This is a genomic window from Virgibacillus sp. MSJ-26 (genome assembly GCF_018918075.1).
GTDB lineage: Bacteria > Bacillota > Bacilli > Bacillales > Amphibacillaceae > MSJ-26.
The window spans coordinates 1-57671 of record NZ_JAHLPW010000021.1; the positions used below are offsets into that span (position 1 = coordinate 1).

Annotated in this window: 45 protein-coding genes (1 of these 45 running past the window's edge); 27 read left to right on the forward strand and 18 right to left on the reverse strand. The window is 38.2% G+C overall.

The window, feature by feature from the left end:
* Window positions 1-133: 133 nt before the first annotated feature.
* The 3 genes from betA to cudC form a co-directional block, all read right to left on the reverse strand.
* Entirely contained in the window at window positions 134-1813 is a 1680-nt protein-coding gene (gene betA / locus KQI49_RS15845; RefSeq protein WP_216490526.1) for a choline dehydrogenase, read from the reverse strand.
* 88 nt (window positions 1814-1901) lie between these two features.
* A complete protein-coding gene (locus tag KQI49_RS15850) occupies window positions 1902-2783 on the reverse strand; it encodes a glycine betaine ABC transporter substrate-binding protein (RefSeq protein ID WP_371817584.1) in 882 nt (293 codons plus the stop codon).
* A 36-nt stretch (window positions 2784-2819) separates the two neighbouring features.
* Complete coding sequence (gene cudC / locus KQI49_RS15855; protein WP_216490528.1) at window positions 2820-3377, reverse strand: choline uptake/conversion transcriptional regulator CudC; 558 nt, start codon at window positions 3375-3377, stop codon at window positions 2820-2822.
* A gap of 207 nt (window positions 3378-3584) precedes the next feature.
* On the opposite strand from cudC, the gene betB reads away from it, so the two are divergent.
* Both betB and KQI49_RS15865 read left to right on the forward strand, forming a co-directional pair.
* On the forward strand, window positions 3585-5063 hold the full coding sequence (gene betB, locus KQI49_RS15860) for a betaine-aldehyde dehydrogenase (protein ID WP_216490530.1): 1479 nt from the start codon (window positions 3585-3587) through the stop codon (window positions 5061-5063).
* A 185-nt stretch (window positions 5064-5248) separates the two neighbouring features.
* A complete protein-coding gene (locus KQI49_RS15865; RefSeq protein ID WP_216490532.1) occupies window positions 5249-5809 on the forward strand; it encodes a sugar O-acetyltransferase in 561 nt (186 codons plus the stop codon).
* 183 nt (window positions 5810-5992) lie between these two features.
* On the opposite strand, the gene KQI49_RS15870 is transcribed toward KQI49_RS15865, so the two are convergent.
* The 3 genes from KQI49_RS15870 to KQI49_RS15880 form a co-directional block, all read right to left on the reverse strand.
* On the reverse strand, window positions 5993-7345 hold the full coding sequence (locus tag KQI49_RS15870; protein ID WP_216490533.1) for an MATE family efflux transporter: 1353 nt from the start codon (window positions 7343-7345) through the stop codon (window positions 5993-5995).
* A 166-nt stretch (window positions 7346-7511) separates the two neighbouring features.
* Window positions 7512-9194: a glycoside hydrolase family 13 protein gene (locus tag KQI49_RS15875; protein WP_216490534.1), complete on the reverse strand. Its 1683-nt coding sequence runs from the start codon at window positions 9192-9194 to the stop codon at window positions 7512-7514.
* Between the two features lie 51 nt (window positions 9195-9245).
* Window positions 9246-11021 carry a glycoside hydrolase family 13 protein gene (locus KQI49_RS15880; protein ID WP_216490535.1) on the reverse strand — a complete coding sequence of 592 codons (1776 nt, stop codon included), beginning with the start codon at window positions 11019-11021 and terminating at the stop codon, window positions 9246-9248.
* Between the two features lie 238 nt (window positions 11022-11259).
* Between KQI49_RS15880 and KQI49_RS15885 the strand changes: the two genes are divergently transcribed.
* The 10 genes from KQI49_RS15885 (at window position 11260) to KQI49_RS15930 (ending at window position 23852) form a co-directional block, all read left to right on the forward strand.
* Entirely contained in the window at window positions 11260-12540 is a 1281-nt protein-coding gene (locus KQI49_RS15885; protein WP_216490536.1) for a sugar ABC transporter substrate-binding protein, read from the forward strand.
* Between the two features lie 189 nt (window positions 12541-12729).
* On the forward strand, window positions 12730-14010 hold the full coding sequence (locus KQI49_RS15890; RefSeq protein WP_216490538.1) for a carbohydrate ABC transporter permease: 1281 nt from the start codon (window positions 12730-12732) through the stop codon (window positions 14008-14010).
* A 1-nt stretch (window position 14011) separates the two neighbouring features.
* Entirely contained in the window at window positions 14012-14854 is an 843-nt protein-coding gene (locus KQI49_RS15895) for a sugar ABC transporter permease (protein WP_216490540.1), read from the forward strand.
* A 63-nt stretch (window positions 14855-14917) separates the two neighbouring features.
* Window positions 14918-15952: a LacI family DNA-binding transcriptional regulator gene (locus KQI49_RS15900; protein ID WP_216490542.1), complete on the forward strand. Its 1035-nt coding sequence runs from the start codon at window positions 14918-14920 to the stop codon at window positions 15950-15952.
* Between the two features lie 146 nt (window positions 15953-16098).
* Entirely contained in the window at window positions 16099-17772 is a 1674-nt protein-coding gene (locus KQI49_RS15905; protein WP_216490544.1) for a glycoside hydrolase family 13 protein, read from the forward strand.
* Between the two features lie 325 nt (window positions 17773-18097).
* Window positions 18098-19063 (forward strand): ROK family glucokinase, encoded by a 966-nt coding sequence (locus KQI49_RS15910; protein ID WP_216490545.1) that lies wholly within the window; start codon window positions 18098-18100, stop codon window positions 19061-19063.
* 256 nt (window positions 19064-19319) lie between these two features.
* On the forward strand, window positions 19320-21629 hold the full coding sequence (locus KQI49_RS15915; protein ID WP_216490546.1) for a transglycosylase domain-containing protein: 2310 nt from the start codon (window positions 19320-19322) through the stop codon (window positions 21627-21629).
* A gap of 362 nt (window positions 21630-21991) precedes the next feature.
* Window positions 21992-22834, forward strand: a complete 843-nt coding sequence (locus KQI49_RS15920; RefSeq protein ID WP_216490547.1) for a malate synthase — start codon at window positions 21992-21994, stop codon at window positions 22832-22834.
* 287 nt (window positions 22835-23121) lie between these two features.
* Window positions 23122-23523 (forward strand): nucleotidyltransferase substrate binding protein, encoded by a 402-nt coding sequence (locus KQI49_RS15925; RefSeq protein ID WP_216490548.1) that lies wholly within the window; start codon window positions 23122-23124, stop codon window positions 23521-23523.
* The gene (locus KQI49_RS15930) at window positions 23523-23852 is read left to right on the forward strand and encodes a nucleotidyltransferase family protein (RefSeq protein WP_253286879.1); all 330 of its coding nucleotides are present in this window, start codon (window positions 23523-23525) and stop codon (window positions 23850-23852) included. The genes KQI49_RS15925 and KQI49_RS15930 overlap by 1 nt, the downstream gene beginning before the upstream one ends.
* Window positions 23853-23976: 124 nt before the next feature.
* Here KQI49_RS15930 and KQI49_RS15935 read toward each other — a convergent pair whose 3' ends face one another.
* Complete coding sequence (locus KQI49_RS15935) at window positions 23977-24738, reverse strand: SDR family oxidoreductase (RefSeq protein ID WP_216490550.1); 762 nt, start codon at window positions 24736-24738, stop codon at window positions 23977-23979.
* Window positions 24739-25399: 661 nt separating this feature from the next.
* On the opposite strand from KQI49_RS15935, the gene KQI49_RS15940 reads away from it, so the two are divergent.
* Window positions 25400-26809, forward strand: coding sequence for a DHA2 family efflux MFS transporter permease subunit (locus KQI49_RS15940; RefSeq protein ID WP_216490551.1), 1410 nt, complete (start codon window positions 25400-25402; stop codon window positions 26807-26809).
* A 126-nt stretch (window positions 26810-26935) separates the two neighbouring features.
* On the opposite strand, the gene KQI49_RS15945 is transcribed toward KQI49_RS15940, so the two are convergent.
* The 3 genes from KQI49_RS15945 to KQI49_RS15955 form a co-directional block, all read right to left on the reverse strand.
* Window positions 26936-27502 (reverse strand): Uma2 family endonuclease, encoded by a 567-nt coding sequence (locus KQI49_RS15945; protein ID WP_216490552.1) that lies wholly within the window; start codon window positions 27500-27502, stop codon window positions 26936-26938.
* A 318-nt stretch (window positions 27503-27820) separates the two neighbouring features.
* The gene (locus KQI49_RS15950; RefSeq protein ID WP_216490553.1) at window positions 27821-29329 is read right to left on the reverse strand and encodes a sodium:solute symporter family protein; all 1509 of its coding nucleotides are present in this window, start codon (window positions 29327-29329) and stop codon (window positions 27821-27823) included.
* A gap of 374 nt (window positions 29330-29703) precedes the next feature.
* Window positions 29704-30573: an N-acetylneuraminate lyase gene (locus KQI49_RS15955; protein ID WP_216490555.1), complete on the reverse strand. Its 870-nt coding sequence runs from the start codon at window positions 30571-30573 to the stop codon at window positions 29704-29706.
* Between the two features lie 232 nt (window positions 30574-30805).
* Here KQI49_RS15955 and KQI49_RS15960 point away from each other — a divergent pair, with 232 nt between their 5' ends.
* From KQI49_RS15960 to KQI49_RS15980, 5 genes are all read left to right on the forward strand, one after another.
* Window positions 30806-31501 carry a FadR/GntR family transcriptional regulator gene (locus KQI49_RS15960; protein WP_216490557.1) on the forward strand — a complete coding sequence of 232 codons (696 nt, stop codon included), beginning with the start codon at window positions 30806-30808 and terminating at the stop codon, window positions 31499-31501.
* Complete coding sequence (locus tag KQI49_RS15965; protein WP_216490558.1) at window positions 31498-32169, forward strand: FadR/GntR family transcriptional regulator; 672 nt, start codon at window positions 31498-31500, stop codon at window positions 32167-32169. The genes KQI49_RS15960 and KQI49_RS15965 overlap by 4 nt, the downstream gene beginning before the upstream one ends.
* Before the next feature lie 14 nt (window positions 32170-32183).
* Window positions 32184-33047: an ROK family protein gene (locus KQI49_RS15970; RefSeq protein ID WP_216490559.1), complete on the forward strand. Its 864-nt coding sequence runs from the start codon at window positions 32184-32186 to the stop codon at window positions 33045-33047.
* Between the two features lie 47 nt (window positions 33048-33094).
* Window positions 33095-33763, forward strand: a complete 669-nt coding sequence (locus KQI49_RS15975) for an N-acetylmannosamine-6-phosphate 2-epimerase (protein WP_216490561.1) — start codon at window positions 33095-33097, stop codon at window positions 33761-33763.
* Between the two features lie 590 nt (window positions 33764-34353).
* Window positions 34354-34935, forward strand: coding sequence for a PAS domain-containing protein (locus KQI49_RS15980; RefSeq protein ID WP_216490563.1), 582 nt, complete (start codon window positions 34354-34356; stop codon window positions 34933-34935).
* Window positions 34936-35233: 298 nt separating this feature from the next.
* Here KQI49_RS15980 and KQI49_RS15985 read toward each other — a convergent pair whose 3' ends face one another.
* Complete coding sequence (locus tag KQI49_RS15985) at window positions 35234-36907, reverse strand: peptide ABC transporter substrate-binding protein (RefSeq protein WP_216490565.1); 1674 nt, start codon at window positions 36905-36907, stop codon at window positions 35234-35236.
* Window positions 36908-37140: 233 nt separating this feature from the next.
* Here KQI49_RS15985 and KQI49_RS15990 point away from each other — a divergent pair, with 233 nt between their 5' ends.
* From KQI49_RS15990 to manA, 4 genes are all read left to right on the forward strand, one after another.
* A complete protein-coding gene (locus tag KQI49_RS15990) occupies window positions 37141-39063 on the forward strand; it encodes a BglG family transcription antiterminator (RefSeq protein ID WP_216490567.1) in 1923 nt (640 codons plus the stop codon).
* A gap of 121 nt (window positions 39064-39184) precedes the next feature.
* Window positions 39185-41104 (forward strand): PTS fructose transporter subunit IIABC, encoded by a 1920-nt coding sequence (locus KQI49_RS15995; RefSeq protein WP_216490568.1) that lies wholly within the window; start codon window positions 39185-39187, stop codon window positions 41102-41104.
* Between the two features lie 70 nt (window positions 41105-41174).
* On the forward strand, window positions 41175-41693 hold the full coding sequence (locus tag KQI49_RS16000) for a GNAT family N-acetyltransferase (RefSeq protein WP_216490569.1): 519 nt from the start codon (window positions 41175-41177) through the stop codon (window positions 41691-41693).
* Between the two features lie 48 nt (window positions 41694-41741).
* On the forward strand, window positions 41742-42707 hold the full coding sequence (manA, locus tag KQI49_RS16005; RefSeq protein WP_216490570.1) for a mannose-6-phosphate isomerase, class I: 966 nt from the start codon (window positions 41742-41744) through the stop codon (window positions 42705-42707).
* 437 nt (window positions 42708-43144) lie between these two features.
* Here the strand turns inward: manA and KQI49_RS16010 are convergent, their stop codons facing one another.
* Window positions 43145-43402, reverse strand: a complete 258-nt coding sequence (locus tag KQI49_RS16010) for a DUF3006 domain-containing protein (protein WP_216490572.1) — start codon at window positions 43400-43402, stop codon at window positions 43145-43147.
* Between the two features lie 33 nt (window positions 43403-43435).
* Window positions 43436-44743: an MBL fold metallo-hydrolase gene (locus KQI49_RS16015; RefSeq protein WP_253286880.1), complete on the reverse strand. Its 1308-nt coding sequence runs from the start codon at window positions 44741-44743 to the stop codon at window positions 43436-43438.
* Window positions 44744-45035: 292 nt separating this feature from the next.
* Between KQI49_RS16015 and KQI49_RS18950 the strand changes: the two genes are divergently transcribed.
* The 3 genes from KQI49_RS18950 to KQI49_RS16030 all read left to right on the forward strand — a co-directional run bounded on the left by KQI49_RS18950 (window position 45036) and on the right by KQI49_RS16030 (window position 49186).
* Window positions 45036-45575, forward strand: a complete 540-nt coding sequence (locus KQI49_RS18950; RefSeq protein ID WP_216490574.1) for a DUF3006 domain-containing protein — start codon at window positions 45036-45038, stop codon at window positions 45573-45575.
* A 121-nt stretch (window positions 45576-45696) separates the two neighbouring features.
* The gene (locus KQI49_RS16025; protein WP_216490576.1) at window positions 45697-47196 is read left to right on the forward strand and encodes a leucine-rich repeat domain-containing protein; all 1500 of its coding nucleotides are present in this window, start codon (window positions 45697-45699) and stop codon (window positions 47194-47196) included.
* Between the two features lie 298 nt (window positions 47197-47494).
* Window positions 47495-49186, forward strand: a complete 1692-nt coding sequence (locus KQI49_RS16030) for a peptide ABC transporter substrate-binding protein (RefSeq protein ID WP_216490578.1) — start codon at window positions 47495-47497, stop codon at window positions 49184-49186.
* Between the two features lie 302 nt (window positions 49187-49488).
* Here the strand turns inward: KQI49_RS16030 and treR are convergent, their stop codons facing one another.
* From treR to KQI49_RS16055, 5 genes are all read right to left on the reverse strand, one after another.
* Complete coding sequence (gene treR, locus KQI49_RS16035; protein ID WP_216490580.1) at window positions 49489-50205, reverse strand: trehalose operon repressor; 717 nt, start codon at window positions 50203-50205, stop codon at window positions 49489-49491.
* Window positions 50206-50217: 12 nt separating this feature from the next.
* Window positions 50218-51879, reverse strand: a complete 1662-nt coding sequence (gene treC, locus KQI49_RS16040; RefSeq protein ID WP_216490581.1) for an alpha,alpha-phosphotrehalase — start codon at window positions 51877-51879, stop codon at window positions 50218-50220.
* 27 nt (window positions 51880-51906) lie between these two features.
* Window positions 51907-53838, reverse strand: coding sequence for a PTS system trehalose-specific EIIBC component (treP, locus tag KQI49_RS16045; RefSeq protein ID WP_216490583.1), 1932 nt, complete (start codon window positions 53836-53838; stop codon window positions 51907-51909).
* Window positions 53839-54227: 389 nt separating this feature from the next.
* Complete coding sequence (locus tag KQI49_RS18955; protein WP_371817585.1) at window positions 54228-54737, reverse strand: hypothetical protein; 510 nt, start codon at window positions 54735-54737, stop codon at window positions 54228-54230.
* Window positions 54738-55100: 363 nt separating this feature from the next.
* Window positions 55101-55535 carry a PepSY domain-containing protein gene (locus KQI49_RS16055; RefSeq protein ID WP_216490584.1) on the reverse strand — a complete coding sequence of 145 codons (435 nt, stop codon included), beginning with the start codon at window positions 55533-55535 and terminating at the stop codon, window positions 55101-55103.
* Window positions 55536-55895: 360 nt separating this feature from the next.
* Here KQI49_RS16055 and KQI49_RS16060 point away from each other — a divergent pair, with 360 nt between their 5' ends.
* Window positions 55896-56675: a Cof-type HAD-IIB family hydrolase gene (locus tag KQI49_RS16060; RefSeq protein WP_216490586.1), complete on the forward strand. Its 780-nt coding sequence runs from the start codon at window positions 55896-55898 to the stop codon at window positions 56673-56675.
* A gap of 605 nt (window positions 56676-57280) precedes the next feature.
* A protein-coding gene (locus tag KQI49_RS16065) for a sigma factor (RefSeq protein ID WP_371817586.1) crosses the window boundary here: on the forward strand, window positions 57281-57671 show its 5' portion. 176 nt of this gene lie beyond the right edge of the window; the window shows 391 of its 567 coding nt (coding positions 1-391); its start codon is at window positions 57281-57283; its stop codon lies beyond the right edge, outside the window.

Genomic DNA, 57671 nt, shown 5'->3' on the forward strand with positions numbered 1-57671 from the left:
TTTGACTTGGCCAATAGAATAACCTCCCAATCGTTATATTTTTATCTTACAATAAAAAAACTGAACTGCGAAGCAAGAGTCGTACGCTCTCTCACTTACACAGTTCAGTTTACACTCCCGTCCCCCCGTCCCACTAAACTTCTACTGTTTCTTTTTTTGTTTCTTTTTCGTGACGATAGAAGTCTACATATTCAGGCTCTAATGGTTTACGTCCTAAAATTAGATCAGCCGCTTTTTCTGCGAGCATGAGTACAGGTGCATGGATGTTTCCGTTCGTAATATAAGGCATGACGGACGCATCAGCAACACGTACGTTTTCCAGGCCATGTACTTTCATCGTATGTGGATCGACGACAGCCATTGGATCGGATTCAGGGCCCATTTTTGCTGTACATGAAGGGTGGAGGGCTGTTTCTGCGTCTCTCGCTACCCAATCAAGAATTTCTTCATCTGTCTGTACATTAGGGCCAGGTGAAATCTCTCCTGAATTGTATGGTTCCATTGATGGTTGTTTCATGATTTCTCGAGTGCGTCGTACAGCCTCAACCCACTCGCGTCGGTCTTGCTCTGTAGATAAATAGTTAAATAGAATACTAGGATGTTCGTTTGGATCTTTTGATTTAATTCTTAATCTACCTCTTGCATCAGAGTACATTGGTCCAACGTGGACTTGGAAACCATGCTTTGTATCTGCTTTTTGTCCATCGTAACGTACGGCGAGTGGCAAGAAATGGTACATTAGGTTTGGATAATCAACATCGTCATTCGAACGGATGAAGCCCCCACCTTCGAAGTGGCTACTTGCTACCGGACCTGTCTTGTTAAGAATCCATTGTAATCCGATGAACGGCATTTTTGCTTTATTTAAACTAGGCATTTCAGATACTGGTTTTGGACAAGAATACTGAATGTACACTTCAAGATGGTCTTGAAGATTTTCCCCGACACCCGGAAGATCCACGACTGGGTCAATGCCAAGTGATTGTAAGTGTTCAGCTTCTCCGACACCTGATAATTGAAGCAGCTGTGGTGTGTTGAAAGCACCGCCTGCTAGAATAATTTCGTCCGCTTCTACAATATATTCTTTTTTGCCTTTTCTAAAGATAAGTCCCTTAGCCCGTGTTCCTTCAAAGTTAATCTTCGTAACGAATGCACGTGTTTCAACATCTAGGTTTTCTCGATGCATGGCAGGACGTAGATACGCATGTGACGTTGATAGTCTTTGTCCTTTATAGATATGTCTATCAAACGGTCCGAATCCTTCTTGTTGATAGCTATTTACGTCTGGCGTACGCATGTGTCCCGCTTCGGAAGCTGCATTGAAGAACGCTTCAAATAACGGATTTGTCGCTGGTCCGCGTGTTAGTTTGATAGGGCCGTCATGACCTCTCATGTCGTCATTAGGTGAATCGAGTGCATTCTCCATGCGTTTGAAGTACGGGAGACAATGGGCAAAATCCCATGTATCCATACCAGGGTCTGCTCCCCAACGTTCATAGTCAAGCGGGTTTCCGCGTTGATAAATCATGCCATTGATTGAGCTTGATCCTCCAAGTACTTTTCCTCGAGCATGTGCAATTTGTCGTCCATGCATATGAGGTTCGGGATCTGATTTATATCTCCAATCATATAGTGGATTTCCTGCCGGATACATGAGGGCGGCTGGCATTTGAATGAACAAATCCCATGGATAATCACTTCTTCCTGCTTCTAAAACTAAAACACTATGTTTTCCGTCTGCGCTCAGTCGGTCACCGAGGATTGCACCAGCACTTCCTCCACCAACAACAATATAATCATACTTTCGTTTCATAAACCGTACCTCCAAATCAGGTGACGTGCGTTTCTTTCCGCACAACGCCTCATTATATTTTTCTTGATGTTAAAATTGACTTGTAACTTTATTTAATCCACTCGTCAGTTAGATCGCGGTTTTCTTCTACCCATTTTTTCGCACCTTCGTGTGGGTCATCTGAATCATTGACGAAATTGATGAGTTCACCCATTGTTTCATCGTCATCGATCGTCCAATTAGTTAACCATTCATTCACTTCTGGATAATCATCTGCAAAATCTTGACGTGTTGCTAGAGAAATTTCTTCTACTTCTCCATAAGTTTTTTGTGGATCATCTAGGAACTTCAGGTCTAAATCAGAGAAAATACCATGTGGTTGCCAGAGTGGCACGACAATTGGCTCTTCCTTTTTAACGGCTTCTCTGAGTGCACCTAGCATCGCTGCCTCCGAACTAGGAACAAGCTCAAGTTCCAAATCATAATCCTCTATTAATTGTTCTGTCACTTCCATGGTGCCTGCGCCTGGTTCGAAGCCGATGATTTCTTCTTCAAATAGGTCTTTGTTAGCATTTAAATCTTCTACACTATTGATGTCTTCCATATATTCCGGAACGACAAGACCGACTTTCCCGTTATCAAACCAAGGTGCTTCATTATTAAAAGCGACCGTGTCTTGATACTGTTCAAAGTAGTTGATATCTTGCACAGGTAACCAAACTTCAATACCAACATCTAAATCGCCAGTCGACAATGCTTCCATGATTGTTCCCATTTCCAGTTGCTTTATATCGACCTCATAGCCTTCTTCTTCTAATAGAACTTTCCATACGTGGTTGACTGCAATATTTTCAGGCCAATTGATTAAACCGAAAACTAGTTCTTCATCATTGTCGTCATCCGAAGCATTTTCTCCGTCTGCTGAATCACCACAAGCTGCTAAAATGATTGCTGTCATGAATACTATAAATATTGTTGTGAAACGTTTCACTATCTTTTATCCCCTTTGTATTTTTCTAGTTGATAATTAATCGCTTTGTTCCTCTTTAGGTAAAAATTCGAAAATTTCTCCTGTTTTAACACTGTGTGTTAATCTTTCAAGCCAGTTGTAGTAGACTTTGGATTTATTTATTAAGTCAAATTGTTCTTTGGCTTGTTCTCTTACTTTATTAGAGACTTCCTCGTCTTCGATAACTTTTTGTAAGTATTCTTCAGCTTGGCTGACGGCCTCCATGTTCATATCTACCTCCCGTTGCCACATCTGACAGTAGTAGGACATGAACGATTTGAAGAAGTCTTTTTCCGCAGCATAAGTATGTTTGCGTGTTCCTTTCTGATGGATTCTCTTTACCATTCCATTGTCATATAGCTTACGGATCCCCGTGCTCATGCTAGGTTTACTCATATTAAGTTCATCTCGCATTTCGTCGAGATTCATCTGATCACTTAAGTACAATGTGGCATAAAGAGCACCGGCTGATGGTGTAACACCATAAAGATCCATCGTCTCGGATATAGCTGAAATAATTTCATTTTTAGCCGATTCGATGGTCTCATATGCTTGTTCATCAAGCGAATTGTTCATTTATTTCACCTCGCTATTAAGTTCGTTAAATAAATTCTTAACAAATTTAATATAATAGGTTTATTCGAATATGTCAACACTTGTTTGCTTGTAATTTTTGTTTTATTGACAACAAATTAGGTGCATGATAACCTTAAAAAGATTCAAAGATTAAATTTATATTTAACAAAGCTAAACTTCATTATTTATATAAAGGAGAGTCTGAGAGTGAAAGTATTAAAACAATTTATAGATGGGGAATGGATTGTTTCGACGACAAACGAAACGAGAAAAATCATTAATCCTTTTAATCAAGAAGTCATCGCAGAAGTGACAGAAGGTAATGATACAGATGCAAAAAAAGCGATTAAAGCTGCACGAGAAGCATTTGATGAAGGTGAATGGGCAACGACATCTGCAGTGGAACGTGGAAAATTGGTTCGTAATATCGCTACATTAATAGAAAGAGATAAAGAAGAGTTGGCACGTCTAGAATCATTAGACACTGGTAAAACGGTTGATGAAAGTCGTGATGATATGGATGGTATTGCCGATGTGTTTCATTATTATGCGGATCTCGCTGGCAAAGATGCTGGAGAAATGATTGCCTCTCCCATTCCCGATACGATCAGTAAAGTCGTTCGTGAGCCTGTCGGTGTTTGTGCGCAAATTACACCGTGGAACTATCCACTCCTACAAGCTTCTTGGAAATTAGCACCTGCTCTTGTAGCTGGGAACACGCTTGTCATGAAACCGAGTGAAATTACACCACTCACTACAATTAAAGTATTTGAGTTAATCGAAGAGGCAGGCATTCCCGCAGGTGTTGCCAACTTAGTCCTTGGACCAGGAAGATCAGTTGGTGCGGAATTATCCGAAAGTAAAGAGGTTGACCTGATTTCCTTTACCGGAGGACTTGAGACAGGTCGAAAAATTATGCAATCAGCAAGTATTAATATGAAAAAAATTGCCCTAGAACTTGGTGGCAAAAATCCGAATGTTATTTTCGCTGACGCAGACTTTGAAACAGCCGTGGATCAAGCATTAAACGGTGTGTATTTCCATGCGGGCCAAATCTGCTCTGCTGGGACGAGACTTATCATTGAAGAGAGCATCCACGATGAATTTGTTGAGGCTCTAGTAAAACGTGTAAAAAATATCAAACTCGGTAGCGGTTTTGATGAAGATACGGAAATGGGGCCATTGATTTCAGCGGAACATCTTGAAAAAGTAACCGAGTACGTAGAAAATGGATTGAAAGAAGGCGCGACATTAGCAGTGGGTGGAGGAAAACCAAAAGATCCTGAACTTCAAAATGGATTTTTCTATTTACCAACCGTCTTAACGGATTGCTCAACAGGGATGGACGTTGTACAAAATGAAGGGTTTGGACCGGTTATTACGGTAGAAAAATTCTCAACAGAAGAGGAAGCAATCCACTTAGCGAATGACTCTATTTACGGTTTGTCTGGTGGTGTCTGGAGCCAAGATATTGCCAAAGCAGAACGCGTTGCTGCTAAATTGCGTATGGGAACTGTGTGGATTAACGACTTCAACATCTTTTTCGCACAAGCACCGTGGGGCGGCTATAAACAATCCGGTATTGGCCACGAATTAGGTGTTCAAGGTTTAGAAGAATATACAGAAACCAAACATGTGTATCATAATATCAATCCGCAGCCGATTCATTGGTTTGGGATGAAATAATTAAAATAAGTAGACATTGCATTTAACATTAAGAAGAAACAGAATGATTAGCACATCATCTTACATTTAAAGAGGATGTGTTTTTTCATGTTCAGCAAGTCATTTAAAATCAGTGATATACTAATTGGGAGAGTCCCGGGCATACAAAAGATGTATACAGCGGAGAGAAAGACAGGTGTAGAAAAATGAAGACTGAAAAAGAAAAAATGTTAGCTGGAGAAATGTACAATCCTGAAGACCTAGCACTAGTAAAGGAGCGCGAGGAGGCAAGGCGAAAGGTTAGAATCTATAATCAAACAATAGAAACAGAGTCTGAGAAAAGAACTAAATTATTAAAAGATTTACTCGGCTCAACCGGAGAAAAAATAATTATGGAGCCAAATATTAGATTTGATTACGGCTATAACACACATGTGGGTGAGAACTTTTATGCTAATTTCGACTGTACGATTTTAGACGTTTGTGAAGTGCGTTTTGGAGACAATTGTATGTTGGCACCTGGGGTACAAATCTATACAGCGACACATCCACTTCATCCTATTGAGAGAAATTCGGGTAAAGAATATGGCAAACCGATTACGATTGGAAATAACGTATGGATTGGTGGAAGCGCCATCATAAATCCAGGTGTAAAAATTGGCGATAATGTTGTCATCGCTTCAGGTTCAGTTATTACTAGAGATATACCAGACAACGTTGTCATGGGAGGCAATCCTGCTAAAATAATAAAAGAAATTGAATTATAAGTAGTGCGTGCTTTTATATGGATGATGCTTGGCAGCTTTTTTAATAAAACATAAAAACTGTAAGCTATAGAATCGTACGAAGAGTTAAGGAAGTATAAGTGAAAAGACTAGACTCTTTTTACTGTTAGATAAAAAACTCGGTTTCTCTGTGTTTTTGATGTGAGAAACCGAGTTCAATATATCTTACACCTTTTCTTGCTCGACAAAGCTCATTGAAGCCCAATTTCGTTGCTTCCATCTTCTTACCATGAAGATCCCTCTTAGCCATTCATCGCAAATAAATGAAATCCAGATACCTGTTAATCCGAGGCCGAGATAGATGGCGAAAAACCATGCAGTGGTTACACCGACACCCCACATAACAATAATACCGATATAGACAGGAAACTTAACATCACCTGCAGCACGGAGTGAGTTAATCATCACTAAGTTAAATGCACGACCAGGTTCTAAAATAATAGTCATGAAGAGCAGCAGGGCACCGAGTTTGATAATGGATAGATCATCTGTGAATATACCTAGAAGTGGCTTAGAAAAGACAAACACAAGCCCAGCCATACTGAGAGATACAATCAGAGATATCCGTAAACTTTTTAGTCCTCGTTCATACGCTTCATCTGATTTACCTGCACCAATCATATGCCCAATTATAATCTGAGTTCCCTGACCGATAGCGATTGAAAAAAGAAAAATGAACATCATGATGTTTTGTGCATATACTTTTGTTGTTATGGCAATCGTTCCTAGTTGAGCAACGAAATACGTAATCACCATCTGACTGGCGTTATAGGATAGTTGCTCACCTGCTGAAGGAACACCAATCTGAAGAATTTTTTTCAAATATTCCTTACGATAACGGAAAAGGCTTTTATAATCCAACTGACCTTGACTACGCTTGATGAGTAGGAAAATGAGTGCAATAAATCCTAGTAAACGGCTAATTACTGTGGAATAGGCTACACCTGCAACGCCAAGAACTGGAAATCCAAACGGTCCAAAAATAACGAAAAAGTTACCGATGACATTAAGAATATTCATTACAATTGTTACGGTCATCGTATCTTTTGTATGTCCATAACTTCTTAAAATAGCACCAGTCGTCATAATTAATGCTTGAACAAAAATGAGTCCACCGACAATTTGGATGTACGTTGTTGCTTCTCCCATAATTTCCAATGGTAAATCCATTAGATTTAAAATAGGGACAGCCCATACAAATAAAGCGGCACTTAATGTAAGGGAGAACAATAAATTTAAACTAATAGACATTATAGCAATTTTCCCTGCAGCTCTTGGCTTTTTCGCCCCTAAATTCTGGGCAATCAAAATAGCCGCACCTTGAGCGACAAATCCAAACATAACGATAATGACGGAAAGAATTTGATTGGTCACACCGACAGCGGCAACCGATTTGTCGGAGTATTGACTGAGCATCAACGTATCCGCATTACCCATTAACATATGTAATAGTAATTCTATGAAAATAGGCCAGGTAAGTGCATATAATGTTAGTTTTTTAGTGTTGGTTGCATTCAAAGGAATTCCTTCTCTCCTTGAGGTTTAATCAAAATATAAAAACTGTATTTTCCAAGTGATGTAACAAAAGAAAATCTATTTTTACCTAATGAGCCATTTTGAAAAAAGAGAGAGGGCTATATGCAAGAAGTAACTCCTCCCTGCGTATAGCCATATTTTGAACGAATTATTTTAAATAATAGACTCTCGTTTCAAAAGGATTTAAAGTAAGTTTTTGTTTTAAGTTTCCATCAACATCTTTGTAGTTGCCAATCATTAAGGAACTGCTCGAATAATCCATTAGTTTGTCTGGCACATCATAGGAAAGTTCATTTTTAGTAAAGTTACTTAAGACAAGCAGTTGTTCGCCCTCATAAGTCCTCGTATAGGCAAAAATATCTTCGCTGTCTCGGTTTAATAAATCATATTTTCCATAAACGATAATTGGGTGCTTTTTCCGTAGTTGAATGAGTTCTTTATAGTAATGGAATATGGAATCTGGATTTGCTACCACATCTTTTGCGTTAATTTCTTTGTAATTGGAATTGACTGCAATCCATGGCTCTCCTTCTGTAAAACCAGCGTTCACACTGTTATCCCATTGCATTGGTGTTCGTGCATTGTCGCGTGATTTAATGTAAATGGATTCCATGATGTCATCTACATTTTTTCCTTCTTCCATTTTCTCCTTGTACATATTCAATGTTTCAATATCCCGATAATCATCAATGGAAGGGAACTTGACGTTCGTCATGCCAATTTCTTCGCCTTGGTAAATATAAGGTGTCCCTTTCATCATATGTAATGTCGTTGCCAGCATCTTTGCAGATGTTTCACGGTACTCTTTATCATTGCCAAATCGGGATACGACACGTGGTTGGTCATGGTTATTCCAATATAGACTATTCCAACCATCATTTTCTAATTCGACTTGCCATTTTGATAAAATGTCTTTTAATTCAACAAGTGACCATGGTTGTATGTCCCATTTGCCATCCGCTCCAGAGCCGAGATCCATATGCTCGAAATGGAAGACCATATTTAACTCATTTCGGTCTTCCCCCGTATACAACAACCCTTCTTCTGGAGTGACACCGGGCATTTCACCAACAGTCATGATGTCATAATGTGCTAATACTTCTTTGTTCATTTCTTGTAAAAATTCATGCACACGTGGTCCATTCATAAAGTATTGATGCCCTGACACATACTTTTTCCCTTCAATGGGTTCCCCGTCAAGGAAACGTTGGTCTTTAGAAATGAAGTTGACAACATCCATTCTAAATCCGTCAATCCCTTTATCCAACCACCATGTCATCATCCTATAGATATCTTTTCGTAATGTAGGATTTTCCCAATTTAAATCAGGTTGTTTTTCAGAGAATAAATGTAAAAAGTATTCGTCTGTCGTTTTATCATATTTCCATGTGGAACCGCCAAAATTTGCTTCCCAATTATTTGGCTCAGCACCATTTTTCCCAGGACGCCAAATATAATAGTCCCGGTAAGGATTGTCCGTTGATTTTCGTGACTCAGCGAACCAATGATGTTCGTCAGACGTATGATTTACTACTAAATCCATAATAAGTTTCATATCTCGCTTATGGATCTCACTTAACATATAATCCCAATCTTCCATCGTACCAAATTCGTCCATAATTTTTTGATAGTTGCTGATGTCATATCCATTATCATCATTAGGGGATTCATAAACAGGCGAAAGCCAAATAACATCAATTCCAAGTTCCTTTAAGTAATCTAGTTTTTCCGTAATTCCGCGAATATCTCCAATTCCGTCTCCGTTACTATCATTAAAACTCCTTGGATAAATTTGATAAACAACACTTTCTTTCCACCATTGTTTTGTCATTTGAATACCTCCATTATAGTATAAAATTGTTATTAGGGATCTCATCGTTCTTTAGTTTTGAGTCTTCTCAAAGATTCGGAAACCATATGGTGAAACATGAATGGAGCTATCATTCGTTATTTCTATGCTATTTCTTTGAAAAGTTCGGCCATCGAATGTAAGTTCTTGGAATAAACCTGAAGTTAGTAAATTAATAGAAGTAGATGTCGTTTGATTATTGATAACAAATATGACTTGCATCGAGTCATGTTTTCTTTCATAAATAATTGTATTTTCATCATGGTTTCCATCTAGGAATTGAAAAGAAGCCCTGTTTGCATATACGTCATTTGATTTTCTTAATGTAATTAGCGCTTGAACATAATGAAATAAATCCTGATTTTGCTTCTCATGTTCCCAAACCATACATGCACGGCACCCGGGATCACCGCCACCATTCATGCCGATTTCATCCCCGTAGTAAATACAAGGTGTTCCAATGAAGGTTAAATGGAAAAGGAACAACAGCTTGACTCGATCGATATTTCCATCTGCCAAAGTTAAAATTCTTGGTGTATCATGACTATCCAATAAATTGAATGAAGATTCATTAACATTATCTGGATACATGTGCAAAACTTCGTCAATGGCATTGCTAAATGAGCTAGCAGACAGTTTTTGTTTAGCAAAAAAGTCGATGGCAGCATTTGTGAATGGATAATTCATGACAGCATCGAACTGATCCCCTTGAAGCCAGGGCATTGAATTGTGCCAGATTTCCCCAAGAATATAAGCGTCAGGTTTCACATCTTTTACTACCTGTCTAAACTCCCTCCAAAACGTATGATCAACTTCATTTGCAACATCGAGCCGCCATCCGTCAATATTAAATTCTTCTATCCAATAACGAGCTACATCGAGTAAGTACTTCTTTACGTCGGGCTGGTTTGTATTTAATTTTGGCATGGAGGCACCAAAAGAAAATGTGTCATAATTTGGCTGTGGTTTCGTTACGACTGGGAAATCCCATAGATGAAACCAATCTTTATAAACAGAATCCTCTTGGTTTTTCAGTACATCTTGAAACGGTAGGAAATAGTAGCCACTATGATTAAACACTGCATCAAGCATAACCCGAATGCCGCGCTTATGACATTCTTTCACAAGACGTCGGAATATTTCTTTATCCCCGAATTGAGGGTCGATTTCCATGTAGTCAATCGTGTCATATTTGTGATTGGAATAAGCTTTAAAAATAGGAGTGAAATAAATTCCATTGATTCCTAAGTCAACGAGATGGTCTAAATGGTTCATAATCCCTTGGAAATCTCCACCGAAAAAGTTTGTGGGCGTAGGTTCTGATTCCCCCCATGGCATAGTACCTGCAGGGTCATTTGATGTGTCCCCATTTGCAAATCGTTCAGGAAAAATTTGATACCATATCGTGTCTTTTACCCAAGATGGCGCATGAAATACATCCCCTTTATGTAAATAAGGAAAACAAAAATAATAATCCTTATCTCTAGGGATAGATTCAAAAAATCCTCGCTCTGTATAATGAATTGTTTCACCTGTTTTCGAGGTGCAACTAAATCCATAGCGTAGTCTGCGGAAGTCTGGTTTCACAGCTACTTTCCAATAATCATGCATTACAGTTGAACCTGATTTTTCCATGTCGATGAATTGAAACTGCCATTCTTCTTTATCAAAAATATATGGATCACCGTAGATTAGGGTTACCGCTTCCATATCATCTTTTTTTGTTTGCAACAAGATATGTAATGTCTCCTCATCATAGGCATAAGCTAGATTGCTTTTAGGTTGATGGTAGATGGCTTCTTTTAACAAATCGATTCCTCCTTTTCATGCAATCGTTTGTATGAAATATAGATAAATAATTTAAACTATTATACAGCGTATCAAAAAAGACAAAAAAATGAAAACGTTATTATCATTGTATAACAAAGAACAATTTCTCTTGCATTTTTAAAAATACGTTGTATAATTTTATGTAAAGTGGTGCGCAACCGTTTTCATAAACATAGCATTCACTTCAAATGAATAATCCTTTAGGGAGGGTAACTGAATGAAAAAATGGTTAGGAACTTTATTTGCATTCATGTTAGTAATAGGAGTCTTGGCAGCATGTGGACCGGACGATGAGGTAGAAGAAAGTTCGGGTAGCGATGATGCTACTGCAGATGTAGAAGATGCGGAGAAGCCTGAAAAATTACTAGTTTGGGAAGATGATGACAAAGGAGCAGCACTTGAAGATGCTGCAGAGAAATTTGAAGAAGAATACGGTATTGAAATTGAATACCAAGAATATAACATAACTGAAATTGAAGAAAACTTAGCGTTAGATGGTAATACAGATGCAGCACCAGATGTTGTTACTTTGCCGCATGACCGTATTGGATCAACAGTTGTAAAAGGGTATATTTCACCAATTGAAGTAGGTGACGATGTACTGGATCAATTCACAAAATCCTCTGTTGAAGCGATGGAATATGATGGTCAATTATATGGGTTACCAAAAGCAACTGAAACACCTGTCTTTATCTATAACAAAGATTTGTTACCAGAAGTTCCAGAAACAATGGATGACATGTACGAGTTATCTGAAGAAGCTGTAGAGAATGGTGATTATGGTTTCTTAGCACTTTGGGATGACACCTATCATGCACATGGTATATTTAAAGGATTTGGTGGGTATGTATTCGGTGATGGCGATGATGTAACCGATATCGGACTTAATAACGAAGGTGCTGTGGAAGCATTAGAATACATGGGCAAATGGTATAAGGAAGGGTTATTCCCGAGTGGAATTATCGGTGAAACATCCAACGACCAAATGAACGGCTTGTTTAAAGAAGGCAATACAATGGCCGTACAAAATGGTCCATGGGCTTTTAATGACTATAAAGACGCAGGTATTGATATCGGTATCGCACCAATGCCTAAATTGCCAAATGGAGAACCTGTTGGTACATTCATGGGAGTAAAAGGTTGGCATGTAACGAACTTTACAGATAACCAAGAATGGGCACAAAAGTTTGTAGAATTTATTACAAATGAAGAAAATGCGCAAATAAGATATGACCTAACTGGAGAAATCCCACCATTAGCATCATTGTTAGAAGATGATGAATGGGTCGAGGAAAACGAAGGGGCAGCAGCTGTAATGGAACAATCAAAAGATGCTATTGCAATGCCTTCTGTTCCAGAGATCGATGAAGTTTGGGATCCAATCACTTCAGCTGTACAAGCGGTTGCAACAAAAGATGCAGACCCGAAAGAAGCGCTTGATGAAGCTGTTAAGTTAATTAAAGAAAATATTGAAATGAATCATGGTGGAGAGAATTAATAAGTAATCTAAGGCGGTGTCTTGTTATTAGAGATACTGCCTTCCTTTTAAACTTACCATTCGCATCACCATATTTAATCCACAGATACACAAATCTAATTTTCTCCAGACAATAAATTGAAGAACGACATAGTCGTAAGCAGTAAAGTATTCATTTATTAAAGTTATAAGAGAGAGGAGTCTCTTGCAGTGGATAATGAATATCAATCAAATCATCGAAAAATTGCAACGTTACTCTCCATCATACCGGGGTTAGGCCAATTTTATAATCGACAATTCTTCAAGGGAGCTATATTTTTAGTATTAGCTGCATCCTTTGGAATTGCCTTTGCAGATTTTATTGACCTTGGGCTATGGGGAATTTTCACGCTTGGTGAAAAACTACCAAGGGATAATTCGATTTTCCTTATGGTTTATGGAATTATTTCTATCTTTTTATTGGCAATCGCGGTAATCATTATGATTATTAATCTTCGTGATGCATATAAAAATGGTGAGAAGCGAGATAGTGGCCAACCACTGAACACGATTCGAGGTCAATATCGAAATTTAATCGATAGTGGATTTCCTTATTTAATGTTGAGTCCTGGCTTTTTCTTATTATTATTTGTCGTGATTTTGCCAATCATATTTGTGTTATTACTAGCCTTTACAAATTACGATTTATATCATAATTGGCCTGCTAGTTTAACGGATTGGGTTGGGTTAGCCAACTTTAAGAAACTATTTACAATGGATGTGTGGCGTCGAACGTTCTTTAGTGTATTTGCATGGACAATTATCTGGACACTAGTCGCAACAACACTGCAAATTGCCCTTGGGGTGTTTTTAGCTATTTTAGTAAACCAAAAGGATTTAAAAGGAAAGGCAATCATTCGTACTTTGCTTATTTTACCATGGGCAGTACCAGCGTTTGTGACGATTTTGATTTTCTCTGGTATGTTTAATGAATCGTTCGGTGCGATTAATACAACGATTTTAAGTGCGCTTGGTATTAGTCCGATTTCATGGATGACAGATGCAATGTGGACGAGATTAGCCTTAATTATGATTCAAACATGGCTCGGATTTCCATTTATCTTTGTCATGGTTACAGGAGTGCTACAATCCATTCCAGATGAATTGTATGAAGCGGCGACAGTGGATGGTGCAAGTATATATCAGAAATTCCGTCAAATCACATTCCCGCTTGTCATGTTTTCTATTGCACCAATATTGATTACACAATACACGTTTAATTTTAATAACTTTAATGTGATTTATCTATTCAATAATGGTGGACCAACAATACAGGGGCAAAATGCTGGAGGTACTGATATTTTGATTTCATGGATTTATGACTTAACGATGTCAACTCAGCAATACGGTATGGCTGCTGCGATTACGATGATTATGTCTGCTGTTGTGATTATCATTGCCATTTGGCAATTTAGAAGAACGAGGTCATTCCAAGAAGAGGATATGATGTGATATGAATACAAAACAAAATAAAATCTTTCGTTTAACCATCACTTATTTCATTGTCGCTATTATGGCAGTTATTATCATTTATCCACTTGTTTGGGTTTTTGGCGCATCATTAACACCAGGGACAAGTATTTCCAGTTTCAATATCATTCCAAAAAACCCGACTTGGGATCATTATAAAGAATTATTTAACCCAGAAGAAAGTCTATATTTGAAATGGTATTGGAATACGTTGAAAGTATGTATTATTTCTATGGTTGCTTCGGTTATAACGATTAGTTTAATGGCTTATTCTTTTTCTCGCTATCGTTTTGTTGGTAGGAAGAATGGACTTGTCACGTTTTTAATCTTACAAATGATTCCAAACTTTGCAGCACTGATTGCTATTTTCGTGTTAGCGAACGTGACAGGTTTAATCAATACACATTTCGGTTTAATCCTTATCTATATCGGTGGTGCGATTCCGATGAATACGTGGCTAATGAAAGGGTATTTGGATTCTATTCCGAAAGAGTTAGATGAAAGTGCACGCATGGACGGTGCAGGTCACTTTAGGATATATTGGCAAATTATTATGCCGCTAGCAAAACCAATGATTGCCGTCGTGGCAGTGTTTTCCTTCATTACACCGTTTACCGATTTTATTTTGGCAAAAGTTCTACTACGACAACCTGAACAATATACACTTGCTGTAGGATTATATGAACTTGTTTCCCGTCAATATGGGAGTGAGTTTACACTATTTGCGGCTGGAAGTATTTTAATTGCTATACCAATTGCGATTTTATTCTTGTCCTTACAGAAGTATTTCGTGTCTGGTTTAACGGCTGGAGGTACAAAAGGGTAAGCCATCCCACTTAATGGTAAAATAGATTTAATTTGATTGGTATAGTGATGAGGAGGAACTTACATGGCCGTTACGATTAAGGATGTTGCAAAAAAAGCGAATGTGTCCCCCTCAACCGTTTCACGCGTTATTTCGGACAGCCCACGGATTAGTGAGCAAACAAAACGAAAGGTCAGACGTGTGATGGAAGAGATGGGATATCACCTAAATTATAATGCACGGGTACTCGCCCAACAAAAAACACGTACGATTGGAGTGGTTATGAAGAAATCAAGCAGTGATTCACTTCATGACCCATTTTTCCCTGAAGTGTTAAGAGCGATAAGTACTTATTGTAATAAAGAGGATTACAGCATTATGTTAACGACTGGTGAGTCGGAGGAAGAAATTTTTGAAGATGTTGTAAAAATGGTCCGCGGAAGACGTGTGGACGGTATCATTGTGACGTATTCCAAAAGAAATGATAAAGTTATTCCCTATTTAATGGAAAGCAAGCTTCCGTTTGTGTTAGTTGGAAGCCCGGTAGAGGCAGAGGAAGAAGTTATTTATGTTGATAACGATAACTTGAAAGCTGCTGAAAATGCGACAGATTATCTAGTTAATCTAGGACACGAGCGGATTGGTTATATTGGCGGGGACTTGGATTATGATGTTTCGATCACTCGGTTTGAAGGATATCAAGCTTCATTGACGAAAAACAAATTCCCGCTTATTGAGGCATATATGGAAAACCCGAAAACCAAAGCTGAGGTCGAACAAATTGTCTTGAGTTTTATGGGATTGAAAAAACCGCCGACAGCACTTGTTGTTACAGATGATTTGGTTGCTTTAAAAGTATTACAAGTTTGCCGAAGAGAAAAAATTAGCGTACCGAAAGAGCTCAGCATCATTAGTTTTAATAACTCGATAATTGCTCAAGTATCAAGTCCAACGTTGACATCAGTTGATACTCAAGTATTTCAGTTAGGACATGAGGCGGCTAAATGTTTAATTGAAGAAATTAATGAAGCCTCTGCCTATAAGAAAAGCATTATCATTCCAACCGTCATTGAAAAACGAGAATCGTGTAAGATGTTAACCGAGGAAGCTTCAAATTGAGCAATTAGAATGGCATGCGAAAAGAAGTAATTAAAAGCTTCATCAGTAAGGGGCGCGTCCCACCTGATGAAGTTTCCTTTTGTACGATACAAACATCAAAAATTATATACAGTAGTTATATTATTGATATTTTAGGAGGAGACATCATGACTAAGAAATGGTGGAAAGAGGCGGTGGCCTATCAAATTTATCCACGCAGTTTTATGGATTCAAATGGGGATGGAATTGGTGACGTTCAAGGCGTCATTTCAAAACTAGATTACTTAAAAGATTTGGGAATAGACGTCATCTGGATGTCGCCAATCTACCAGTCGCCGAACGACGATAATGGCTATGATATAAGCGACTATCAAGCGATTTCTAAAGAGTTTGGTACGATGGAAGATTTCGATGAATTACTAGAAAAAGTTCATGAACGTGGTATGAAATTAATCATGGACTTAGTTATTAATCATACATCTGATGAGCATCGGTGGTTTATCGAGTCTCGTTCTTCAAAGGATAATCCATATCGTGATTATTATATTTGGCATGAAGGCGAAAAAGGCACACCACCAAATAACTGGGAATCTATTTTTGGCGGATCTGTCTGGGAGTATGATGAGAAGACGGGTGAATATTATATGCACGTATTTTCACGTAAGCAGCCGGATCTTAACTGGGAAAATCCTGAGGTGCGTAATGATTTATATAAAATGGTGAATTGGTGGTTGGATAAAGGAATTGACGGTTTTCGAGTCGACGCGATTTCACATATCAAAAAATTGCCTGGTTTCCCTGATATGCCGAATCCTAGCAATAAAAAATACGTTCCGTCATATGAGGGGCACATGAATCGCCCTGGAATTAGTACATTTTTAGAAGAATTGAAAAAGGAAACATTTGACCAGTATGACATTATGACCGTTGGAGAAGCAAACGGGGTGAGTGTTGAACAGGCCGACGAATGGGTTGGTGAGGAAAACGGTCATTTTAATATGATTTTTCAATTCGAACATTTAGATCTGTGGGGCAAGAGTGCGACAGGTGGGCTTGATATTCATGGCCTGAAGCGAACGCTCAGCAAGTGGCAGAACGGTCTTGCTGGTACTGGATGGAATGCTCTTTTTCTTGAAAATCATGATCAACCCCGCTCAGTTTCGACGTGGGCAAATGATACGGATTTAAGAAAAGAAGCTGCGAAAAGCTTTGCGACCATGTACTTTTTAATGCAAGGAACCCCGTTTATTTATCAAGGACAAGAAATCGGTATGACAAACGTGCAGTTTGATTCTATTGATGATTATAATGATGTGGCAATTAAAAATACTTATCAAGAAGAACGTGAAGCAGGGAAAAGTCATCAAGAAGTTATGAAAATTATTTGGAAAAATGGACGGGACAATTCGCGTACACCGATGCAATGGAACACAGAAGAAAATGCTGGATTCACGACAGGAACCCCGTGGCTTAAAGTGAATCCAAATTATAAACAGATAAATGTAGAAGAAGAACTTGCGAATCCCGATTCAATCCTTAATTACTATAAAAGATTAATTCATCTGCGCCAGAATAGTGATGCTCTTATTTATGGCAGTTATGAGCTAATTTTAGAAGAACATGATCAAGTTTTTGCATACAAGCGGACGCTGGATGATAAGACATATCTTGTGCTGACAAACTTATTTGAGGTTGCGGTCGATATTGAGTATCCCCAGTCTGTTGCTGGAAAACGGGCAGAGCTTTGTTTGGGCAATTATCGGATAGAAAATGATGTTGAAATGCTAGAAAAAACAACTTTTCGCCCTTATGAAGCACGAGTTTATCAAATTAATAGATAGAGAAGCCGAACAAAGCGCGGGACGCCCGTCTAGCAACGTACGGACTGGACTGAGCCGTAGGAGATAAAGGAAACACGGCGAACGTAGTGAGGCGATGTTGACTTATCGTGTCATGAGGTGAAGGAAGTCTCGCAAGTTTTTTAATGCCAAAACTTGCCTGCTAGTTGCTGGGCGCCCCCAGCTGGACGATCAAAAGCTGAAGCTGGACGTGAACAAATTCAGTATAAAGTTATCCCCAGGAGTTTTAATGTTATAGTTTCCTTAACTATAAAAAAACTCCCCCAACAGCCAGGTTCTGGGGGAGATAAAAGGGAGTGCATTTCGAGTGGATGAGTTAATTATAGGAGTAGACATTGGCGGCACTAGTGTGAAAGTTGGTTTAATAAATTATGATGGGGAAATCGTTTATAAATGGGAAATTCCTACTAACAAAGATCACCAAGGACGCGGCATTGTTGATGATGTATGGAATTCTATTACTGAGACTCTATCGAAACAGAACATTGGAAAACGTATTATCGGGATTGGTGTTGGTGCTCCTGGGTTCGTAAACCGGAAAACAGGTATTGTTGAGGAAGCTGTAAATATAGGTTGGAAAAACTTTGAGTTAAGAGATGCCTTTCATCATTTATCCGATTTACCTGTATTCATAGAAAATGATGCTAATCTAGCAGCACTGGCTGAAAATTGGCAAGGCAGGGGTGAGCAGTCTGAGGATGCTATGTTTATTACGCTTGGTACGGGTGTCGGTGGTGGTATTATTGTCAACGGTGAGATTATGAATGGCGTCAATGGTACTGCTGCTGAACTTGGTCATATATTGGTCGATCTGAATGGTTCCCGCTGTAATTGCGGTAGAACTGGCTGTTTGGAAACCATAGCTTCAGCAACTGGTATTGTGCGCCAATCCATGGATGAAGTTTCAAACAATCCTAATGGTGCATTGGCCTATCACTACAAACGGCACGGTAAATTAGAAGCAAAAGATGTCTTTAACTTGGCAGAAGATGGCGATATGGCAAGTGAAAATATTATCGACAAAACGATGGATGTTTTAGGTCTTGCCATTGCGAATACTGCTGTTATTATTAATCCGAGTCAGATTATTATCGGTGGCGGCGTGTCTAAAGCGGGCGAACGATTACTATCTAAAATAAATAGATCATTCAAAAAATATGCACTCCCAAGAATCATTGAGTGTTGTGAGCTTAGACTTGCAGAGCTAGGTAATGACGCTGGAATCATCGGTGCAGCTTATTTAGTGAAAAAAGGTCTTAACAATATGGATTAAATTTAACATCATTTCAACTAATCTAGCCTTCTTTATGGAAAAGCTCTGCGTGGCTGTTTTTAATGAGAGAAGGTTTAAAAATGGGAAAATTGGGACAAGGCACCTGTCCCTATGTCCCTACCCTTTAAAATAAGACTTTCGAACTTAATTTCTATTTGTAATCGCCTTCAATGCTATCCGAGTTCTTAATTAGGGTAGAATGTTATATAATAGAAGGTGAGGTTTTAATAGTTTTGTAGATAAGGGTGAAGTGGACATGTCCAATAACTATACATCTAGAATAGAAAAGAGACATCAGAGGAAGAAATCCAATCGGGGTAAGAAAAGTTGGTGGAAGATACTTTTATTAAGTTTGGGTATAGCTTTTGCTCTTGTTATTGGTGGTGGAGGAATTGCGGTTGCTGTTATGCTTCATGATACTCCGGAACTGAATGCAAGTAATCTACAGATGCCGCAATCTACGCGTATTTATGATGATGATGAAAAGCAGATTGATACGTTATTTCAAGAAGAAAACCGGATTAATGTTTCAATTGATGAGGTGCCGGATGCGATGAAGGCCGCGATAATTTCAATTGAGGATAAACGATTTTTTGAACATAATGGGATTGATTGGCGTCGTTTATTGGGGGCGGCTCGTAGTAACATTAAAAATGGTTGGGGGGCTGAAGGCGGTTCGACGCTTACCCAGCAGGTGATAAAACGAACGGTTCTGTCACCGGAGAAAACATTGAAGCGTAAGGTACAGGAAGCATGGCTTGCTTTGAAGTTGGAAAAGAAATATTCAAAAGATGAAATTCTTGAGTTTTATTTAAATAACGTTTATTACGGTCATGGCGCTTACGGGATTAAAACGGCGTCGGTAACTTATTTTGGTGAAGAAGATCTTTCAGAGCTAAGCATTTCGCAGGCTGCTCTTCTTGCTGGTTTGCCTAATTCGCCAAGTGCGACAGATCCGTTCAAGCATCCTGAGCGGGCAGAAGAAAGACGTGATAAGGTTTTAGCGGCAATGGTAGATAATGGATTCATTAATGAAAATCAGCTAGCTGAAGCTAAAGACGAGGCCGTCAAGGATATTGTTTTAAAAGAAGAGAAAAAGCAGGAAAATGATAATCCTTATAATGCTTACGTTGATGCTGTATATGAACAATTAGTAAATGAGGATAAGGTTGTTTCTGATGAAGAATTTTTCCAAGGTGGCTTGAAAATTTATACCCATCTTGATTCTGATGCACAGCAAGCCACATACGATTTGCTTCATTCGGAAGATATTGCTTATCCAGATGATGACTTTGAAGCTGGATTATCGTTAGTTGATACGGAAACGGGTGCGATTAAAGCGATTGGTGGAGGACGAAACTTTAAGGCGATTCGTTATTCTAATTATGGATCACATATTAAACACCATCCAGGATCAACGATTAAACCGATTCTCGATTACGGTCCAGCCATTGAGCATTTAAAATGGTCGACATCGCATGTGTTGACGGATGAACCGTATGAGTATAGTGACGGAACACCGATCAATGAGTGGGATGGTAAATATTGGGGAGCTGTTTCGATTCGAAGAGGTCTTGAATGGTCGAGAAACATTCCTGCGCTAAAGGCATTCCAAGCGGTGGGAGAAGAGAAGGCACAGGCTTTTGCTGCTGGACTAGGCATCAATATTGATCCGATATATGAGTCGGCTGCTATTGGTGGTTTTGATGGTGTGTCTCCATTACAAATGGCAGGGGCCTACGCGGCATTCGGAAATGGTGGGACATATAATGAACCATCCGCCGTTAAAAAGGTTGTTTTTCCTGATGGAAAAGAGTGGGAACCTGATTCGAAATCGGAGAAAGCCATGGAGGATTACACGGCTTACATGATTACGGATATGTTGAAGACGGTCATGACGAGTGGAACTGGAACACAAGCTAATATAGCGGGTATCCCTGTTGCCGGGAAAACGGGATCAACGAATATACCGCAAGAAGATCGGGAAAAGTACGGCATTGCTGACGGATTGCGTGATGCTTGGTTTTCTGGTTATACCACAGAGTATTCACTCACTGTCTGGACGGGTTACCCGTCGATGAAAAATAAAGATGGCGATGTGCAGTACATTAAATATGATGGAACGCAGGATATCGCTAAGCAACTTTTCCGGGAATTAATGTCTGAGGTGTCATCGCAAGACGTGAAAGACTTTGCTCAGCCTGATTCGGTTGTTTCTGTTGGTTCGGAACTACAGGTACGTGGTGCAGAACCAGCGACACCAGAGGAACCCCCAACTGATAATTCTGATCAAGAACAAGTGGAAGAAGACGACGAGGAGCAGGATGAAGAAGAAGTAGATGAAAACGAAGAGGATGAGGAAGAAGAGGAAGAAGAGCAGGAAGAGGAAGAAGAAGCGGATGACGAGGAACACGAAGAGGAACAAGACGGGGACCAATCTGATTCAGAGGATGAAAACCAAGATTCGGATGAACAAGAGGATGACCAAAATGATGATGATAACGGAAATGGAGATGGAGACGGAGACGGACAAGGCGAAGAGGACAATGGTGAAAACGAAGGCTAGATAAAGAAAATAAACTAACAAAAGGGAGGAGCAATCCTTCCTTTTTTTCTTATGCTGGGCGAGGTGGGTTATGCACCCGTCGATCGTAAAATCCATAAGCGGCCGCATAACATTCGATGAACTATTTAATAATAACGTTTAGATGATTGCGAATAACTTTCTATTATATGATGGACTAATCATATCTGTCAACAGAAAAATTGCATTTAATAAGATTATATGGTATTATTAACTTAGTGAAATTTTGTGAGAATAAAGAATAACCGGACGAAACTTCTCTTAGATAGAGTTTGAGTTCGGTTTTTTATTGTAATTATTTTTTGTTAGCCTGGAAATTTATTATATATTAGGAGAGTGGGTTAATGAATTTACTAAATGAAAAAATAACACATGAAACGTTTGGTACGGGAAATGTCGTAGAACAGGATGAAAATATTATCACTGTTGATTTTGAAGATGGTAACAGAAAATTCGTTTACCCCGATGCTTTTGGAAAGTTCATATCCCTAAAGGATGAGGACACAGCGAAATCTCTAAAAAAGGTAATTTCTAAAATTGAAGAAGAGAAAGTTGAAAGGGAGCGAGAAGAAGAAAGGGAACAACAGGCACTCGCTAGAATAAGGCAGAGTCAAGCTGGGAATCGGGCGAAAAGGCCTCATATCCATGAAAACGCAATTGTTTTTTGGTTAGATGAGGAGGAACAAGAAAATGTATTTGCCGATTGGGAAGTGTCAACTGGTACGGTTCAAAGTGGGAAAAATAAGGGACAGCCTAATAGGCCAGCTCGCTTGCGCCCGAACAGTGCATGTCTTCTAACTGAGAGAGCGTCGGATATAGAAGAAAAAGAAAGACGAATCCTCGGATTATATATGTTAACTGAAACATTTAGTGGTGATGTTGGTGCCCACGGTTTGGTACCAGCGCATGCAGAATATAGAATTGAGCTCACGGATGAAGAAGCTGAAAATATGCTTTTCTGGAATTATTATATCAATAAGAGTTATCCTGATCGAATGACGTGGAATTCCGGTAAATTCCGTTACTTTGAAAATATTTGGATTGCTCAAATCTTAAAAGATATCATAGCGATGAAAGAGGATGAAGAAGAAATCAAAGAAGCTGAAAATTTCCTCGAATATTACTGTAATTTGAATGCTCTTGATGTGGATGACATCCCGGAGAAAAGTGGTGCTTTAAAACAATAATATTAGGCTGAACGGTTGGAACAGTTCTTTTACTTCATGGATTGGAATGAAGTGAGGAACTGTTTTTTTCTTATAAGGAGTCGGGGTTTAGCCGTCACTATTGATTGAGTCGGGGCTTTGTAGGTTGCGACTTGGGTTCTTGGGGTAGGTTAGAAAAATAGGGTTAGTCCATAGTTTAAATCTTCAGGTGGATATGGATGGATGCCGTTTTCCATCACTTTTTCTTTTATAATCTATTTTTTTGAATATAATAAAGGAAACGTTGAAGCGAGATAGGGGTGGATGATATGGCATATTCAAAAGATGTGAGGTGGAGGCAACGGTTTGAGAATTTCGATCGATCGTTTAATCTCTTAAATAAATATGCTAATGACAAGATTGAAACAGAGTTGGAGCGGGCGGGTTTGATTCAGTTTTTTGAGATGTCTTTTGAGCTCTCGTGGAAAGTACTTAAAGGTTATTTAGAGGCGGAAGGATTCGTGGTTAAGAGTCCCCGTGAATCAATAAAACAGGCTTTTCAAATCGGGTTGATTGAGGATGGTCATCTGTGGTTAGATGCATTATCTAAGCGAAACTTAACTGCACGTACTTATGATGAAGAACTGGCTAAAAAGTTTGTTGAAGAGATAAGAGAAGACTTCGTGCCTATGCTAAAAGTGTTGTATGATAAATTGTTGGAGGAAAAATGATGATGTGTGGGTTACAAGAACGAGATATGAAATTGATTAGAGAGGCGATTAGTCAATTTAACAATATTGATTGCGCGATAATTTTTGGAAGTAGAGCTCTTGGTAATTATAAGAAAGGTTCTGATGTTGATTTAGCTTTGAAGGGGGATTTTGTGAGTGATGAGACGATATTGAAGTTAAATAACTTGTTAAATGAAATTTATCCCTTGCCTTATTATTTTGATATCCTTCATTATGAAGGGGTTAGGAATGAACAATTAAAGACACATATAGACAGATATGGGATTCCTGTGTGGGAAGTTGATGGAAAGAAGTCAAATACTAACTAGATTATTTGTCTTCATATCTACGGGGAGGGTTATAACTGAGCGGGTAATTGTTAGGTAACATACGGGTTCATGGAAAGTATCGAGGAGTCCCCCTTTAAGCTAACGGGGGACTTGAAAGAATTTATTAAAATGCTGCAGTCCAACCACCGTCAGCAGTCACGACTGTTCCGTTTACAAAACGTGAATCATCTGAAGCTAAGAATAATGCTACGTCTGCAATATCCTCAGGTTGTCCTACGCCGGGAATGACGCCTTGTACAACCTTTGTTCGTTCAGCGCCGAACTTACTAATATTTGTCATTGAAGAACTGATATTTGTTTCGACAGCTCCTGGAGCGATGGCGTTGCAGCGAATCCCTTTTTGAGCATACATGAAGCCGGTATTTTTAGTTAAACCAATCACAGCATGTTTAGATGCTCCGTAAGTTGCTCCAGCATGAGCGCCGTTTAGTCCGCCAGTCGAGGCGGTATTGATGATAACACCTTGTTCTTTCTCTAGAAAAATGGGTATTGCTTTACGCATGGCCCTCATAACACTTTTTGTATTGATGTCGAAAATCTGATCCCATCTATCATCGGATATTTCCCCAACAGGTTCAAATCCGTCCATAATGCCAGCATTATTTACTAAAATATCTATTGTTCCATATTCATTCACTGCTGTATCGATCATATTATCGATGTCTTCTTTTTTTGCTACATTAACTTGTACGGCTTTAGCGGAGGCACCATTACTGGTGATTCCTTCGACTACTGAATTTGCGCCATCAAGATTTAAATCTGCGACTATGATTTTGGCACCTTCTTTTGCATATAGTTCTGCGATTGCTTTCCCCATACCCGAAGCGGCGCCTGTAACTACAGCAACTTTGTCTTTTAATTTCATAATTATTCCCTCCTTTTAATTTAGAAAAGTTATAGAATGTACCTATTAATATTATAACAGTTATCAATAGAAACAAGAAACAATGACGGTGATACCAAGGATTAATCTATGGAATCTTGGAAATTGTATACGGTCGTTATGAGAAAGGGTTGCTCAGAATCTCGTAGGGATGAGAGATAGCCCTTGGTGTCCTTAACATTATCTTCGGATTTGTATTAAAGTTAAATCTCTTTGCGAGTTCTATTGCATTTTGTTTGTTATTTTGGTTTATATTAAGTCCCCTTATCAGTCTATTCACGGTTACTCCAGCTGTACATAGTAACAGAGCCTTCCTTTTAATATCTATTATATTAAATATCATTTTCATTTTAGCTGGTGTTATCCTGTTATTTAATCCGCTACACGAAGCGATGACTGTGTCGTTTATATAGCTTCTGCTTATCTTATAAGTGGAGTGTATTACATGCTGGATGTTTTGGATTGATTTTAGCTATATTAAATGTTTTTTTGAATGGGGAGGCGGTTTTTCTTTTTGGGTTTTGATCGCTAATTGCTATATAATGGATGTTATTGCTTGTTTTACTGTTTGTATGGTATAAGTTGAAGGGTGGAGAAGATTATAGTTTTACTTTATTGGTTCAGTCAGAGGAGGGCAAGAAAGATGACATCAACTTTATCAACACTCCAGAAACGATTAATTGTCGCAGTCACTTTATCGGCTTCTTTTTTGTCAGTTTTGACACAGTTTTTATTGTTGACTGCTTTTCCGAAAATTATGGAAGAGTTTTCGATTAACTCGACACAAGTGCAATGGTTGACGACCAGTTTTATGTTGACGATTGCTATTCTTATTCCGATTACTGCTTATTTTATTGATACGTTTAAAACGAGAACGCTAATGATGAGTGCTTTAATACTTTATATTATTGGAACCATTGTCGGGCTGTTTGCTCCGACGTTCCCTGTTTTGATTATCGGACGTATTATTCAAGGTATGGGGTCTGGCATTATGATTCCCCTGATGCAGACGGTTCTTTTTTTACTTTATCCGAGGGAAAAAAGAGGGTTTGCGATGGGACTTGCGGGACTAGTTATTAATGTGGCGCCTGCGATTGGTCCACCTATTTCTGGGCTAATTGTGAACCATTTTGAATGGCGTGCGTTATTTTACTTAACACTGCCGATTGCTGGAATTATTTTGTTGATGATTTTCCTATTTATGCATAATGTGACCGAACAGCGGGAAACGGAAATAGATATTTTATCGATTATTTTATCTACGGTTGGTTTTGGTGGAATGCTGTATGGATTTAATATGATGGAGGAGTCGGGACTAAGCGACGTTGTTACTCTGACTAGTTTAATCATTGGTGCACTTGCCATTTCATTTTTTGTTTTCCGTCAGTTACGACTTACAAAACCGATATTGGAAGTTCGTGTGTTAGCTTTACCGATTTTCTCATTAGTCACGTTTATTACCATTATTGGATTTAGTTTATTGATCGCAACGGAGACGATTTTACCGATGTATGTGCAAAATGCACAGCAATATTCCGCGTATTTTGGTGGATTAATTGTGATGCCCGGAGCATTGACGCTTGCTGTTATGTCGTTGTTTGCAGGACGGTTGTTTGATAATCATGGTGGACGTAATATTGCAATCATCGGGTTTATTATGTTGATTTTCAGTACGCTAGGTTTCCACTTTATATTAGATCTCGACACACCATTTTTGGTGACGATGGTCTTGTTTATGATTGCGATGGGTGGTGTGGCATTAATCAATATGCCGATTATGACAACGGGTATCAATGCCTTGCCAGATGAATTGATTCCGCACGGGACGTCTGTAATCAACACGGCGCGTCAATTTGGCGGATCGCTAGGGCTTACTTTTATTATTTCGTTTATCACGAAAGCGGAAGCGACATCAGGTTCTGCCGGTTTGAATCCGGTTGATTATCTTGCAGGTGTCAAAACAGCTTTCTTTGTTGCATTTATTTTTGCCGCTGTTGGATTAGTGTCTGCACTGTTTGTTAGACGGGATAAAGGGGAGCGAAGTGAGGGTTAATGAATATGAAGCTAAGAATTCCCCGGAAATAAGAAAGGAAAAGTATAGCCATTCTGTGCTTTTAAGCAGAATGGCTATACCTTTTTAGTGTTTATTTTGGTGTGAATATGTTCTTTGGGAGGGGTCTCATTCCTGAAAAAGTTGGGCTGCATCCACTTTAAAATTAGATAAAACCTTTGATGTTACGATACCCTTTTCCCTGACATTGTCGCTCTGTTCATATTCTGCTTTTTCATTTAAAGCATATATCATAATTGTGTTTAATAGCGGGTTCACAATCCAGTATTCTTTTACCCCGTATTGCATATACAAGTTCAGTTTCGTAATGAGATCATGTGCTTGATTGGATGGACTGATAATTTCAATGATTAAAGTCGGCACCCCATTATACTGTTGCGCATCAAGGCGACTTTTGTCACAGATAACTGACAAATCAGGGATAACTACTTTTTCTCCAGGGATTTCTTCATTACTAAGTTTCACATCAAACGGTGCTGAGAAGACTTCACAATCTGCGTTTTCTAGGAGGTTAAATAACTTTGCAGATAACCGCATAGATATGCGCTGATGCATTGTGGAAGGCGAAGGTGACATAAAAACGATGCCATCAATATATTCAAGGAGTTGATCTGTCTCTTCGCGCATTTGGTAAAATTCCTGTAACGTTACAAGTTCTTCGCTTGGCAGGCTCATTTTGTTCACATCCCTTTTATTTAATTGTATAGTATTATCTGTTATTTGAAAAGTTTCGCTTGGTTTTCGTATTTGGGATGAAGGGCTATAGAGATATATAAAGGGCTATAAACTCGTATGAAGAAGCTATAGAAAAATTAACGGGCTATAGACTTGCATGAAAGGCTATAGAAAAATTTAAAGGGCTATAACCCCACATGAAAGGTTATAGAATTTTCATAGCGGGTACCACTAATTTTTTCTCAAATAATTTCAGTGAGAGAGGTAAGAAAAAAACGCACACTACCTCACTAAACAGGTGTGTGCGTTTTTTTAAGTTTATTTTGCCGGTTTTACATACTCTTCATTTTTAGTATAAATTGTTAAACCAGTGATGTTCTTATTACTGTTAGTGAAGAACAAGCTAGCAATATATCCAAAGATAAAGGAACTAAAGAATGATACTGTACTGACAGCAAATGGCGTTAAATCGGTTGTTTGCACGAAGTAAGCTGTGATTGCTGCAAGAACCAACCCTGTTAATACTCCTGGTGTATTGGCACGTTTTGTAAAAATACCTAATGCGAAAATACCTGCAATTGGTACACCGAATAAACCAGTAATATCTAAGAATAGATTCCAAGTTTCAGCACGGTTTGTTGCGACGAGGTACAAGGCAGCGGCTACGCCGAGTAAGCCCGCAATGATAATTGTGATTCTTGCTAGAAGAACGTCGCCTTTTCCGTGATTTTTTCCAAAGAAACGCTGTTTAAAGTCAACGACAATACAAGCTGAAATACTGTTTAGACTAGAAGAAATTGTTGATTGACAAGCTGCGAATATAGCAGCGATCAACAGACCAGCCACCCCAACAGGTAAGCTTGTTACAATGAAGTATGGAACGACAGCTGATGTATTAAATCCTTCTGGAAGCGTACCTGCGCTAGAGTAATACATATATAGAATGGTTCCCATACCATAGAAAATCGGGATAGTGATTAAAGCTAAGACCCCGTTCGTCCATAGTGATTTATTTGTTTCCTTAATGGATGTTGTTGTTTGATAACGCTGAACAACATCTTGACTCGCTGTATATTGGTGTAGGTTATTAAAGATAGATCCAAGGAAAATGATTGGTATGGCTGCTGAAGCGGTACCAAATTTAAAGTTATCAGCAGTGAGAAGTTTTCCTTGACTGGACGCATCTTTCACAATGGATGCAAAACCTCCGTCAATCAAGTTAATACCCATCAACACAATGAGAAGCGCCCCGCCAAGTAAAAGAATACCTTGGATGACGTCACTCCAAATAACCCCTTCTATACCTCCAAGAAAAGTATAAATGATACATAAGATTCCAACCGCCGCGGTGATGACAATCGGGTTGATATTAGAAACCGATGTAATCGCGAGTGTTGGTAAATAAATAACAATGGCTATGCGACCAATATGAAATAGGACAAACAATAAACTACTGATCGAACGCATTGAGACGCCAAATCGTTCTTCTAAATATTCGTAAGCAGTTGTTACATTCAATTTTCTGAAAAACGGAATGTAGAAGTAAATCAAGATTGGGATAATTGCAAAAATAGCCAAGTTACCAGCAGCATATGACCAATCAGTCAGAAAGGCTTGCTCTGGCGTGGACATAAACGTGATCGCACTAAGTGTTGTTGCGTAAATGCTGAATCCTGCTGCCCAAGCTGGGATTTTACCACTAGCCGTAAAAAACGCATCGGTGTTTTTACCTGAACGTTTCGTGAAGTAAACACCAACCGCAAGCATCGCGACTAGATAAACAGATAAAACAATCCAGTTTATCGTACCGAATCCTACTTTTTCCATAATCAACCACTCCTTTTAACTAGACTTATAGTTTTAAAACGTTTACATTATGTAACCGGAAAATGGTTACTTGGAAATAGTCACTCAAAGGACTTGAACATTAGTACTTAAATTAGTGTAAAAATGAACGTTTCAAAGTATATTTCTAACCACCTATTCAAGTCAGCGGAGGAAAATACGTAGACTCCAGTGGGAGTTGAGGCCTAGATGAGACCCCGAAATGCGTAGCATTCGGAGGCTCATCAGCCGCCCACGGAAAGCGAAGTATTTTTCCGAAGCGAATAGCGCTTACTTGAGATAATTTGACATTTAATAACTAATACTTTGTTTTGTCCCGGCTCCTTTGGGCTTAAAAATACTTTGAATTATTCTACTTACAAATTAAAATCTTCTACAAGTTTTTTAACTTCGCCAATTTTGTCTGGATCAAAACCACTCATCGGCTTTTTACATGTACCAGCATCAATACCTTTTTGATTCAAGATCTCTTTTAAGGTTTGGTAGAGTCCTAGATTAAGAATTTGCTCAATTAAATCATTAGTTGTGTGCTGAACTTCGTATGCTTCTGTCACTTTACCTTGTTCAACAAGTGACATAATTTCTTTGGCACGTTTACCGTTGACGTTAAACGTACTACCGATGGCACCGTCAACACCTGAAATAAGTCCATAAATAAGCATTTCGTCAAATCCTGAGAAAATCAACTTATCTGGGAAACGTTTTCTTAGTCTTTCAAGCGTGAAGAAATTGCCATCAGTATACTTGACGCCGATGATTTTTTCATTTTGGAAAAGTTCATCGAATTGAGACATATCGATGGTGACACCTGTTAAGGCAGGAATCGCATAAATAATCATATTATTATTTGTTTCTTCAATAATCGTTTCATAGTAAGACTTGATTTCTGGGAAACTGAATTGATAGTAGAACGGTGTGACCGCTGATAAACTATCGTAACCAAGTTCTGTTGCGTAGTTACCAAGTTCAACAGCCTCATCAAGATTCACTGATCCAACTTGAGCGATTAATTTAACTCTGCCATTATTTTCTTCTTGAACGATACGAAAGATGGTTTTCTTTTGTTCAGTTGATAGCATGAAGTTTTCGCCGGAGCTTCCATTGACATATAAACCATCCACCTGTTGTTTTTCAATATTTTGATTGACAATTTCACGTAAACCTTGTTCTTTTATTTGGCCATTTTCGTCATATGGAACGAGTAATGCTGAATATAAGCCTTTCATTAAAGTTTCCTCCTTGATGTTGCTTCCTGTATTTTAAAAAGTTATAATATGGTCAGACCAATTTTCATTTGCACCTTAATCATAAAACCGTTTTCTTTAATTGTCAACTGATTTTTGTAAGAGGTTTCAAATAAAAGACTTATAGGTGAATGTTATATTGAATTCCTATCTTCTGGCGTGGCTGACTATGGTAGAATATAAATAGCTTAATAACGGTAAAGAGGTGTTTTTAATGCTTATGCAAAAAGAATCGTTAGTTGATATTGCCATTGCCCGGATTAAACAACATATCGTTGAAAATGAATACAAACCTGGTGACAGGTATCTTTCTGAAAAAGAACTGACCGAGAATTTGCAGGTGAGTCGGACGGTCATTCGAGAAGCGTTGATTTCACTACAATCAATCGGCCTGTTGACGATTAAGCGTGGCGGTGGCATCTATATTAATAATCAAAACTTCGATGCAATTAAACAAATTTTACAACATCATTATGATACGCACGGCGTCAAAATAAAAGAACTCATCGAAATCCGTCAGATTATTGAACTGGGAGCCATTCGGTTAATTATTGAGAAAAATACTTCTGTTGATTTGGAGTTATTGCGCGAAATTAATCAAGCTTATCACGAAGCAATTGTGAATGATCAAGATACCCGTGAAACGGATCGGAATTTTCATCAGCAACTGATGAGAGCGACTGAAAACGAAACATACTATAATTTTAGTGAAATTATTAATGATTATTTTTCTATGACCAAAATTAATTTAATTCAAAATAAAGATGCCATGTTGAAGTCTGTTAAGGAACATGATGAGTTGATTGACAGACTTCAAGAACGCGATTTGACAAAGGCTCAAGATGTGATGATAAGACATATGCAGCCAATCAATGCTTACATTAATCAGTTAGAGGGATGCCAATCATGAAACCGATTCAAGCAACTGAAAGAATGTCCTTAAAGCAACAAGTCATACAGGCAGTTAAACAGTATATTGTTGATGAAGCATTGAAGGCTGGCGATAAAATACCGACGGAACGAAAATTAGCTGAGATGTTCGGAGTTAGTAGGTCCGTCATTCGTGAAGCGATGAGTTATTTGGAAAACACTGGCGTTATTCGCGTTCGCCAAGGGCAGGGTGCCTTTTTAAATGAATCAAATATCGATAAATTGTTAGATAATTTCTTTTTCCTTTGGCAAGTTAATAAAGGAGACATTCGGGAAATATTAGGTCTCAGGTTAATTTTTGAATCGAGCGCGATTGATGATATCGTCTCGGAAAACAACCAGCCTGCTATTGAAAAATTAAGACAAATTGTTGAAGAAAACTTACTCGCAAAGACGCTGACTGAATTTCGCAATGCGGATATTGCTTTTCATAAAGAATTGTTACAGGCAACGAATAATCAGTTATTCAGTCAATTAACAAACGTTATCACCAGTTATTTCTTTCAAATTGAACATATTGAACTGACATTGGATGAATATAAAGCACTGACGAATGAACATATGCAAATCGTGGAAGCTTTGGAAAAACAAGATGCAAGCGAAGCGAAAGCAGTATTAGCGCGTCATATCAAGCAAGCTAAAGCGTAGGAAGGTAGATGCTCATGACTTATTTATCTATTGATATTGGCGGCACATATATTAAATATGCTTTACTGGATGACAAGGTAAATTTAAGTCATCACGGAAAAGTTCGTACGCCGGTCAATCAAAACAATGCGATTGTTTCTGAAGTAAAATTGATTATCATGAAATTTAAAGATCAATTTGCAGTGGATGGCGTGGGGATCAGCACGGCTGGTATCGTTGATCATGAAAGAGGCGAAATCATTTACGCTGGACCAACCATTCAGGATTACAAAGGTACTAATTTTAAGAACATGTTGGCTGATACCAACTTACCGATTCATGTGGAAAATGATGTCAATTCCGCTTTATTAGGAGAACGCTGGAAAGGGGCAGGTAGAGACAGTGAAAACTTTTTCTGTATCACCCTTGGAACTGGGATTGGCGGTGCTTACTATCATAACGGATTAGTCAGCGGTTCCCATCTGCAGGCAAATTCGGTCGGTTATCTATTATATGATTCAGCGACAGGCACAACTTACGAACAACGTGCCTCGACTTCTGCTTTGAATAAAAAGATTTTGGAACAGCTGGGGAGAGAGTGGTCAACACAAGAGGTGTTCCACCAGGCAAAAGCAGGTGACGAAACGTGCTTAGATATTATTCATACCTGGGGACGAGAGGTTGCAGCTGGACTAGCGCAAATTATTTTACTTCAAGACCCTGAAAAAATCATTATCGGCGGGGGCGTGTCTCAACAAGGAGACTTTTTAATAGAAATTATCCGTAAACATGTGGAAGAATTTTTACCTGACTCATTTATAAAAACGGAGATTAAGGTTGCTGAATTATATAATCATGCTGCGTTATACGGAGCAGTTTATCCTTTTTTTAAGAAATAAGACTAGACTTAAGAACGTCAATCAATGATAGAACGAGGAGTGGTTGTATGTTATTACCAAACGATTTAATTGTATCTTGCCAGGCATTAGAGGATGAACCACTACATTCTTCCTTTATTATGGGGAAAATGGCGCTAGCCGCTAAACAAGGCGGGGCTAAAGGAATTCGTGCCAACTCAAAAGATGATATTCTCGCGATAAAACAGGAAGTCGATCTACCCATCATTGGCATTGTTAAACGAGATTATTCCAACTCAAGGGTGTATATTACTGCCACGACAAAAGAAATTGACGAATTAATCGAAAGTGGCTGTGAGGTCATTGCGATGGACGCAACAGCAAGCGCACGTCCAGAAAAGCCCCTCAGCGAACTCGTCAACTATGTGCGCGAACAAGCACCAAATGTTGAGTTGATGGCAGATATTGCAACAATCCAAGAAGCAGTAAAAGCAGAGGAATTAGGATTTGATTATATCGGAACAACACTACACGGCTATACTGAAGATACAAAAGGGGAAAAGTTATTTGAAAATGACTTTCAATTTCTAAAAGACGTGGTGAAAACGGTCAATGCTCCAGTCATTGCGGAGGGAAATATCCAAACTCCAGACATGCTTGCTCGCGCTTTTGAATTAGGCGTACATGCAGTCGTAGTAGGTGGTGCCATTACTAGACCAAAACAAATTACTGAACGTTTCGCTAGTCAAATCAAATAACCGCAAAAACAGTTTTTATTAAAGCCAGAGAAATTCAAGTTTCTCCGGCTTTTTTTATGGAGTGGTTTAATGTTGTTAGTTTTGGTGCCGCTAATAGTAACGCATAGAACGAGGTAAAGGCGCATAGAGCAGTATGGCACCGCATAGGAAGATATAACGGCGCATAGAACAGGCTGAAGACGCATAGGAGATTTAACAGAATATTTAATCAAATGATGTTGAACATTTTTTAAGGGTTGAGCGAGATGGTGTAGTCAAAAGTGTCAAAGCAGACACGGTTCGTTCATTTTAAAATATAATGCAATACTTTTTAAAAAGTTCGCAGTAGGAAAATCAATTATAAAAATCAAAAGTATAGTTACCTTGCTTTTATAGTACTTAATTATTTGATAATAAGCATATAAATGATTATAATGTGAATATAATCACAAACTTTTTCCGTTATGATCAAATTTTAATGGTTAAAAGAACAAATAATCAAAAAGATAAAATGGCTATCACGAGAACTGACTATTTAAAAAATACTGATATGATCCGTTTATCTTTATATTACGTGGTTTTCGTGAAAGCGAATCAGGAGGAGTGCTGAAATGAGTATAAAAGAACAAAAGATCAAACCCACTGAAGTTGAAGCGTTAATTACAGAAAATGAACGACTTACCAATGAAATAAAACGTTTGTCGAATAAAATCGCATTCTTATCCGAGCCACCCACTGATATTAAAGACCAGATGTATACAAAACAATTGCGTTTTGGAGAAGGATACTTGACAGCACATGAGGCGAATCATCTTCTCAATAATCTTCCACTGGAAATATCGTTTATCGATAAAAATGATATTTTTAAATATTTTAATGAAGAATTGGAACCTTCCGAGATGATGTTTGTCCGGACATCGGACATGATTGGAGACGATGTGGGGAGGAGTCATCCCTCTAAAAGTCACGGAAAAGTGATGCCATTAGTTCGTGATTTAAAATCTGGAAAGCGCCATATTGAAAGCATGTGGTTTAAGAAAAAAGATCAATACGTTTATGTGTCTTTCAAAGCTATTTTTGATGAAAACGGCGAATATCTGGGGATCATGGAATATGTTCAAGATATTCAACCTTTTTTTGAGTTGCCAACTGAAATGAAAGTGGGTCTTGGTAATCAGGAAGAAGGAAAGTAAAGTTATTGTAATTTAATTTTACGGTCTTGCTTCTCATTTATTGTTACGTAAATACTTTTAAAATCTTAATATGTGTAAAATTTTACTCAGGAGATATTTCAGTCTATTTTCCTAGATGAAAAAGAGAAGGCACTCTATACATAAATGTATGCTTAGCAGGGCAAATACATTTAGAGAGAGGCCTTCCCGTAGTACTGATTTAAATTAAGTTGTAAAAGAACAGAGCAAGAAGAAAAGACCAGGTAAACTAAGCTTAAGAAACGTGGCCAGTAATGGAAATGCCTATTTGATATATCCTTTAGTTAACTTTTGCCCATTTGTATTCGTATGTTGGGCCAATTGGATTGGTTATCACGCCTACAATTTTAGGATTGACGAGCATGGCAACGGATTCTTGGTAGACAGGAGCAATGACTGCATCATCGAATGCAATCTTTTCAGCTTCTGCAAAATTTTCATAGCGTTCGACTTCTTTTCCTGGCACGGCAAGCTCACTTTGTGCTTCTTCAAAGAGTTTGTCATATTCTTCGTTTGAGTATCCCATTTGATTTGTCGCACTGTCTGTAATGAGCATATCCATAAAAGAGCTAGGGTCTAATGTACTCGGTCCCGCTGCTGAATGTTGGATGTCATAATCCATACTATTTGTGAGATCGATTGCTTGCTCGCCAGGTACTTCTTTCAGTGTAATATCGAGTCCCTCTAGGTTTGATTCTAGCTGATTGACTAGATATTCATTTAGCGTCTTTGAAGTATCATTATCACCGCCAAGGAACTCTATTTCAATTGAATCTTTCCCGAGCTCTTTTAATCCTTTTTCCCAGTAAGATTGTGCTTCCTCAATGTTGTATTCAACAAGTTCACCGTTGATTTCCCTAATGCCCTTATCACTTTCCGGCAATGGTGCAAAGTTTTCAGGGATAAATCCATTCAGTGGAACCGAACCATTGTTTAATAATTCATCTGTCAAGGCCTGTTTATCAAACGCTCGACTGATTGCTCTTCGGATATTCACATTGGCCAGCGCTTCATTACGAGTTTGATTCATTCTTAGATAGTATATAACAGGTTTGGATCTTGTAGCATATTCTTCACTTGAAGCATAATGATCGACAAGGTCAGAGCTAAGTTCAACTCGGTCGATTGTACCTGATTCGAAAAGATCCACAGCTGTTTGGGTGTCTTTGACGACCTCATAAGTCATTTTTTCCAACTCTACTGTATCGGCATCCCAGAAGTCCATATTTTTGACGACGTTCCAAGAATCACTTGTACTTTCCCAATCTTCTAACTTGAAAGGACCGTTGTACAGAAGATTGTCAGATGTCTGGGCGTAGTCATCTCCTTGTTCTTCAACGAAATCTTTATTTAATGGTAGGAACGTACCAAATGCCATCAATGATTCAAAATAAGGAACAGGTCTGTCTAGTTCGACAAGAAGAGTATAGTCATCGATTGCGGTTACACCCAGTTCATCGACATCTTTTTCTCCCTTGTTGATTTCCTCAGCATTTTTTATGACATCATTCATCATGTATGGACCGAACTCAGAACCAGTTTCGGGATCTACCACTCGCTTCCAAGCATAAACAAAATCGTGGGCTGTGACCGGATCACCGTTCGACCATACAGCATCCTCGCGTAGGTTAAATGTCCATTCAAGTCCATCGTCACTTTGTTCGTGATCGCTGGCGATGCCTTCCTCTATTTGAGCATCTTCACCGAGCCGATATAACCCTTCCATAGTTATACCAAGAAATCGGAATGAAGCTTCATCTGTTGCCATAGCGGAGTCCATCGTAGGTATCTGACTCTTATTGGATAAATTTAGAACTTGATTCCCAGTGTCATTTTTGTCATCGCCTTCATTTGAGACTACTTGGTCATCTTCGCTTCCAGAACATGCAGAAAGAGCTACAACTACCCCAATGCTTACTATGATTTGAACGAATGATCTGATTACTTTTTTCATAGTTGCCTCCTTGAATAAAATTTTACTAAAAGTTTTACTATGACATTATTGTACACGATGCTGTTTTGTGTCGCAATAATATTTTGATTTTTAATAATTATCTTAAAGGAGCGACTTTACTGTAGATATTTCTTTTTGTGTTAAACTGCTTGGATTATATTAATCAAACTTGCTATCGTCTCGCTCAACTCGGTAAAATGAAGGCAGAATTCATTTAAAAGGAATGTTAGTTCATGAATGAGAGACAGAGAAATTTGCTTAGGGTATTACTGGTTAACTCAGATAAGGTTTTCCAAATAGAAGTTTTAAGAGCGATCCTTAAGTGTTCGGAAAAAACAGTTAGAAATGACCTTAATAAAATAGAAGAGTTTCTAAAATCCTATAAGGAAGCTGAATTAATCCGAAAGCCAGGTATTGGGATTATTCTTCAAGCAAGTGAGTCAACGCAAGCTGAAATTTTTCAAGATTTATATCAGGTGAATGTTAAAACGAAAGAGGAGCGCGTTATTGAAATTGCCTACCATTTGTTGATAAGTTCAAAGCCATTCACTTTGAAAGAGTCTGCGGAGAAGTATTTTACAAACCCGGCAGATATCAAACGGGATTTGGAAAAAATTGAAGAGTGGCTGTCGCGATTTAATTTAAAAGTTACAACAAAACAGCGACTCGGCAGTATCGTTGAAGGTGATGAATTTTATAAACGTAATGCGATAGCCCATCTATCTGAACTCGTTTCTTCATATTCTCAGCGAAATTATGTATTAGACTTTTTCCTAGAATCTGAAATTAACGCCGTCAGGAAGGTGATCCAGGATACCCAACTTCAATATAGGCTTGACTTAACGGATGGGGGATTTGAAAGTTTAGTCATTCATGCGTTGATTATGATAAAACGGACAAGACAAAATACGCCGGTTATTGTTTCAAAAGACGATGTTGAACGGACATTAAACACGAAAGAATATGAGGTGACAACTTATTTACTAAATAAACTGGAGGAGATTCTTAAGCTAAGTTTTCCGGAAAATGAGCGTATATATTATTCATGGCATATCGCAAGTTCCATTCAAAATACGGAAGTCATGGAATCATCTATTAGCATGCGTCCCTCTAATGGACTTGCAGAACAAGCGGTGAATGAAATGATCAAACAAGTTCACTATCTCACTAGTATGCCGTTTGAGAACGATTTGAGGTTGAAAGATGGATTAATCATTCATATGGATGCTGTCATTAAAAGAATTTCCTATGGTTTTCATATTACTAACCCGATGTTGGATGATATTAAAAAGTTATATCCTTATTTATTTAGCATGGTTGTTTTCGCTGTGAATGATTTAAATAAACAATACAACGTGCTAATACCAGAGGAAGAGGCGGCATATTTAGTACTACATTTCCAGGCTTCGATTGAACGGATGGAACAAGAACGAGCACCTAAGCAGGCATTGGTTGTCTGCCATATGGGAATTGGCATGAGCCGTTTATTACAGGCAAAATTAGAGCAGCAGTACAGTGGTATAGAAATCATTGACTGTATAGCTAAAAATGAATTAGGGTCATATTTAAATCATCATGACTCTGTTGATTTTATAATTTCTACTGTGCCTCTCACTAACCAAGTCATACCGCAAGTTGTCATATCTCCTTTATTAGATTCAAGCGATAAAAAGAAGCTTAATCATTTTATTCAAAACAAGAAGCAAGACACCAAAATAACAAACTATCCTACATTGCATCATTTTATGAATGAGGGACTGTTTCAGAAAAATATTGATTTAGAGCATCCATTCGAGATTGTAGAAAGGTTGGCAAATCAGCTTGTTCGTTTGGCCGTTGTTGATGAATCATTTACTCACAATGTCTTGCTCCGGGAAAGAACTTCTTCTACTTCAATTGGAGGAAAAATAGCTATTCCACATGCTCAGCCGGAAACTGTTAAAAAGTCAACTTTATCTGTAGCTATTTTAAAAAAGCCTACTGAGTGGGGAAGTGAGATGGTTTCTATTGTGTTTCTACTAGCGATTAGTGTGGAAGACAGACAACTTACACAAGATTTATTAAAGGAAATCTCTAATTTAAGTCAAGAACCTACTTTAGTTGAAAAAATGATTAATGCAGATAGTAAAGAGGAAGTCATAGATTTATTTAGCTAATTTATTCTTATTAAATTTATTTTACCTTTGCTCCGGTAAAAATAAAAAATTAATCTCTCCTCTTTAGGGAATATAATAAATATAGATTAAATGAAAGCAATAACGAGAGGAGAGAAAACCCATGAAAATATTAGCCGTAACCGCTTGTCCAGTTGGTATCGCGCATACGTATATGGCTGCTGAAAACCTTCAAAAAGCTGGAGAAGAAATGGATGTTGATATAAAAGTAGAAACTCAAGGATCTATTGGCGTTGAAAATGAATTAACAGCCAAAGACATTGAGGAAGCCGATGGAATTATTATTGCAAGTGATAAAGAAGTGTCAAAAGAACGTTTTTCTGGTAAGAAGTTACTTGTTGTCGGTGTACAGGATGGTATTCGTAAACCACAAGAATTAATTGAAAAGATTCAAAAGGGTAACGTTCCCGTTTATCAACCTGAAATGAAAACGGTAGATGAAGTTAAAAAACAGAAAAAGGAAAAAGAAACACCTGTTTATCGCCATTTAATGAATGGGGTTTCATATATGATTCCCTTTATTGTGGTCGGTGGACTCTTAATCGCCATCGCCCTAACGTTGGGTGGGGAACAAACACCTGGTGGTATTGTGATTCCAGAAGGCTCTTTTTGGGCTCAAATTGAGGCAATAGGTGCAGCCTCATTCAGTTTTATGGTTCCAATTTTGGCAGGATTCATAGCTTATAGTATTGCTGATCGACCAGGTCTAGCTCCTGGTATTATTGGTGGGTTTATTGCAGTTAATGGAAGCTTTTATGGAACAGAAGCAGATGCTGGATTTATTGGTGGTATTATCGCTGGTTTTCTAGCAGGTTATGTTGTTTTAGCGCTTAAGAAAATAAAAGTACCTGCTGCTGTCCAACCCGTTATGCCAATAATCTTCATTCCGATATTTGGAACGTTAATTGTCGGTCTGTTATTTATATTTGTCATTGGTGCTCCAGTTTCAGCTGTATTTGAAGCTTTAACAACTTGGCTCCAAGGCATGCAAGGAACAAGTTCAATCTTTCTTGCACTCATATTAGGTGCGATGATTGCCGTCGATATGGGTGGTCCGTTTAATAAAGTTGCATTCTTATTCGGTTCAGCTATGATTGCGGAAGGAAACTATGAAATCATGGGGCCTATCGCTGTAGCTATTTGTATCCCGCCACTAGGCATGGGATTAGCTACTTTCTTAAATAAGAAAAAATATCAACAAGTTGAGCGTGAAGCCGGAAAAGCATCGTTCACTATGGGATTATTCGGAATTACTGAAGGAGCTATTCCGTTTGCAGCGCAAGACCCGTTACGTGTTATTCCGAGTATTGTCGTAGGCTCTATGGTAGGTTCAGTTATTGCTATGTTGAGTAGTGTTGGTGACCACGTCGCACACGGTGGTCCAATTGTAGCAGTTCTCGGGGCTGTAGACAATGTTCTTATGTTCTTCGTTGCAGCAATTATCGGAACACTCGTTACCGCTTTCTTGGTTAACTTCTTGAAAAAAGATGTATCTACAGATGATCTAAAGACCGTTGAACCTGATGTAAGCAATGTTAAAGATGAAAAAGTAGAAAACAAAGAAATTCACAAGCTAACAGATATTACAAATAAAAATTTAATCGAAACCAACTTATCTGGTGAAAGTCGCGAGGAAGTTATTGATGAACTTATTGAAAAATTAGATACAGCTAACGTTCTAGATTCTAAGCAAGTGTATAAAGAAGCTATTTTAGCTAGAGAAGCGGAAGGAACGACAGGACTTGGCATGGGAATAGCCATTCCTCATGGAAAATCAAACGCAGTCAAAAAACCAACCGTTGCCTTTGGAATTTCCCAACACGGCGTTGACTGGCAAAGCTTAGATGGTACACAAGCACAATTGATATTTATCATTGCAGTGCCTGAAGAAAGTGCAGGAGATGCCCATTTAAAAATATTACAAATGCTCTCCCGCAAACTGATGGATGAATCCTTTAGAAATGAATTATTAAATGTAACTTCAACAGAAGAAGCCTATACCCTTTTAGATACGATAGAATAAAAATAAAAAATAGAGGTGTCTCACTTGAGATAACCTCTCTTTTTTAAAACTAAATAGGAGTGAACGAGTTGTGTCTGAGATCCCTTTATATATGAAACATGATTTGAAAAATATTCCTCATTTTTCTTTGCCTGCTGGCTATCATTTTCGTTTGTTCAGTCGTGAAGAAGATGCCAATCTATGGGCTAAGACTGTGACTAAAACAGATGAGTTTTCAAATGAAGAAAATGCGATTAAAAGATTTAATGAAGAGTTTTTACCGCATGTGTCTGAAGTTGAAAAAAGAGTAGTATTTATTGAAACAAGTGATGGAAATATCGCTGGTACAGCTACAGCTTGGTTTGGTACGTGGGGCGGTCAGGACATTGGCAGATTACATTGGGTTGAAATTATACCAGAACATCAAGGGAAAAAATTGGGACGCCCACTTATTACTAAAGCGATGGCTATATTAAGTGACTACCATTCATCTGCTTACTTGAAAACGCAAGAGTCTAGTCAAGCTGCGATCCATTTATATCAAAAGCTTGGCTGGGAGCCGGTTGTTCGTCTTGAACAAGAGGAACAGATATGGGAAGGGTTAAAGTAAGGACTAAAAACTTAAGTTAATTATCACAGATTTCTTGGAGGCAATAATATGTATAAAGAACCTATTTTTTTAACACCCGTTTTTAAAGAACGTATTTGGGGAGGTCGCAAATTAAAAGAAGAATTTGATTATGATATCCCTAATGATAATACAGGTGAAGCTTGGGTTGTTGCGGCTTTATCAAACGGTTCAAACAAAGTCGAAAATGAGTCCTTAACGGGACAAACACTATTAGACTTATGGAATGATCATGGTGAATTATTTAATAAAGATGCTCATTCTACAGATGAGTACCCCCTCCTTGTAAAGGTGCTGGATGCTAATGATGATTTGTCGGTTCAAGTTCATCCAGATGATGCTTACGCTCGTAAAGTGGAGGATGTACCATATGGTAAGACGGAGTGCTGGTATGTTTTAGAAGCGGAGCCGGGCGCAGAAATTGTATTAGGGCATCATGCTCAAACGAAAGATGAGCTGGACGCTATGATTGACCAAGAGAAATGGGACGAATTGTTGCGTCGTCAAAAGGTCAGTCCAGGTGATTTTTACTATGTCCCTAGTGGAACAATCCATGCCATCGGAAAAGGAATAATGATTTTAGAGATTCAACAAAGTTCAGATGTGACGTATCGTGTGTATGATTATGACCGGACGGATCAAGAAGGAAATAAACGAGAATTGCATCTAGAACGAGCAAAAGACGTTACAACAGTTCCAGACGATTTAGCTCGTACGACCAAAGAAGATAGGGAAATCGCAGAAGAAACCAATTTAACGATAGAACGATTAACTGAAGCCGAGTACTTCTCTGTTTATCACTGGAGTTTGGACGGAGAGGCACGTCGCGAGTTGACCGAAGACTTCCTTCAAGTCAGTGTGATTGAGGGAGAAGCGGCTATCCGTATTAATGAAAAGTCGTTCCAAGTCCAGAAAGGACAGCATTTTATAATTCCGCACGGTGTTGAGACTTATGAATTATCGGGTAGAGCAGAGTTTGTTGTGTCGCATGTTTGAGTTAGTAATTAAATGATTGAATGATGATTAGAGTGCTTCCTATAGAGTGGCGATGGCTGATATCGATACTCTATAGGGACTTTTTTATGTTGTTTAATAACATGGAGACAAATCTTGATAGACGCATAGACTGAGTTGAATGCGCATAGAAAACTATAACGGCTCATAGAACGAACAGAAGACGCATAGAAAGTAATAACGATGCATAAATCGAAATGAAAACACATAGAAACTTTCAAGTACTCATAGGCGGTGAGTTTACTGATGACGAGGAACAGAACCATCATCATCACGATTTAGAGGCGAGAGTTGAATGGGCGTTGACTTCAACATAGGGGGTCAGTGATACTGTAATTTTGTTGTTAACCTGGTTATGTGATTATAAAAAACACCGGTTCCCACGCATTACAACGTAAGGACGACCGGTGTTCAGAATCTTACTTTTTCTTAAATTTACTTCCACCACTTTTAGTCCTCAATTTAGCCATTAAATCAGAGGATGTTTGTTTTTTTTGTTCTGTTTTAGCTTGATCAATGGTGAAGTGATAGCGACCTTCTTGCTTTTCAATTGTGAACCATGTTCCAGTAACACTGTTAGCTGGGAGTTGGTTCTTATTTATGACTATTTCTTGTTTACTTTCTTCAATTAAGATGACTGCTTTGTTTTCTTCAAGACGATCAAGAACGCCTTTCATAACTTTATTTCTCCTTTCCTAAATGAATCAAAGCTATTTTGCGCAGGCAGTGTCTTGTTCTTTGATATCCGCGATGCGTGCCGGTCCGATGCCGCTGATGCGTGATAGGTCATCAACTGAATCGAAAGGTCTGAGGTCGATTAAGTCCTGTGCTCGAGCAGATCCGATATGGATGATTTCCTGGACTTGTTCAATAGAAGCACTGTTGATGTCTACACAATTGCTCGTATTGTTCTCTTCTTTGGATTTATTTTCCTCTTTCTTTTTGTTACTGTCGGATGTTTTCTTACTGGTTGATCCTGTACTTTTTGGACTGATGGTGCCATCTTCTTTAGTTTGAATATCGTAGGTTGATCCATCTGTTGTAAGGATGACGGTCCCATGAACATCCGTGCCATATAAGTCAATGCCTGCATCTTGAATGCGCTCTACAACTTCTGCGCTAGGATGGTCGTATTGATTATCAACTCCTGCGCTATATATAGCGACTTCCGGATTGACGGCTTGAATGAATTCTAGTGTGCTTGATGTACGTGAGCCATGATGCCCGAGTTGTAAAATATCTGCATCAAGCGTCATATCGGAGCGCACCATCGCTGATTCAGCGCCTTTTTCAGCATCACCTGTAAACATTAAATCAATGTCGCCATAGGACATCAGCAATGACACAGATTCTTCATTCAAATCTCCTGAAATGTGATCGGGATAAAGAACAGTAATATCCATAGGACCGATGGAATATTCATCACCCATTCTAGGTTCTTCATAGTCAGCGTCATTGTCGAGAACGGCCTGAATGGCTTCTTGAAATGTGTTCGATGTAGCTTCATTTCCAGACATCCAGACTTCGCCTACGTCATAGCGACGCATGATTTCAGCGAGTTGCCCGATATGGTCAGAGTGTGGATGGCTGATGACGACAAGATCTATAGACGAGATGCCTTCACTGTCCAAATAACTCACGACGTCATTACGTGTCCAATCGCCCGTATCGAATAATAGAGTATATGATTCATCTCTATCGGCATACTCGAACAGCGTGGCATCTGCCTGGCCAACGTCAATATAATGGACGGTTAAATCTTGTAAATTATCATTTTTGTCTGTCTTTGATTCGCCCCCATTTTCGGCCGTATCTTCACTTTCTTCATCTTCGGTCTGTTCGTCTTCAATCTCTTCTTTAGACTCATCAGGAGCAGTATCCGCAGTTTCTTCCGTCGTTTCCTCAGCGTTCTCGTCGCCGGTATCTGGTTGGTCAACATTGCTTGTTCCACAACCTGAAATGACAAGTAAAAGAGTCACGAAAAAAGCAATGAAAATGTGTCTAGGGTGTCTATTCAATTTTTATTCCTCCACTTTAACTAGTCTTCTCGAGCGGTGTAAATCTAAATCTAGTATAAAGATATCAGATAGAATCGGGTAAATCTATAATGAAACCTTGTTATTAAAGTTCAATCTCTCTGAAAAAGTAAAACTTCAATTCAAGAAAAGTCAGTTTTAATATGGTGATTAACTTTAGAAATTTCATTTTCCTCATGTGACCAAGAGGCTTAAACATGACATAATAAACAAAAGATAAATAAAACTCAGTAGCGATATTGCTTGAGTCTCGTTAAAAAAGGAGGAGAAAATCGTGAGGCAGAGCAATGGGGCGAAACTAGTGATCAATCTAGTACGCAAGATTTTGGTGTTGCTCATCTGTCTTTTCTTCTATGGTTATATTTACTTGGAAAATAATAAAGTTGATTCATATAGTAAACAGTACAAAAAAGTTACGATTAATCACCAACAACTTCCATTATTAATGGGACAAAAAGTTAATGATAATCTTCTTTGTATGGAGCCCTTTGACATATCTAAAATAATGCCTTTTATTTTATATTCACATCAGGAAGAGCAGAGGAATATCCTGGACATTCCCCTGACACGAATTGAATCCGCTTTTTTTGATAGGTTTGTAGACAGAGAACAAGCTGTCCTCCTTTTTGAAGATCTCAATGAGGAAATTGTTATACCAGGCTACGCTCTTCCTGACAAAGCAAAACCTGGTACATGGGTTAGCATTTGGATTGATAAAAATGGCTGCACGAGGATAGGTGTTAATGAAGAAAAAACAAGCAAGGAGCAGCAACAAACTAGAAAATTAATAGAACAGTTGGAACGTGAACGTTAAAAAAAGAATATTAAGTACCAGTTGCCAAGATACTCCAATCACCTCATCTTTAATATGCTAGACTAATAAATATGTATAAATAATGAAACGCCACAAGTAAATGCACAGAGGTGAGGAATAATTGAAAAAGAAAGATACTGCCATGGTTATGCTGATTGTTACATTAGGTTTTTTGGCGATTGGCTTTTCAGCATATTATTACGTTAACGATGTACGAATCACACCAATTGAAGATGAAGTATTAAGGAAAGAGATTTTAAACGAATTGGATTTACTAGAATATAAAGAAGATGAGTCACGGCCGAATAAAGATGATTTGCAACAATTAGAATCACTTGTATTTGATTCTCATGAAAAAGAAGAAGGAGAAACGGTGAGAAATCTTGAAGGGATTGAATATGCGACGAATTTAGAGGAGCTAATTATTAATCGAAATGAGATAGATAATCTTGAGCCTCTTGAATCATTAACAAAACTACATACATTAAATTTAAGTTATTTTCCATGGGAAGGAGAAACTTATACAGAAAAGCCAAAGGGAATGATTAAAGATATTAACCCTTTAAAAAAGTTAACGTCTTTAAGAAAGCTCCATTTATCAGATAATGAAATTCGAGACATATCAACTTTGGGTAATTTAGAACAGTTAGAGGAGCTTTATTTAGGAAACAATCAAATAGACGATATACCAACCTCTTTTCAGAACTTGAAAAAGCTAAAGACACTTTATCTTACCGAGAATAAGCTGACTAACATAGAACCGCTTGAAGGGTTGATTGGTCTTGAAGTACTTGATTTAGAAAAGAATGATATTCAAGATTTTAGTGCACTCGAAGGGTTGACCTCGCTTAAAGAGTTGAACACTATAAAAAACTCCGAGAATCTTACGGATTTATCTTTTTTGAAAAATCTGGAGAGTTTAGAGAATCTCGAAATCTCTTTTCCTGACGGTGTTGATTATTCTTCAATCGGTCAATTGCCGAAGTTGAAATTTTTAACGATTTTTAGATCGAAGGTAGATTCGTTTGATTTTTTAACTCCTTCAAATAATTTGGAGGAAATCACTATGCTAGCAAATGAACTCTCCTCGTTGGATGGTATTCAACATGCGAAAAATCTTAAAAATTTGCATGCGTCAAGTAATAATATAAAGTCGCTTAAGCCACTGAAGTCTTTAAAAGAACTGGAAAGATTGAGTTTATCGGATAATGAGATTAAGAACCTCAAACCTTTAAAGAACTTAAAGAAACTAAAACAACTAGACCTTGATAAAAATCGCGTCTCATCCATAGAACCACTCGAAAAATTAACGAAACTTAATGAGTTGACACTTCGAAAAAACAAACTGAAAAAAATAGATACTCTTAAAAATTTAAAGTTCCTAAAAAGGTTATGGTTGAGCGGAAATAAATTAACGGATATTGAAGTGATTTCGAGTTTAGAACGATTAGAAATGTTAGGTTTAGAAGATAACAAAATTGAAGATTTTCAGGCCATTTCGGAGTTAACTGAGCTTAAACGGTTATGGGTGGAAGGTAATCCAGATGGAGAGAGAGACTCGTTACTCAGTGATTTAAAAGATCATAATGGAATTATTTTTATAGACGTATTGGAAGATTAATTGAAAGACGGTTATGGGGCACGCACTCAAGTTTTGGACAGTTGTTCGACTGAGGCGTGTCCTTTTTATGTAGAAATTCATTTTCCATTACAAAGCATATAGAAAATCTGAAAGTCGCGTGCAGGTTTGGGGTTAAGCCGTAGTTAATCAAAGTTGATCATCAATCGATCTTTTATCGATAGTATAACCCCGGAAGAATTTTAATTTAAATAATTCTTGCAATTCAATAATTTTTCTGTTAATGTATTTATAATTTCTTTTTTGAAAAAATACAGAAAAATCTGAGAGGAGAAAGGCAATGAAATTGAGACAATGGGGACTATTAATTGTTATTGGCCTAATGCTAGTTGTCATGGCAGCATGTTCCGGTGGCGATGCAAGTGACACCTCCGGAGAAGCCAATACAGATGCATCAGCAGATGCTGAAGAGACATCAGGTGAAGATGGGGAAAAGGTGCTTAATTTCACTAATCCGGAAAATATACCGACAATGGATTCTTCTCTTGCGACAGATGAATCATCTTTTGTTTATTTAGCAGCAACTACAGAAGGGCTCTACCGCTTGGATGCTGAAACACAGACAAGCCCTGGGATTGCTGAAGATCATGAGGAAAGTGACGATGGCTTAACTTGGACATTTAATCTCCGTGATGATGCCAAGTGGCAAAATGGTGATCCAGTTACTGCACATGATTTTGTCTATGCATGGCAACGTGCGGTTGATCCTGATACAGGTTCAGAATACGGACCATATATGATGAATGGTGTTATTAAAAATGCTGAAGCCATCAGTAAAGGGGACAAGCCAGTAGAGGACTTAGGAGCTACTGCAGAAGATGATTATACATTGGTTGTAGAATTAGAAAATCCAACGCCTTATTTTGAAACACTGACAACATTTGGCACATTCTTTCCGTTAAATGAAGACTTTGTTGAAGAGCAAGGCGATGATTATGCAATAAGTGCTGAAAATTTATTAGCGAATGGTCCATATAAAATGGCTAATTGGGAAAGTACGTCCGATTCTTGGGAATTAGAGAAAAATGAAGATTACTGGGATGCAGACGAAGTTAAGATGGATAAACTAACATTTGAAGTGGTGAAAGATCCACAAACAGCTGTGGACTTGTATGAATCAGGGGTTGTAGATCGAGTAGACTTAACGTCTGATCTTGTAGACGAATTCTCAACTAATGATGATTATGTGGCAACACCAGATACGTTTGTTCATTATATTAAATTAAATCAGACAAATAATGAAGCTTTAGCAAACGAAAATGTTCGTAAAGCAATTAGTAGAGCATTTGATAAAGAAGCAATGGTCAATGAAGTGTTAAATAATGGTTCATTTGTAGCGAACGGAATTATTCCAGCAGATTTCACACCAATGCCTGACACAGAAGAAGATTTCCGTGAAGTGAGTGGAGATCATGTTCTATACGATGTCGACGAAGCTCAGGAATACTGGGAAAAAGGTTTAGAAGAACTTGGAACAGATTCGGTAGAAATTGAGTTACTGACTGATGACGATGAAACAACGAAAACAATGGTAGAATATTTAGCGAATCAGTTTTCTTCAAATCTACCAGGACTAACGATTGATTTGAAAAAGGTTCCGAAAGAGCAACGTCTTGATTTAGACGACAGTGCTGATTTTGAAATGCAGGTGACAAGATGGGGTCCTGACTTCCTTGATCCATTTACGTTTATGAACTTGTTTACAACAGATAGTGGCAATAACCATATGGATTATTCTAACCCAGAGTATGACAAACTAGTTAAAGATACGGCGTCGGATTTAGCAACTGATAATCCTGCCCGTTATGAAAATTTCCTTGAAGCTGAAAAAGTATTATTTGAAGATGGAGCCATCGCACCACTTTATCAAGCATCACGTGCACAGCTTATTTCACCACGGGTTGAAGATGTTCATGTCAATCCATTCGGTGCAACATATGAATATAAATGGGCGGATGTTAACGAAGAATAAATAGATTGGGAATCCATTTATCGCAGGTTAACTGGCTGTAAGACCCCCTACATCAAGGTTTCGAGGGGAATCAAGAATTATAAGTGGAGGAAGTATGAAACCCCCCACTGATTGAAGTTTCAATTTATCTAACTGATTCAGGTCACCAACTAATGATGACCTGAATCAGTTTTTTAAATTTTACAGTGTTTACCGGCGAGTTACATTGCTGTCATAGAAACTCCTTGGGTAAATTTGGTATACAACACTTTCTTTCCACCAATTCTTTTCCATACAAAATTTCCTCCAATATTGGCATTGTTTTAATTTTTATCCCGTCTTGCAAAATCGACGAAGCGAAATTTATCTGGTCGATGTCTAGATTCAGTAAGCTGAAAAAGGTTGGCGTCATCTAAATAAACTTGGCTTCTTATCACCACAATATTTGAAAAACCATCCATATCCAGTAACTCACGGTCTTGGATAGTTGGCGTTTCGACGACGATTTCTTTCTGCGCAAAGCCAACAACGAGACCGAGTTCATTTTCAATATAATCATAGATTGATTGCTCACAAATTTCTTTAGAAAGCAGTGGAACATGTTTTTCGCTGAAGTAGTCTTTGTCCAAGATGATTTTTTCATTGCTTATTTCCCGGACACGTGTAACATGCCAAATTGAATCCTGTGCATCTGACTTTAATAGTTTTGTCTTATCATTTTCCGCTTTTAAATAACCAATGTCGCTTACAATGGTTTTGCTGTTTAAATGAAGCTTGTTCGTTAATTCTGTATAGCTTTCAATACCAGATACGGGGAAAGAAAAACGATTCATATCAATAACAATGGATCCTTTGCCGCGGACTTTTTGGATATAGCCATTTTGCGACAAAAGATCAAGTGCTTTTCGTATCGTTTCCCGTGAGGTGCTGTATTGAATGGATAACTGATTTTCAGATGGAAGCATCGTTGAAACAGGCCAGACATTTGCTTCAATTTTATTTACTAAATCATCATAAATCGTTAAATATTTTCTCTGCATGTAATCCCCTCATTATTTCAAATGATAAATAATGGATTCATAAGGTCTTAGATAGAGTTGGCTTAAATTCTTGGAAGAATCATCATAATTGGACAGCAGAATTTCTGGCTGGTTAGTCGTCTCTCTCATCTGCATATCCACCGTAATTTCTTCTCCGTAAAAATTACTGATCACGATTAATTCTTCATTATTCCATTGTCTTTTATAGGCAAAAACTTGTGGGTCATCTTCAAAAAGTAATTGATAGTCCCCATACGTTATAATATCATAGTTTTTTCGTAACTTGATCAACTGTCGGTAATGATAGAAAACCGAATCTGAATTTTGTAGCGCTTCTTCCACATTAATATCTCGGTAATTCGGTGCTAAGTCTAGCCACGGTTTCCCGTTTGTAAATCCTGCCTGATCGTTTGCTGACCATTGCATTGGTGTTCTACCGTTATCACGAGACTTTTGCTGGAGAATACTCATAATCTCATTTTTCGCTTTTCCTTCGTTTTGTAACTTTTTAAAGGCATTCAAGGATTCGACATCTCGGTATTGGTTAATCGAGGTGAAATAGGGATTGGTCATGCCAATTTCTTCACCTTGATAAATATAGGGTGTGCCTTTCATCATATGAAGTGTTGTTGCCAACATTTTAGCCGATTTTTCACGGTATTTCTCATCATCACCAAAGCGGGAAACAATACGAGGTTGATCATGATTCGTCCAAAACAAGGCATTCCAACCTCCACCTTCATGCATCCCTATTTGCCACGCTGAAAGAATCTTTTTTAACTCGAAAAAGTCAAACGGAGCTGTTGACCATTTGTCCCCGTTTGGATAATCGACTTTCAAATGATGGAACTGGAAGGTCATTGCAAGTTCTTCGCGTGCCGGTTGCGTATATAATACACAGTTTTCAAGCGTTGTCGATGACATTTCTCCCACAGTCAACATGTTGTATTTTGAAAAGACTTCCTGATTCATGTCATGTATATAGTCATGAACAAGTGGACCATCCGTGTAAAATTTACGCCCATCTCCAGCTTTATCATTAGGAAAACCTTGATTCTTGGAAATAAGATTAATGACATCGAGTCTGAAACCATCAATTCCTTTATCCGCCCAGAAACGCATCATGTCGAAAAGCTTTTCTCGCAGTTTTTCATTTTCCCAGTTCAAATCAGCTTGCGTACGGTCAAATAGATGTAAATAATATTGGTCTGTCTTTTTGTCTAATTCCCATGCAGATCCGCCGAACTTGGATTGCCAATTATTCGGGGGATGCCCGTTAACGTTATCTTTCCAAATATAAAAATCACGATACTCATTATCCTTAGATGATGCGGATAGCTTGAACCACTCATGTTCGGTCGACGTATGGTTAATCACAAGATCCATGATGAGTTTCATATCTCGTTTATGTGTCTCATCAAGCAACTCCTGAAAGTCTTCCATTGTCCCATAACTTGGTTCGATGGAATAATAATCGCTAATATCATAACCATTATCGTTTTGCGGTGATTTATAAATGGGCGTCAACCAAATAACGTCAACACCTAACTTTTTAATGTAGTCCAGTTTGGAAATAATCCCTTGAATATCTCCAGTGCCACTTCCAGTTGTATCAAGAAAACTCTTCGGGTAAATCTGATACACGACTGATTTCTTCCACCATGCCTCACTCATGTTTTCATGCCTCATTTCAAAGATGTTTTAATTTTTTATTTTACGTTTAGCGAGAATAAATGTAAGAATAAACGGAACGACGATGACAATTAACATTCCGAGTAAAAACGATACCATACCATTATGAATAGATAAAAATCCAGGAATTCCTCCAATACCAACAGAGGAAGCTTGGACATTCCCCATTGTGATAAAGGCACCTGCGATCGCTGTTCCTGTAATCGCTGCATAGAAAGGGTAGCGAAGTTGTAAGTTCACTCCGAACATGGCAGGTTCCGTGACACCTAACCAAGCGGAGACACCGGACGTACCAGCCAATCCTTTTTGTTTTTCATTTTTAGCCGCTAAGAATATAGCAAATACAGCGGAACCTTGGGCGATATTTGATAACGCGACAATCGGCCATAAGAAGGTTGTTCCCGTACTACCAATTAATTGTAAGTCGACGGCTAAAAATGTGTGGTGCATTCCCGTAATAACTAATGGAGCATAAAGCGCACCGTAAATAAGCCCACCGACAAGTGGCGCTGCTTTAAAGATAGCAACTAATCCTCCTGTAATCCAGTTCCCAATCGCAAATGTCACCGGTCCAATGATAATAAAAGCTAGGAATCCTGTCACTAGTAGGGCAATTGGGGCGACAACTAATAATTGTAAAGAATCAATGACTCGCTTATTCAACGCCTTTTCAATACTTGCTAATACCCAGGCGGCTACGAGTACTGGTAAAACCTGACCTTGATAGCCCATCATATTAACTTCAAATCCAAATAAATTCCAAGTTGGTGCGGTACCTTCAGTAGCCGCAATAGCATAGTCACTAGCGGGCATTAACGAAGGATGAACCAAAATTAAACCGAGAACAATACCGAGTAGCGGATTACCTCCAAATCGTTTAACGGCTGACCATCCTATTAAGGCAGGGAGGAACGTGAAGGCTGTATTGGCAATCACGTTAATCATATCCGCAGCACCGGCCCATGATGGGTACATGTCAATAATTGATTCATCTGTAAAAATCGGATTAACTAAAATATTATTAAGTCCTAGAAGTAATCCAGCGGTCACAATCGCTGGAAGAATGGGAATAAATATATCGGCTAATGTTTTAATCGCATGTTGAAGTAAATTCCGTTTTTTACCCCCAGCGGCTTTAACCTCGTCTTTTGAAGCTTCTTTTATTCCTGTTTGATGAACCATCGATTTATATACTTTATCAACGGTACCTTGTCCGATGACGACTTGGAATTGTCCATTAGCTGAAAATGTACCATTCACAACATCGATATCTTCAAGCGTTTCTTTATCCACAAGTTCTTCATCAACTAAGGCAAAACGAAGTCGGGTGACGCAATGTGTAGCGGCACTAATATTATCCACACCACCAACTGCATCTATAATTTTTTCTGCATCATCACTATATTCCATTCTATGTTGAGATTGTTTCTTTTCTTTCGGCTCTACAACTGATTGATTTTCAACCTGAAGCGAAAGCTCAAGTAGATTGGATTCACCCGCAATAACAGTGGTATCGCTTGTTTTTCCATAGCTGGAAACCATGTCGCCATTAGTAATAATCACAGGTGTGATATGGCTTGCCGCTTTTTCTTTAATTAATTGGAGATCAAAGGTAATGAGTGGATCGCCGACTTTTACTTGATCACCTTGTTTGACATACACATCAAAACCTTCCCCATCCATGTGAACGGTCTCTAGGCCGATATGAATTAATAGTTCAACACCTGATTTACTCTTTATTCCAATCGCATGTTGCGTAGGAAACGTTAAAATTACTTCCCCATCCACAGGTGAAACGACTTTGCCATCGGTCGGCTCAATAGCCAGACCATCACCCATCATTTTTTCAGAAAACGTCGGATCAGGAACATTTTCGAGGGCGGTAGTCTTTCCGTTGACTGGAGCAAATATGGTTTCATTCTTTACATCTTGGTTAGCCATCGGTAACTTCCTCCAATTCTATAGCATACTTTAGATTTTAGGTTAACTTGTATATACATGTTATTTAGAAGTGTAACTTGTCTATACAAGTTTTGCAAGTGCTTACAATTGGTATTTAAAAAAATTCCCTTGTACTATGTCCGTTAAACAAGAAAAGAGGATGGGACATAAGTATTTTAGTTAATGTAAAAGCGAACGTATTAAAGTATTTTTCCGAAGCGAATAACGCTCGCTTAAAATTGTTCGTCTTTTAATTACTAATACTTAGTTTTGTCCCAGCCTCTAAACGGTTTGTATTAAAACTATCATCTAGATAACTGTTAAAATAAAATATCATCTTTATTACCAAAAACAGGGCTGTCAATTTAATGACAACCCTGTTTCGCTTCTCAGTATGGATAATAATAGGGAGGCTGCTGGTAATAGTAAGGTTGATAATAGCCGCCATAGCCACCATAACCACCAGGAAAGCCGCCAAATCCACCATATCCGCCATAAGGATAACCGCCGTATGGAGGGAATAATGAACCGACCAATAAACCACTGGCTAAGCCGCCGAGAAATGGACCACCAGATCCATGAAATCCGGGCCTAGGCCTCCCATGCCCTCCATGATGCCCTCCATGATGCCCACCATGCTGGCTTTCATGCATAGGTGGACGTCTGAAGTCATCTCCGAACGTTCGCATACAATATTCACACTGTACGGGAAACTGGGTATACATATCGTTTACGTGTGCACCGTTCATTAATTGTGGTACTTGATTATCTTCGTTTACTTCATCCGTTCTTATATTATTATTATTGTCTACCTTCACATCATCCTCTGTTTTAGTTTCTTCATCTGATGCCGTGTTGTTTGTTGGCATGCTTTGATTATAATAAAATTCTTGATCCAATGATATTCCCCCAATTCAAAATTTTAGCTTCATCATTAGGGTATGCATTTGCCTATAAAGTGACTGGGCGATAAAGGAAGAGAACTAGTTACATAGACATTAAATTGTTCTTGATGCGATTTTTATGTATATAAAAATATAAAGACGGATCTAATGCTTTTTCTAAAAAACAATAAATCCGCCTCTTATGCTTTATGCGAGTTTTATCGCAGGTTAAACTGGCTGTAAGACCCCCACTTCAAGGATTTGAGCGGAATCAAGAATTATAAGTGGGGGGATCAACAGCCAGCAAAAGCCCGATTCGTTCAACTAACAATCAGTGGGGGAAGTATGACAACCCCACTGATTGAAGTTTCACTTTATTTAATCAAGCTCAACCGAAATTACATTACCCGTATTCCTATCTATTTCAACTTCATACTTAACACCTTGTTCATTAACAATTTCAACTTCATAAATCATTGTACCATGCTTCCGCTTTCTTTCGGCTTCAACCACTTCACCCGGTACTTGATCAAGGGCAATATTGATTGCCTCAATAATATCTATCTGACGATTCGCCTCAGTTAGTTGTTGCTCATATGAAAAAGGCTGATTGTGAAACTGCGGTTGACCGGGGTTCCACCCTAGCTCAGTCTGTTGAACATTGAACTGCTGCTCAGGCGGATGGGGACCTTGGAAGTTTGGCTGTGGCATCGGATGGTATCGACCACAATCTCTGCAAAATTGTACCTGTTGATTTGCCTGTGGATGTGGAAATTCACCTGTATGTGGCGGCTGCCATTGTTTATTATTCATTGATTCTTTCTCCTCCTATGTTTTAATCTCATTACCCTTAATATCCTATGCATTTGTCCTGGGTATGTGCTTACTTTGATTAAACATTAAGAGGGTTTGTTGTTAGAAGTGGATGGTTATAGCATTCCAGAAGATTAAAAGTTTGAGAACAGGTCTCGCTTTATCCGGTGTCGCAATATATAGTGGCTTATCTGAGGTATTCATTGAAAAATGCTGGCTGATGGAAGGCTTTAACATTTTACAAGAATAGTATTAAGAAACCATGCATTTGAACCTCTAAAATAGATAAGATTTGTAATTTGTGATAAAGTGAATTTGTTTGCTAATCATGTGTGAAGCCAATAATAAAGGAGAAATATCATGACTCAGAAAATAATCTTTTTTGATATAGATGGAACATTACTAAATGATCAAAAGGAACTACCAAACAGTACAGAACAATCAATTCAAAGACTAAAGAAGGACGGACATATCGTCGCAATTGCAACAGGCCGCGCTCCGTTTATTTTCAAAGATTTAAGGGAGCAGCTGGGGATTTCCTCTTATGTAAGTTTAAATGGTCAGTATGTCGTTCTTAATGGGAAAGTTGTCTATAGAAATCCATTAAATTTACCTGCCTTAAATGAACTAGTTGCCTTTTCCGAAGAAAGAAATAATCCAATTTTATATATGAGTCATGCGGATTGGCGTGCAAGTGGTAAGCGTAATGCGTTTGTAGAAGACATCATTGGTTCATTAAAAGTACCTTATAAGGTTACATTTGAATCCTCTCCTTATGATGCATATGAGAATTTTCAAGCTGTCTTGTTTTGTGATGCTGAGGAAGAAGAGTTGTATAAAGAACGCTTTAACCAATTTAATTTTATTAGGTGGCACGAACATTCAGTTGATGTCCTACCAACAGGAGGCTCTAAAGCAGAAGGAATCGAGCGACTCATTAAAGCAGCAGATCTTAAGCAAGAGAATGCTTACGCTTTTGGTGATGGGCTAAATGATATGGAAATGCTTAAATACATACCTAACAGTGTCGCTATGGGAAACGCATTGGAACCAGTCAAAAATGTGGCGAAGTTTGTTACAAAAACTGTTGATGAAGATGGTATTGAATATGGCTTGAAAGAACTTGGACTCTTGTCATAATTAGTTATATTCTAGCGGACAGAGGCGCGCCCAGAGGGCAATACAATGTAAAAAGATGAAACGGATTACTAAAGCGAGGCAATGAAAAATGCTCTGGACATAGCTGGAAAAAACTTCACTCTCCCCCGATGATGAAAGTGAGAATCTAGTAGATAAAACCATGACAATTATGCATGAATAAGTTTTTGATGTTTTCACGGAAGGGACACTGGGATGTCAAAATAGATGAGGTAGATGAAAATGGTGAGCTAAAGACCCATCATGGAAAAGCCTTTCGTAAAAGAGACTTTGACAACTAATGATTTGAAGACTCCTGAGATTCTTCAGGAGTTTTTTAGTGGGAAAAATGTTGTCTTGACAGCACTTGTCACCTTGACGCGATTTTTGACAATAATTGTCGAAAGATTCTTTTTAATTTATGTTGCATATTAGTTAGGTATAAAGTACTATTAAATAAATATGTGTTCACCTAGAGAATTTTTCAATAACTTTAAATGTATAGTGTTTACATTTTCTTTTTGTTACATAAGTTAGAGGATTATTGATTAATGAATGAGGGGAGGACAATCTAAGTTGTTAAGAAAAACCAAGGGGGGAGAACTGATGTGACGGAGAGGTATGATTTGAAACTTAGAGATTTGTTAATGAAAAATAAACAACGAATTTATTATCAACTACATACATTAAGCATCAATGATACGCATCAAGAGTATTATCAAGAAGGGTTAGTTGCGATGTGGAATGCTTACCGGACATATCATGCAGACAAAGGCCTTCTCGCAACTTATTTCAATTACACAATTCGCTACCGGTTGATTGACTTATTGTGTCAGGAGAATCGACATAAAGAAAAGAAGAAACAATACTTACAACACATGATGTCGGAAATGGATAAAAGAAATTTTCTTTACTTTCATTCTACTTGCTGTGTTTTAAAGTCGCAACACTCAACATTGCTCGATACGCTAAAATGGTTGAATGTTAAAGCTAATCTCA

What these genes read in the sequence shown, in the direction of transcription:
- manA (WP_216490570.1), top strand. Translation starts at nt 41,742, where the DNA reads ATGTATAAAGAACCTATTTTTTTAACACCCGTTTTTAAAGAACGTATT.
- KQI49_RS15920 (WP_216490547.1), top strand. Translation starts at nt 21,992, where the DNA reads ATGAATTTACTAAATGAAAAAATAACACATGAAACGTTTGGTACGGGA.
- KQI49_RS16010 (WP_216490572.1), bottom strand. Translation starts at nt 43,402, where the DNA reads ATGAAAGGCGTTCTTGATCGTCTTGAAGAAAACAAAGCAGTCATCTTA.
- KQI49_RS15950 (WP_216490553.1), bottom strand. Translation starts at nt 29,329, where the DNA reads ATGGAAAAAGTAGGATTCGGTACGATAAACTGGATTGTTTTATCTGTT.
- KQI49_RS15970 (WP_216490559.1), top strand. Translation starts at nt 32,184, where the DNA reads ATGACTTATTTATCTATTGATATTGGCGGCACATATATTAAATATGCT.
- treC (WP_216490581.1), bottom strand. Translation starts at nt 51,879, where the DNA reads ATGAGTGAGGCATGGTGGAAGAAATCAGTCGTGTATCAGATTTACCCG.
- KQI49_RS15905 (WP_216490544.1), top strand. Translation starts at nt 16,099, where the DNA reads ATGACTAAGAAATGGTGGAAAGAGGCGGTGGCCTATCAAATTTATCCA.
- KQI49_RS15985 (WP_216490565.1), bottom strand. Translation starts at nt 36,907, where the DNA reads ATGAAAAAAGTAATCAGATCATTCGTTCAAATCATAGTAAGCATTGGG.
- KQI49_RS15965 (WP_216490558.1), top strand. Translation starts at nt 31,498, where the DNA reads ATGAAACCGATTCAAGCAACTGAAAGAATGTCCTTAAAGCAACAAGTC.
- treR (WP_216490580.1), bottom strand. Translation starts at nt 50,205, where the DNA reads ATGCAGAGAAAATATTTAACGATTTATGATGATTTAGTAAATAAAATT.
- KQI49_RS15935 (WP_216490550.1), bottom strand. Translation starts at nt 24,738, where the DNA reads ATGAAATTAAAAGACAAAGTTGCTGTAGTTACAGGCGCCGCTTCGGGT.
- KQI49_RS15995 (WP_216490568.1), top strand. Translation starts at nt 39,185, where the DNA reads ATGAAAATATTAGCCGTAACCGCTTGTCCAGTTGGTATCGCGCATACG.
- KQI49_RS15865 (WP_216490532.1), top strand. Translation starts at nt 5,249, where the DNA reads ATGAAGACTGAAAAAGAAAAAATGTTAGCTGGAGAAATGTACAATCCT.
- KQI49_RS16055 (WP_216490584.1), bottom strand. Translation starts at nt 55,535, where the DNA reads ATGAATAATAAACAATGGCAGCCGCCACATACAGGTGAATTTCCACAT.
- KQI49_RS15975 (WP_216490561.1), top strand. Translation starts at nt 33,095, where the DNA reads ATGTTATTACCAAACGATTTAATTGTATCTTGCCAGGCATTAGAGGAT.
- KQI49_RS15875 (WP_216490534.1), bottom strand. Translation starts at nt 9,194, where the DNA reads ATGACAAAACAATGGTGGAAAGAAAGTGTTGTTTATCAAATTTATCCA.
- KQI49_RS15940 (WP_216490551.1), top strand. Translation starts at nt 25,400, where the DNA reads ATGACATCAACTTTATCAACACTCCAGAAACGATTAATTGTCGCAGTC.
- KQI49_RS15930 (WP_253286879.1), top strand. Translation starts at nt 23,523, where the DNA reads ATGATGTGTGGGTTACAAGAACGAGATATGAAATTGATTAGAGAGGCG.
- treP (WP_216490583.1), bottom strand. Translation starts at nt 53,838, where the DNA reads ATGGCTAACCAAGATGTAAAGAATGAAACCATATTTGCTCCAGTCAAC.
- KQI49_RS16030 (WP_216490578.1), top strand. Translation starts at nt 47,495, where the DNA reads ATGAAATTGAGACAATGGGGACTATTAATTGTTATTGGCCTAATGCTA.
- KQI49_RS15955 (WP_216490555.1), bottom strand. Translation starts at nt 30,573, where the DNA reads ATGAAAGGCTTATATTCAGCATTACTCGTTCCATATGACGAAAATGGC.
- KQI49_RS15990 (WP_216490567.1), top strand. Translation starts at nt 37,141, where the DNA reads ATGAATGAGAGACAGAGAAATTTGCTTAGGGTATTACTGGTTAACTCA.
- KQI49_RS15900 (WP_216490542.1), top strand. Translation starts at nt 14,918, where the DNA reads ATGGCCGTTACGATTAAGGATGTTGCAAAAAAAGCGAATGTGTCCCCC.
- KQI49_RS16060 (WP_216490586.1), top strand. Translation starts at nt 55,896, where the DNA reads ATGACTCAGAAAATAATCTTTTTTGATATAGATGGAACATTACTAAAT.
- KQI49_RS15895 (WP_216490540.1), top strand. Translation starts at nt 14,012, where the DNA reads ATGAATACAAAACAAAATAAAATCTTTCGTTTAACCATCACTTATTTC.
- KQI49_RS15960 (WP_216490557.1), top strand. Translation starts at nt 30,806, where the DNA reads ATGCTTATGCAAAAAGAATCGTTAGTTGATATTGCCATTGCCCGGATT.
- KQI49_RS15915 (WP_216490546.1), top strand. Translation starts at nt 19,320, where the DNA reads ATGTCCAATAACTATACATCTAGAATAGAAAAGAGACATCAGAGGAAG.
- KQI49_RS15945 (WP_216490552.1), bottom strand. Translation starts at nt 27,502, where the DNA reads ATGAGCCTGCCAAGCGAAGAACTTGTAACGTTACAGGAATTTTACCAA.
- betA (WP_216490526.1), bottom strand. Translation starts at nt 1,813, where the DNA reads ATGAAACGAAAGTATGATTATATTGTTGTTGGTGGAGGAAGTGCTGGT.
- cudC (WP_216490528.1), bottom strand. Translation starts at nt 3,377, where the DNA reads ATGAACAATTCGCTTGATGAACAAGCATATGAGACCATCGAATCGGCT.
- KQI49_RS15925 (WP_216490548.1), top strand. Translation starts at nt 23,122, where the DNA reads ATGGCATATTCAAAAGATGTGAGGTGGAGGCAACGGTTTGAGAATTTC.
- KQI49_RS15980 (WP_216490563.1), top strand. Translation starts at nt 34,354, where the DNA reads ATGAGTATAAAAGAACAAAAGATCAAACCCACTGAAGTTGAAGCGTTA.
- KQI49_RS15885 (WP_216490536.1), top strand. Translation starts at nt 11,260, where the DNA reads ATGAAAAAATGGTTAGGAACTTTATTTGCATTCATGTTAGTAATAGGA.